The organism is Streptomyces colwelliae (assembly GCF_048158785.1).
Classification (GTDB): Bacteria; Actinomycetota; Actinomycetes; order Streptomycetales; family Streptomycetaceae; genus Streptomyces.
This window is the reverse complement of record NZ_JBLTJC010000037.1, coordinates 1-46,265: the sequence shown is the minus strand read 5'-3', so window position 1 is coordinate 46,265 and position 46,265 is coordinate 1. Positions and strand designations below refer to the sequence as shown.

At 71.0% G+C, this 46,265-nt stretch carries 47 protein-coding genes; 21 read left to right on the top strand and 26 right to left on the bottom strand.

Annotated features, from left to right (window positions below):
- The 4 genes from ACNFOC_RS11035 to ACNFOC_RS11020 form a co-directional block, all read left to right on the top strand.
- A partial coding sequence (locus tag ACNFOC_RS11035) for an LLM class flavin-dependent oxidoreductase (protein WP_416958910.1) occupies positions 1–561 on the top strand: 561 nt, incomplete at its 5' end.
- Positions 558–1,616, top strand: a complete 1,059-nt coding sequence (locus tag ACNFOC_RS11030) for a CaiB/BaiF CoA transferase family protein (protein WP_416958909.1) — start codon at positions 558–560, stop codon at positions 1,614–1,616. The genes ACNFOC_RS11035 and ACNFOC_RS11030, both read left to right, overlap by 4 nt.
- Positions 1,613–2,068: a VOC family protein gene (locus ACNFOC_RS11025; protein WP_416958908.1), complete on the top strand. Its 456-nt coding sequence runs from the start codon at positions 1,613–1,615 to the stop codon at positions 2,066–2,068. Before ACNFOC_RS11030 ends, ACNFOC_RS11025 begins: the two co-directional genes overlap by 4 nt.
- Entirely contained in the window at positions 2,065–2,898 is an 834-nt protein-coding gene (locus ACNFOC_RS11020; RefSeq protein WP_416958907.1) for an SDR family oxidoreductase, read from the top strand. Before ACNFOC_RS11025 ends, ACNFOC_RS11020 begins: the two co-directional genes overlap by 4 nt.
- Positions 2,899–2,949: 51 nt before the next feature.
- Here ACNFOC_RS11020 and ACNFOC_RS11015 read toward each other — a convergent pair whose 3' ends face one another.
- The 3 genes from ACNFOC_RS11015 to ACNFOC_RS11005 all read right to left on the bottom strand — a co-directional run bounded on the left by ACNFOC_RS11015 (position 2,950) and on the right by ACNFOC_RS11005 (position 4,791).
- Positions 2,950–3,135, bottom strand: a complete 186-nt coding sequence (locus tag ACNFOC_RS11015) for a hypothetical protein (RefSeq protein WP_416958906.1) — start codon at positions 3,133–3,135, stop codon at positions 2,950–2,952.
- A gap of 127 nt (positions 3,136–3,262) precedes the next feature.
- Complete coding sequence (locus tag ACNFOC_RS11010) at positions 3,263–4,024, bottom strand: SDR family NAD(P)-dependent oxidoreductase (RefSeq protein ID WP_416958905.1); 762 nt, start codon at positions 4,022–4,024, stop codon at positions 3,263–3,265.
- Positions 4,025–4,029: 5 nt separating this feature from the next.
- The gene (locus ACNFOC_RS11005) at positions 4,030–4,791 is read right to left on the bottom strand and encodes an SDR family NAD(P)-dependent oxidoreductase (protein WP_327406556.1); all 762 of its coding nucleotides are present in this window, start codon (positions 4,789–4,791) and stop codon (positions 4,030–4,032) included.
- A 66-nt stretch (positions 4,792–4,857) separates the two neighbouring features.
- On the opposite strand from ACNFOC_RS11005, the gene ACNFOC_RS11000 reads away from it, so the two are divergent.
- Genes ACNFOC_RS11000 through ACNFOC_RS10990 form a run of 3 tightly spaced genes read left to right on the top strand, consistent with a single transcriptional unit; the run spans position 4,858 to position 8,231 of the window.
- On the top strand, positions 4,858–6,273 hold the full coding sequence (locus ACNFOC_RS11000) for a class I adenylate-forming enzyme family protein (RefSeq protein ID WP_416958904.1): 1,416 nt from the start codon (positions 4,858–4,860) through the stop codon (positions 6,271–6,273).
- Positions 6,266–7,414 (top strand): thiolase family protein, encoded by a 1,149-nt coding sequence (locus ACNFOC_RS10995; protein WP_416958903.1) that lies wholly within the window; start codon positions 6,266–6,268, stop codon positions 7,412–7,414. Before ACNFOC_RS11000 ends, ACNFOC_RS10995 begins: the two co-directional genes overlap by 8 nt.
- Positions 7,415–7,469: 55 nt before the next feature.
- Complete coding sequence (locus ACNFOC_RS10990; RefSeq protein WP_416958902.1) at positions 7,470–8,231, top strand: SDR family NAD(P)-dependent oxidoreductase; 762 nt, start codon at positions 7,470–7,472, stop codon at positions 8,229–8,231.
- Positions 8,232–8,258: 27 nt separating this feature from the next.
- Here ACNFOC_RS10990 and ACNFOC_RS10985 read toward each other — a convergent pair whose 3' ends face one another.
- From ACNFOC_RS10985 to ACNFOC_RS10965, 5 genes are all read right to left on the bottom strand, one after another.
- Entirely contained in the window at positions 8,259–8,696 is a 438-nt protein-coding gene (locus tag ACNFOC_RS10985; RefSeq protein ID WP_416958901.1) for a hypothetical protein, read from the bottom strand.
- Between the two features lie 115 nt (positions 8,697–8,811).
- Positions 8,812–9,618 carry an acyl-CoA thioesterase gene (locus ACNFOC_RS10980; RefSeq protein WP_416958900.1) on the bottom strand — a complete coding sequence of 269 codons (807 nt, stop codon included), beginning with the start codon at positions 9,616–9,618 and terminating at the stop codon, positions 8,812–8,814.
- Between the two features lie 20 nt (positions 9,619–9,638).
- Positions 9,639–10,421 carry an acyl-CoA dehydrogenase family protein gene (locus tag ACNFOC_RS10975; RefSeq protein ID WP_416958899.1) on the bottom strand — a complete coding sequence of 261 codons (783 nt, stop codon included), beginning with the start codon at positions 10,419–10,421 and terminating at the stop codon, positions 9,639–9,641.
- A gap of 2 nt (positions 10,422–10,423) precedes the next feature.
- Entirely contained in the window at positions 10,424–11,539 is a 1,116-nt protein-coding gene (locus ACNFOC_RS10970) for an acyl-CoA dehydrogenase family protein (protein WP_416958898.1), read from the bottom strand.
- Complete coding sequence (locus tag ACNFOC_RS10965; protein ID WP_416958897.1) at positions 11,536–11,931, bottom strand: nuclear transport factor 2 family protein; 396 nt, start codon at positions 11,929–11,931, stop codon at positions 11,536–11,538. The genes ACNFOC_RS10970 and ACNFOC_RS10965 overlap by 4 nt, the downstream gene beginning before the upstream one ends.
- 210 nt (positions 11,932–12,141) lie before the next feature.
- Between ACNFOC_RS10965 and ACNFOC_RS10960 the strand changes: the two genes are divergently transcribed.
- Genes ACNFOC_RS10960 through ACNFOC_RS10930 form a run of 7 tightly spaced genes read left to right on the top strand, consistent with a single transcriptional unit; the run spans position 12,142 to position 18,360 of the window.
- Positions 12,142–14,256, top strand: a complete 2,115-nt coding sequence (locus tag ACNFOC_RS10960) for a branched-chain amino acid ABC transporter permease (protein WP_416958896.1) — start codon at positions 12,142–12,144, stop codon at positions 14,254–14,256.
- Positions 14,237–14,947, top strand: a complete 711-nt coding sequence (locus ACNFOC_RS10955) for an ABC transporter ATP-binding protein (protein WP_416958895.1) — start codon at positions 14,237–14,239, stop codon at positions 14,945–14,947. The genes ACNFOC_RS10960 and ACNFOC_RS10955 overlap by 20 nt, the downstream gene beginning before the upstream one ends.
- Positions 14,944–15,651 carry an ABC transporter ATP-binding protein gene (locus tag ACNFOC_RS10950; RefSeq protein ID WP_416958894.1) on the top strand — a complete coding sequence of 236 codons (708 nt, stop codon included), beginning with the start codon at positions 14,944–14,946 and terminating at the stop codon, positions 15,649–15,651. The genes ACNFOC_RS10955 and ACNFOC_RS10950 overlap by 4 nt, the downstream gene beginning before the upstream one ends.
- Complete coding sequence (locus ACNFOC_RS10945; protein WP_043664093.1) at positions 15,648–16,031, top strand: hypothetical protein; 384 nt, start codon at positions 15,648–15,650, stop codon at positions 16,029–16,031. The genes ACNFOC_RS10950 and ACNFOC_RS10945 overlap by 4 nt, the downstream gene beginning before the upstream one ends.
- On the top strand, positions 15,997–16,314 hold the full coding sequence (locus tag ACNFOC_RS10940; protein ID WP_416958893.1) for a hypothetical protein: 318 nt from the start codon (positions 15,997–15,999) through the stop codon (positions 16,312–16,314). The genes ACNFOC_RS10945 and ACNFOC_RS10940 overlap by 35 nt, the downstream gene beginning before the upstream one ends.
- 25 nt (positions 16,315–16,339) lie before the next feature.
- A complete protein-coding gene (locus tag ACNFOC_RS10935) occupies positions 16,340–17,635 on the top strand; it encodes an amidohydrolase family protein (RefSeq protein WP_043664098.1) in 1,296 nt (431 codons plus the stop codon).
- The gene (locus ACNFOC_RS10930; protein ID WP_416958892.1) at positions 17,632–18,360 is read left to right on the top strand and encodes an enoyl-CoA hydratase-related protein; all 729 of its coding nucleotides are present in this window, start codon (positions 17,632–17,634) and stop codon (positions 18,358–18,360) included. The genes ACNFOC_RS10935 and ACNFOC_RS10930 overlap by 4 nt, the downstream gene beginning before the upstream one ends.
- A 65-nt stretch (positions 18,361–18,425) precedes the next feature.
- On the opposite strand, the gene ACNFOC_RS10925 is transcribed toward ACNFOC_RS10930, so the two are convergent.
- Positions 18,426–19,415: an enoyl-CoA hydratase/isomerase family protein gene (locus ACNFOC_RS10925; RefSeq protein WP_416958891.1), complete on the bottom strand. Its 990-nt coding sequence runs from the start codon at positions 19,413–19,415 to the stop codon at positions 18,426–18,428.
- A 70-nt stretch (positions 19,416–19,485) separates the two neighbouring features.
- On the opposite strand from ACNFOC_RS10925, the gene ACNFOC_RS10920 reads away from it, so the two are divergent.
- Together ACNFOC_RS10920 and ACNFOC_RS10915 are read left to right on the top strand one after the other, a co-directional pair.
- Positions 19,486–20,517 (top strand): CoA transferase, encoded by a 1,032-nt coding sequence (locus ACNFOC_RS10920; RefSeq protein WP_416958890.1) that lies wholly within the window; start codon positions 19,486–19,488, stop codon positions 20,515–20,517.
- Positions 20,511–21,761, top strand: coding sequence for an amidohydrolase family protein (locus tag ACNFOC_RS10915; protein WP_416958889.1), 1,251 nt, complete (start codon positions 20,511–20,513; stop codon positions 21,759–21,761). The genes ACNFOC_RS10920 and ACNFOC_RS10915 overlap by 7 nt, the downstream gene beginning before the upstream one ends.
- 28 nt (positions 21,762–21,789) lie before the next feature.
- On the opposite strand, the gene ACNFOC_RS10910 is transcribed toward ACNFOC_RS10915, so the two are convergent.
- The 13 genes from ACNFOC_RS10910 to ACNFOC_RS10850 form a co-directional block, all read right to left on the bottom strand.
- On the bottom strand, positions 21,790–22,515 hold the full coding sequence (locus ACNFOC_RS10910) for an SDR family NAD(P)-dependent oxidoreductase (protein ID WP_416958911.1): 726 nt from the start codon (positions 22,513–22,515) through the stop codon (positions 21,790–21,792).
- A 46-nt stretch (positions 22,516–22,561) separates the two neighbouring features.
- A complete protein-coding gene (locus ACNFOC_RS10905) occupies positions 22,562–23,710 on the bottom strand; it encodes an acyl-CoA dehydrogenase family protein (protein ID WP_416958888.1) in 1,149 nt (382 codons plus the stop codon).
- Positions 23,711–23,721: 11 nt separating this feature from the next.
- Positions 23,722–24,867 (bottom strand): thiolase family protein, encoded by a 1,146-nt coding sequence (locus ACNFOC_RS10900; RefSeq protein ID WP_416958887.1) that lies wholly within the window; start codon positions 24,865–24,867, stop codon positions 23,722–23,724.
- Positions 24,867–25,682 carry an enoyl-CoA hydratase/isomerase family protein gene (locus tag ACNFOC_RS10895; protein ID WP_416958886.1) on the bottom strand — a complete coding sequence of 272 codons (816 nt, stop codon included), beginning with the start codon at positions 25,680–25,682 and terminating at the stop codon, positions 24,867–24,869. The genes ACNFOC_RS10900 and ACNFOC_RS10895 overlap by 1 nt, the downstream gene beginning before the upstream one ends.
- 53 nt (positions 25,683–25,735) lie before the next feature.
- A complete protein-coding gene (locus ACNFOC_RS10890) occupies positions 25,736–26,950 on the bottom strand; it encodes a CaiB/BaiF CoA transferase family protein (protein WP_416958885.1) in 1,215 nt (404 codons plus the stop codon).
- Positions 26,951–26,966: 16 nt separating this feature from the next.
- Positions 26,967–28,565 carry a FadD3 family acyl-CoA ligase gene (locus ACNFOC_RS10885; protein WP_416958884.1) on the bottom strand — a complete coding sequence of 533 codons (1,599 nt, stop codon included), beginning with the start codon at positions 28,563–28,565 and terminating at the stop codon, positions 26,967–26,969.
- Positions 28,566–28,580: 15 nt separating this feature from the next.
- On the bottom strand, positions 28,581–29,723 hold the full coding sequence (locus tag ACNFOC_RS10880; RefSeq protein WP_416958883.1) for an acyl-CoA dehydrogenase family protein: 1,143 nt from the start codon (positions 29,721–29,723) through the stop codon (positions 28,581–28,583).
- Positions 29,720–30,691: an acyl-CoA dehydrogenase family protein gene (locus ACNFOC_RS10875; protein WP_416958882.1), complete on the bottom strand. Its 972-nt coding sequence runs from the start codon at positions 30,689–30,691 to the stop codon at positions 29,720–29,722. Before ACNFOC_RS10875 ends, ACNFOC_RS10880 begins: the two co-directional genes overlap by 4 nt.
- 2 nt (positions 30,692–30,693) lie before the next feature.
- Entirely contained in the window at positions 30,694–31,494 is an 801-nt protein-coding gene (locus ACNFOC_RS10870) for an enoyl-CoA hydratase/isomerase family protein (protein ID WP_366095211.1), read from the bottom strand.
- Positions 31,495–31,576: 82 nt separating this feature from the next.
- Positions 31,577–32,377, bottom strand: coding sequence for a FadR/GntR family transcriptional regulator (locus ACNFOC_RS10865; RefSeq protein ID WP_416958881.1), 801 nt, complete (start codon positions 32,375–32,377; stop codon positions 31,577–31,579).
- Between the two features lie 114 nt (positions 32,378–32,491).
- The gene (locus ACNFOC_RS10860; RefSeq protein ID WP_416958880.1) at positions 32,492–33,259 is read right to left on the bottom strand and encodes an SDR family NAD(P)-dependent oxidoreductase; all 768 of its coding nucleotides are present in this window, start codon (positions 33,257–33,259) and stop codon (positions 32,492–32,494) included.
- A complete protein-coding gene (locus ACNFOC_RS10855) occupies positions 33,260–34,426 on the bottom strand; it encodes an acyl-CoA dehydrogenase family protein (RefSeq protein WP_416958879.1) in 1,167 nt (388 codons plus the stop codon). It lies immediately after the preceding gene.
- A gap of 46 nt (positions 34,427–34,472) precedes the next feature.
- Positions 34,473–35,090 (bottom strand): HAD family hydrolase, encoded by a 618-nt coding sequence (locus tag ACNFOC_RS10850; protein WP_416958878.1) that lies wholly within the window; start codon positions 35,088–35,090, stop codon positions 34,473–34,475.
- 141 nt (positions 35,091–35,231) lie between these two features.
- Between ACNFOC_RS10850 and ACNFOC_RS10845 the strand changes: the two genes are divergently transcribed.
- From ACNFOC_RS10845 to ACNFOC_RS10835, 3 genes are all read left to right on the top strand, one after another.
- Positions 35,232–35,612 (top strand): DoxX family protein, encoded by a 381-nt coding sequence (locus tag ACNFOC_RS10845; RefSeq protein WP_405969636.1) that lies wholly within the window; start codon positions 35,232–35,234, stop codon positions 35,610–35,612.
- Positions 35,609–36,076, top strand: a complete 468-nt coding sequence (locus ACNFOC_RS10840) for a peroxiredoxin (RefSeq protein ID WP_416958877.1) — start codon at positions 35,609–35,611, stop codon at positions 36,074–36,076. Before ACNFOC_RS10845 ends, ACNFOC_RS10840 begins: the two co-directional genes overlap by 4 nt.
- Before the next feature lie 64 nt (positions 36,077–36,140).
- Complete coding sequence (locus ACNFOC_RS10835) at positions 36,141–38,492, top strand: SpoIIE family protein phosphatase (RefSeq protein WP_416958876.1); 2,352 nt, start codon at positions 36,141–36,143, stop codon at positions 38,490–38,492.
- A 26-nt stretch (positions 38,493–38,518) separates the two neighbouring features.
- Here the strand turns inward: ACNFOC_RS10835 and ACNFOC_RS10830 are convergent, their stop codons facing one another.
- A complete protein-coding gene (locus ACNFOC_RS10830) occupies positions 38,519–38,953 on the bottom strand; it encodes a cupin domain-containing protein (protein ID WP_416958875.1) in 435 nt (144 codons plus the stop codon).
- 143 nt (positions 38,954–39,096) lie between these two features.
- The gene (locus tag ACNFOC_RS10825; protein ID WP_416958874.1) at positions 39,097–39,927 is read right to left on the bottom strand and encodes an aldo/keto reductase; all 831 of its coding nucleotides are present in this window, start codon (positions 39,925–39,927) and stop codon (positions 39,097–39,099) included.
- 158 nt (positions 39,928–40,085) lie between these two features.
- Here ACNFOC_RS10825 and ACNFOC_RS10820 point away from each other — a divergent pair, with 158 nt between their 5' ends.
- Positions 40,086–41,066, top strand: a complete 981-nt coding sequence (locus ACNFOC_RS10820; protein WP_416958873.1) for a TauD/TfdA dioxygenase family protein — start codon at positions 40,086–40,088, stop codon at positions 41,064–41,066.
- 8 nt (positions 41,067–41,074) lie between these two features.
- Here the strand turns inward: ACNFOC_RS10820 and ACNFOC_RS10815 are convergent, their stop codons facing one another.
- Both ACNFOC_RS10815 and ACNFOC_RS10810 read right to left on the bottom strand, forming a co-directional pair.
- Positions 41,075–42,103, bottom strand: a complete 1,029-nt coding sequence (locus tag ACNFOC_RS10815; protein ID WP_416958872.1) for an LLM class flavin-dependent oxidoreductase — start codon at positions 42,101–42,103, stop codon at positions 41,075–41,077.
- Between the two features lie 72 nt (positions 42,104–42,175).
- Positions 42,176–43,681, bottom strand: a complete 1,506-nt coding sequence (locus tag ACNFOC_RS10810; RefSeq protein WP_416958871.1) for a metallophosphoesterase family protein — start codon at positions 43,679–43,681, stop codon at positions 42,176–42,178.
- An 88-nt stretch (positions 43,682–43,769) separates the two neighbouring features.
- Between ACNFOC_RS10810 and ACNFOC_RS10805 the strand changes: the two genes are divergently transcribed.
- On the top strand, positions 43,770–46,058 hold the full coding sequence (locus tag ACNFOC_RS10805) for a zinc-dependent metalloprotease (protein ID WP_416958870.1): 2,289 nt from the start codon (positions 43,770–43,772) through the stop codon (positions 46,056–46,058).
- Positions 46,059–46,265 lie beyond the last annotated feature (207 nt).

The window sequence follows — 46,265 nt, the reverse complement described above, 5'->3', positions numbered from 1 at the left end:
GGAACGGACATGGTCGATGTCGAGAACGACACTTTCACCGTCCACAACCCGCTCACCCTCGCCCCCGTCTCCCCGCTGCCGGTCCTGATCGCGGCCCTCGGCCCGGTCATGCTGCGCCTCGCCGGGGAACGGGCCGACGGGACCGTGCTGTGGATGGCCGACGAACGCGCCGTCGCCGAACACGTCGTCCCCCGCATCACCAAGGCCGCCGAGAGCGCCGGACGCCCGGCACCACGGATCGTCGCGGGCATCCCGGTCTGCCTGTGCAGCCCCGACCGGGTCGACGAGGCCCGCGAGCGCGCCAACCGCATCCTCGGCGAGGCCGAGATCTCGCCCAACTACCAACGCGTTCTCGAATACGGCGACGCCCGCGACGTCGGCGATCTGTGCGCGGCGGGCGACGAGAACGCCATTGCCGCCCGCTTCAAGCGCTTCGCGGACGCAGGGGTCACCGATCTCTCCGTACGGCTGCTGCCCATCGGCGACAACCGCGACGAGCTGGTCGCCTCCAAGTACCGCACCCGCGACATGCTCGCCGCCCTCGCCGCGGACCTGCGATGACCGCCGGACCGCTCGACGGCATCCGCGTCCTGGAGGTCGGCCACATGCTGGCCGGCCCCTACGCCACGATGATGCTCGCCGACCTCGGAGCCCAGGTCACCAAGATCGAACCGCCGGGCGGGGACATATCCCGCCAGGTGAGCGACGCCTACTTCGCCAGCCTCAACCGCGGCAAACGCAGCATCCGCCTCGACCTCACGACCGACGAAGGACAGGCCCGACTCGGCGAACTCGTCGCCGACGCCCACGCGTTGCTCGTCAACCTCAAACCGTCGGCCATCCACCGGCTGGGCCTCACCTACGACGTGCTGCGCAAGTGGAACGAGCGGATCGTGTGCGTCGCGCTCACCGGATACGGACTGGAGGCGGGCGACGAGCCCGCCTTCGACTACGTCGTCCAGGCCGCCACGGGAGTCGCCGCCCTCACCGGCGCCCCGGACGACCCGCCGACCCTGCCCGGCTACTCCTCGGCCGACAACTCCTCAGGCCTGACAGCCGCGTTGGGGCTCCTCGCCCAGATCGTCTCCGGACGCGGCGGCCAAGTCGAGGTGTCCTTGCGGGATGTGATGCTGTCTCAGCTCAACTACCGTGCCTCCGCCTACCTGAACGAAGGCGTCGAACCACGCCGGCTGCCGCTCGGCGCGCACTCCTACTACGTACCGGCCCAGCTCTTTCCCACCGCCGAGGGCTACTTGGCGCTCTTCATCACCCACGACGGCTTCTGGAAGTCCTTCGCCTCCGAGGCCGGCGTCCAGGGATTCCCCACCATGTCCGAACGCGCGGAGCGCCGCGAGGAGGTGCTCGCCGCCGTGACGGACGCCCTGGCCGGCGACACCGCCGCCGCCTGGGAGGCGCGGCTGCGTCCGCTCGGGGTGCCGGCCGCAGCCGTACGCACGTTGCCGCAGGCGCTGGCGGCGACACCAGAGGCCGTGGTGACGGCGGGGGACTTCCGGCTGGTGCGGAGTCCCGTGCGGGTCGAGGGGTACGAGCCGGACTACGGGCCGCCGCCCCGCCTGGGTGAGCATGACGTTTCCGGGACGGTGCGGGAGTCGTGAGGGCGGAGGATCAGTTCCATCTCGGGCTTGTGGTCGAGGACTTCGAGGGGACGCTGGCCGAGTTCTCGGCCGCGTTCGGGTACGAGTGGTGCGCCGAGATCGGCGGGGCGGTTCCGCTGACGCTGCCGACCGGAAATGCCGTTCTCGACATCAGCTGCGCCTACTCCCGGACGCTGCCCCGACTGGAGATCGTCCGCCGTATCCCGGGAACGCTGTGGGAACCGGTGGCCGGCGGCGGCGTGCACCACGTCGGCTACTGGTCCGACGACGTCGCCGCGGACGCGGCCGAACTCACCCGGCAGGGCTTCGTGACCGAGGCCGCCCGGGCCGGTTCCGGCGGTGCGCCCTTCGCCTTCCTGCGCGGCCCGAGCGGTCTGCTCGTGGAACTCGTGGACAGGGTGGCGCGGCCGGGGCTGGAGAAGTTCTGGGGTCACGGAGGAGAGGACGCATGACGACCGTAGGCATCGCGACCGGAGCAGGGCGCGGGATGGGACTGGCCTGCGCGCGGCGGCTCACCGGACTGGTGGACACGCTGCTGCTGGTGGACCGGGACGAGTCGGCGGTGACCGCCGCGACGAAGGAACTGGCCGCCGCGGACGAGGAGATCGAGGTCGAACCCTTCGTCCTCGACATCACCGACCCGGCCGGACTGTCCCGACTCGCCGCCCGCGTCGCCGAGTCGGGCCCGCTGCGGGCCGTCTCCCACGCCGCCGGGATCTCGCCCACCATGGCCGACTGGCGGCGCATCTTCGAGGTCGACCTCGTCGGCACCGCACGCCTGGCCGAGGCACTCCGCCCGCTCGCCACCGAGGGGACAGCGATGGTGTGCTTCGCCTCGATGGCCCCGCTCCTCGGCAACCTGGAGGCCGATCCAGCCGTAGCGGCGATCCTCGACGATCCGCTCCGGGACGACTTTCTCGACCGGCTGCGCGAGGCTCTCGGGCCTGCCGTGGAGAACACCGGTCTCGCGTACGCGTGGGCCAAGCACGGGGTGCACCGGTTCGTACGGCGGGAGGCGGTGCGGCTCGGGCCGTACGGCGCCCGGGTGTGTTCCGTGTCGCCGGGTGTCATCGACACCCCTCAGGGGCGGCAGGAGGCCTCGGCCCAGCCCGCCATGGCCGCTCTGGTGGAGCAGACGCCGCTCGGGCGGACGGGCCGGGCCGATGACGTCGCGGCTGCGGTGGCGTTCCTGTTGTCGGACGAGGCCGCTTTCGTTTCCGGGATCGACGTTCTCGTTGACGGCGGGGTCTGTGCGGCGGTGCGAGAACGTGCCGGGCGGTGACCGGCCGGGGGCGTCGGAGGAGGCGCGCTGTGCGTGGAGCGCGCAGCTTCCTCAGCGGCGACGTCCGCTGCTGCGACGGGCGGACCAGCCGGACCCCACGCCGGCGGAGTGCGCGGCGAGGAAGGCGAGCCCGAGAAGCATGAGGCTCGTCGAGCTGAAGACGAGCTGGGTCGACGTCTCGGTGACACGGATGAGGAAGGCGATGAAGAAGAGTGCGGCCGCCACGAATGCAAGCATCTGTTAACCCCTACGGATAGACGGCGAGCCACCGGTGATCCCGGTGGCTGCGCCGTTGTCTCCCGAGTGCCCCGGCTGATGCCGAACAGTCATGCGCATCCCGCGTCGCCCGCAGGCCAACCGCCGTTCAGGCAAGGGATTCCGAGCGCTGGACGGTACCCGTGAGACCGGTCGCGTCCTGGCCCGCGAGGATGACGGCGGCCCTCGCCATCGCCTCCGGCGGCTCCACCATCTCCGGGGGGATCTCCCGGCCCCCGCCACCCGCCTGCCAGCCCTCCGTGAGCACCACCCGTGACGGAGCAAGGCAGTTGACCGCGATGTTGTCCTTCCTCAGGTCGGCGGCGAGGCCCAGGTAGAGACGCTCGACGGCCGCCTTGGACACCCAGTACGCGTTCGCGCCCCGGTCCGTCATGCCCACCCCGCCGGTCGTCACGGCCACCAACGAGCCACCGCCACGCGCGCGTACGTGCGGAATCACCGCGCGGGTCACCAGGAACACCCCGGTCAGATTGACGTCCAGGGACAGCTGCCAGCGCTTGAGCGGTGTCGACTCGACCGGGCCGAGCCACAGCACCCCGGCATTGGCGATGAGAATGTCGATCCCGCCGAACTCCGCGACGGCGGCGGCGACGGCCGCGTCGACCGACGCCTCGTCGCTGACGTCGCAGGGCACCGGCAGGGCGCGCCCGCCCGCCGCGGTGATCCGGTCCGCGACCGAGTGGATCGTCCCGGGCAGCCGCCCCTCCCGCTCGGAACGCGCGGCCACGGCGACCGAGGCGCCCGCCTCCGCGAGCGCCACCGCGACCGTACGGCCGATGCCACGGCTGGCGCCCGCGACGAACGCGACCTTGCCCTTCAACTGCCCGCTCACGCCCGGCACTTGACTCATGCCGGTTACTTCGGCGGGAAACGGAGGGCGCCGTCGAGACGGACGACCTCGCCGTTGAGATAGTCGTTCTCGACGATGTGCTGCACGAGACCCGCGTACTCGACCGGCAGGCCCATGCGCTTCGGGTACGGGATCTGCGGTCCCCAGTAGGCCTCCAACTGGTCGCCCGCCTTGCCGTAGGCCGGTGTGTTGAAGGTGCCCGGCGCGATCGTGACGACCCGGATGCCGAGCGGGGAGAGGTCGCGGGCGGCGACCAGGGTCATGCTGACGACCCCGCCCTTGGCCGCCGCGTAAGGGAGTTGGCCGATCTGGCCCTCGTACGCGGCGATCGAGGCCGTGCTGACGATGACGCCCCGGCCGCCCTCGGCGGGCTCCTGGCGGGCGATGGCGGCCGCGGCCAGCCGCATCACGTTGAACACGCCGGTGAGATACACGTCGATCGTCGTGCGGAAGCCCGCGAGGTCGAGGGGCGAGCCGTCCTTGCCGACGAGCCGGCCACCGCTCGCCGGGCCGCCGTGCGCGTCCACCGAGATGCGGAGCGGTCCCGCCGACTCCGCCTCGGCCAGGGCCGCTTGGACATCGTCCTCGGAGGTGGCGTCGGTGCGCACATAGCGGACCCCCAGCTCCTGCTCCAGGGCCTTGCCCTTCTCGTCGGCCAGATCGGCGACGACGACCTTCGCTCCCGCCGCGTGCAGCCGACGGACGGTGGCCTCGCCCAGGCCGCCCGCCCCGCCGACGACCACCGCGGAGCTCCCACTGATCTGCATCAAGGATTTCCTCTCTTGCGAACAGCGCTCTAGTGAGACGAGAATAGCATTCTCATGAATATAACCATGATTCTCGAGATGGTGGCCTCGGGCGGCGACCGACCGGTGGTCACGGCGAACGGCCGCTCCCTGACCGCCTCGGACCTGCTCGTCCGCGCCCGCGCCGCCGCGCACCGCTTCCGGGGCCACCCGGCCGTGCTCTATCTGAGCCCCAGTCACCTCGCCTACCCGGTGGCCCTGTTCGGCGCCGCCCTGGCGGGCATCCCGTTCATCCCCCTCAACTACCGCCTCGGCGAACACCAGTTGGCCCGCCTCCTCGCCCGCCACCCCGGCGCCCTCGTCCTGCGCCCCGCCGACCTCGACGCCCTGCTGAGCGCCGAAGAGGAAGCCGACGCACCGGAGTCGGCCCCGGACCAGGACTCCGTCGCCGTGGTCCTCTACACGAGCGGCACGACCGCAGAGCCCAAGGCAGCGCTGCTGCGCCACCGGCACCTGCTGGCCTACGTCCTGAACACCCAGGAGTTCGCCTCCGCCGAGGAGGGCGACGCGGCACTCGTGGCCGTCCCGCCGTACCACGTGGCCGGGTTGATGAACCTGCTCACGAACCTCTACTCGGGCCGCCGCCTGGTGTACCTGACCGCCTTCGACGCGGGGGAGTGGCTGGAGACCGTGCGCCGCGAGCGGGTCACCCACGCACTCGTCGTACCTACCATGCTGGCCCGCATCGTCGCGGAGGTCCCGTCCGGCGACGCTGGCACGCCCACGCTCCGGAGCCTCGCCTACGGCGGCGCCAGGACCCCGCGGCCCGTGGTGGAGCGGGCGTTGCGGATCTTTCCGGGGACAGGGTTCGTCAACGCGTACGGCCTGACGGAGACGGCCTCCTCGGTCGCGGTGCTCGGGCCCGACGACCACCGCGAGGCACTGGCGGCGTTCGACCCGGCCGTACGGGACCGACTCGGTTCCGTGGGGCGGCCGTTGCCCGGCGTCGAGATCGAGATTCGTGACGACGACGGAAAGCCGGCCAGTGCCGGGGAGACCGGGCTCGTGTTCGTGCGCGGGGAGCAGATCTCCGGCGAGTACGGCGAACGCAGCGCCCTCGACGCGGAGGGTTGGTTCCCCACCCGGGACCGGGGCCGACTGGACGCCGACGGCTATCTGTTCATCGAGGGACGCGCCGACGACACCATCATCCGCGGCGGCGAGAACATCGCTCCCGCCGAGATAGAGGACGTTCTCGTCGCCCACCCCGGCATCGTGGAGGCGGCGGTGATCGGCGTACCCGATCCCGAGTGGGGGCAGCGGATCGTGGCCGTCGTGGTCGGCGAGGGCGACCCGGCGGAGGTCCGCCAATGGGTCAAGGACCGGCTGCGCTCCTCCAAGACCCCCGACGCCATCGTGTTCCGCGCCGAACTCCCCAAGACCGAGACCGGAAAGCTGCTGCGCCGCACCCTGCTGGCCGAGTTGGAGACCACCCATGCCTGAAGCAGTCCTCGTGTCCGCCCTGCGCACCCCCGTCGGCACCGCCGTCAAGGGCACCCTGCGCGACACCACCGCGTTCGACCTGGCCCACCACATCGTCGCCGCCGCGGCCGCCACGGACGACCTCGACCCGGCCGCGATCGACGACGTGATCCTCGGCGAGGGCCTGTACGGCGGAGGCGTCGTGGCCCGGCACGCGGCACTGACCGTCGGCCTCACCTCCGTACCGGGCCTCGCCCACAACCGCCACTGCGCCGCCGGACTCGCGGCCGTGCAGAGCGCGGCGGGAAGCATCCGCGCGGGCATGGACGAACTCGTCATCGCCGGTGGCGTCAACTCGGCTTCCACCTCCCCGAAACAGCGTTTCCGCGTCGACGGGGAATGGGTCGAACCGTGGAGCCCGCCTACGCACCCCGACCGGCCCGACGCCCCCAACCTGGACATGTCGATCACGGTCGGCTGGAACACCGCCGTACGGGCCGGCCTCACCCGCGCCGACATGGACGCATGGGCACTGCGCTCCCACCAGAACGCCATTCGCGCCATCGACGAGGGCCGTTTCGACGCGGAGCTGGTGCCCATCGACACACCGCACGGCCTGTTCTCCGTCGACGAACACCCCCGCCGCACCACGAGCCTGGAGAAGCTCGCCTCACTCAAGCCGTTGCACCCGGAGATAGACGGCTTCTCCATCACGGCCGGCAACGCGGGCGGCGCCAACGACGGCGCAGCCGCCCTGGTGGTGGCCAGCGACCGGCTGGGCCTGCCCGCCCTCGCCGTCGTCCGCTCGTGGGCGTCGGTCGGCGCCGACCCCGCCGAGACGGGCCTCACCCCGGTGAAGGTGATCCCCAAAGCCCTTGCCCGCGCGGGACTTTCGACCGCCGACGTCGACCTCTTCGAGATCAACGAGGCCTTCGCCGCCGTGCCCGTCGCCGCGGTGAAACTGCTCGGCCTCGACCCCGATCGCGTCAACGTCAACGGCAGCGGCTGCTCCCTCGGCCACCCGGTGGCCGCGACCGGCGCCCGGATGCTCGTCACGCTCGTGCACGAACTTCGCCGCCGCGGCGGCGGCATCGGTGTCGCCGCGATGTGCGCGGGCGGCGGCATGGGCTCGGCCACGGTCATCGAGGTACCGGCGCCCTGACGGGCGGATTGCCGGACCCGGTGGTGGAGAGCGTCGACGACGTGAAGGGAACAGCGTGGAGGGCTTGAAGGAGAAGACCGTTCTCGTCGCCGGCGCGGCCACCGGGCTGGGGGCCGCCTCCGCCCGGCGGCTGGCGCACGCGGGCGCCAGGGTCGTCGTCGGCGACCTGGACCTCGACGGAGCCCGGCGGACCGCCGGGATCATCGGCGACGCCGGTGGCGAGGCAATGGCGGTGGAGTTCGACATCGCCGACGAGGCCTCGGTCGGCGAACTCGTGCGGACCACCGTGCGGACGTACGGCGGTCTTGACGCCGTGCACATCAACGCGGGCGACATGGGCGCCGTCTCCAAGGACACCGACGTCGTCGACATGGAACTCGCCGTGTGGGACCGGACGTTCGCGGTCAATCTGCGAGGGCACATGCTCGTCACCCGGTACGCCGTTCCCGAACTCCTGGCCCGGGGCGGCGGCGCGATCGTCTACACCTCGTCCATCGCGGCCTTCACCGGCGAGGCCGCACGCCCCGCCTACTCGGCGACCAAGGCGGGCATCAACGCCCTCGTCCGCCATGTCGCCTCCCGCTGGGGCCGGGAGGGCATCCGTGCCAACGCCGTCGCGCCGGGCCTGATCCTGACGCAGGCGATCCAACAGGACGCTGCGCCCGACCTGTTGGAGGCGCTGCTCGCCCGTACCCGGAGCACCCGCCACGGCCATGCCGACGACGTCGCCGGCATGGTGGCCCACCTCATGTCCGACGCGGGAGCCTGGATCAACGGCCAGGTCATCAACGTCGACGGCGGCACCGTCATGCGCTGAGCGCGCGCCAGCGGTCACCCGCCCTGGTCAACGCGTCAGGTACCACACCGTCAAGGGGAGGAGGGGCAGCACGAGACCGGCCACGATCCACCCCCGGCGGCTCTTGCTCGTCCGCTCGTCGTACGCGGCCAGGTCACCGACGAACAGCCATTCGGCGGGCGAGCGGTCGCTGCGGGAGAGCACCGGGACCTCCGCTCCGACCTCCGGCGGAAACGTCCACGGCCGCGCCTTCGACGTGACCTCCACAGGCTCACCGGTCTCGGGGACGAACCTGACTGTGGGCCGGTACACCTCGTAGGAGCCGCCCTCGTCGGAGTACGACTTGTCCTCGTACCCCGTCACCACACCGGACGTGCACGTCAGCCGCGCCCTGACGGCCTGGTGATACGAGCGCAGCAGCAGAGGAACGACTCCGGGTACGACCACCAGCCACAGGACGAGTGCCAGGACGCCGGTCGAGCTCAACTCGGGGCTCCCCTCCGACGATTCTCTTCGCGTAAAGACCATGGGAGTCTGCCAGTTGCCGGCCGAGGTGTCAGTAGTGGAACTGCGCGTTGATCGCTCCACACCTGAGCGGGGGCTACTCTTCGGGCGCCCGGAAACGCAGCAGCGCCTCCTGCGCGAACGACGCGACGAGCGACCCCCGCGAGGTCAGCACATCGCCCCGGCCGTAACAGCGGCCGTGCGCGAGCAGCGGGCTCTGCTGACGCAGGAGAAGCCAGTCGTCCGTGGTGAAAGGGCGGTGGAACCACACCGTGTGCGCGGTGACGGCGGAGGTGAACGCCGTTCCCGAATCGTGCTGGGTGACCCCCTCCAGCGGGCGCAGCGCCGTACCGATCAGACTCAGGTCGCTCGCGTACGCCGTCAACGCCGGGGCCAGCTCCGGGGCGACGGTCGGTGTGCGCATCCACAGGTCGTACTCGGGCGGTTCCGCCTTCGGCGAGTCCACGTCGATGACGGCCCGGGTGTCCCAGGGAAGCAGCGAGAGGCCGACATCGTGCTCCGCCCCCGGCACGGAGGGCATCGGGAAGGTGACCTGTCGGTCGGGACCGTCCTCGTGGGAGTGCAGGGACACGGCCGCTACGGCCGCGACCCCCTGCGTCTGCCGCGCCACGACCGTCAACGTGGCGAAGGAGCCGCCCTCATGATGGTGCGTCACCTCGTACCGCACCGGTTCCTGCGGCCGCCCCGCCCGCGCGAACTGCACATGGAGGCTCTTGACCGCCTTGCCGGGGCAGGCCAGTTGGGCGGCGCGGACGCTCTGGGCCAGCAGCTGCCCGCCGAAGATACGGTGGTAGCCGAGGTGTTGGTTGCGGCCCTCGAACACGGAGCCGGGCCGGGGATCGAGGTCCAGGCAGGAGAGCAGGTCGCTCCAGAGATCGGTCACTGATGTCACTCCTCGGTCGATCACAGGTGGACGAGCCGTGGCGCGGACCCGCCGGCCCGCAGGAGTGCCCCCGCCTCGCGCGTCAACTCCCGTGCGCTGCCCAGCAGTCCGTCCAGCACCATGGCCCGCCGCACGTGTCGGTGCAGATCGTGCTCGGCGGTGAAGCCGATCCCGCCGAGGACCTGCTGGCAGTGCCGGGCCGCCGTCAGGGCCGCCTTCCCGGCCGCCGCCTTGGCCAGCAGCGCGCCCAGCTCGTCCTCTGCGGCCACCAGCGTGGCCTCGGCGCCGTCCAATGCCACGAGGGTCTCGGCGAGCCGGTGCCGCACGGCCTGGAAGGAGGCGAGCGGGCGGCCGAACTGTACGCGGTCCACGGCGTGTTGGCGGGCCAGCGTGAGCATGGCGCGGCCGGTCCCGAGCAGCCACCAGCCGAGCGCGACACGACCGGCGGCGAGCGGTCCGGGAGTTCCGGCCGGCACGGTGTGCAGGGGGAGTTCGGCGTCCAGGGTCGTCCCGGCGGCGTCATCGCGCTCCCAGACGACCCACGAACCACCCGTGAACGGCAGCGGCGGCGTGCCGCCGGCCGGCCGGCCCGCCGCGCTCAGCAGGACGTCGTTCAGGAGCGGCGCGTGGGCACCCGTCTCGCCCAGCAGGCGGAAGGCGATCGGGACGGCGATGTCCGGTTGTTCCGCGAGGAGTTCGGCCCAGCCGAGGCCGGCCAGGGCGGCGTCCAGCGCCTGCCCCGACGCCGCCGTCATCGTCTTGCGGAGCGTCTCGGCGAGCAGATGCCGTTCGGCGGCGTCCACGGCTACTCCCTCCCCAGATCGAGCAGTCGGCGCGCGATGATGTTCCGCTGGATCTCGGCCGTACCGCCGTAGATCGTCGCCGCCTTCGCGTACAGGTACTCCGAGCGCCACGGCGTGTCCGCCAACTCCAGTACGCCGGGCAGCAGATCGCGCACGGTCTCGAAGAGCTGTTGCTCGGCGGTGGCCAGCAGCACCTTGTCGACCGATGTCTCCGGGCCCAGCCGCTCACCTGCGGCCAGGCGTCGCTGTGTGCCGTGGGAGCGGCAGCGGACGGTGTGCAACGCCAGGTAGGCGGCGCCGAGTTCGGCGTCGTCCGGGACGCTCGTCTCGGCCAGCAGGCGGTCAAGTCGCGTGTAGAGATGGGCGATCCGGTGCCAGAAGCAGGTGGAGCGCTCGTGCGGGAGCAGGTCCATCGCCAGGCGCCAGCCGTCGCCGGGGCGGCCGAGCATCCGGTCGGCGGGCACGATCACGTCGTCGAAGAACACCTCGGCGAACTCGTCCACGCCGTGCATCGTGCGCAGCGGCCGGACGGTGATGCCGGGGGTGTCCATGTCGACGAAGAACGCCGTGATCCCGTCGTGGCCCGGCGCGGTGCGGGTCAACAGGACGCAGCGGGCGGCGAATTGGGCGAGGCTCGTCCACACCTTCTGCCCGCTGATCTCCCAGTGGTCGCCGCGCGGAACGGCGCGCGTGGTGAGGGAGGCGAGGTCGCTGCCGGAGCCGGGTTCGGAGAAGCCCTGACACCATTGCTCACGCCCGCTGAGCAGCCGCGGGACCATCTCGGCGGCCAGTGCGGGAGGAGCGTACGAGATCATCGTCGGGGCGAGGACCTCTATCATCGAGTAGATCCCCGGCTCGGCCAACTCCCTTGTGGCGACCTCCTCGCCGAGCACCGCCCTCAGCACCGCCGGCCCGCCGAGCCCCCTCACCTCGGCGGGCCAGCCGTACCGCATCCAGTCCGCGTCGAACAACGCCCGGCGGACCCGGGCCAGTTGAGCGACCTGGGCGTCCAGGGAGTGGTCGGGGCCGGGCGAGAGGTCGTGCTCGTCCAGCCAGGCGCGCAGGTCCGAGCGGAAGTCGGCGACGTTCATGTTCCCGGGCGCCGAGGCGACGCTCATGTACCCGGGCGCTGATAGGCGTGCGGGCGGCCCGAGTCGTGGGCTCCGCTGCGGCGGATGAACGTCATCGCGCGCGTGCGCAGGCGCCACCCCTCGTCCGTGCGGACGTAGGTGTCGTTGTAGTAGCCGATCCGCAGGTCGTGCGTGGAGTGGTCGACGAAGCAGAGCGGCTGGGTGCCGGTCGCCGTGTCGCCGGACAGGTCGACGGCCGGCGTCCCCGTGAGGAACAGCCCCTTGGGCGCGGCGGCCACGAGCGCCGGGAACTCGTCGAGGCCGTAGGAGTCCCCGAAGGCGCTGTACGTGCCGTCGGGTGTGAAGACCCTCAGTACCCCGTCCAGGTCACCGCGGGTGATGCACACCGCGTAGCGGGCGAGGAGCTGCTGGATCTCCATCAGGTCGTCGGTCGGACCAGGAGGAGGAGCCGGAACGGGCAAGGAGGACAAGGACTTTCCACCCTTCACCATGAGTGAGAATGGCATTCTCTCAGATGAGTGGCAGATTTCCACGGTGGGTGAGGCGACGTCAACAGTCTCTGTCTGAATGGTTGATTCTCCGTAGATGAGAAGCTAGTTTCCAGCGATGGAGAGGGGAGATCCGACGCGATGGACCAGTTCCTCACCTTCGGGATCGTCGGCCTGAGCACGGCCGCGATCTATGCCGTCATCGGCAGTGGGCTCGTGCTCACCTACACCACCACCGGCGTGTTCAACTTCGCGCACGGCGCGGCCGGCATGCTGTCCGCGTTCATGTACTGGCAGCTGACCGTCGGCTGGGGCTGGCCCGTGCCGGTCGCCCTGGTCGTGGTGCTGCTCGTGCTCGCCCCTGGCTTCGGGCTGCTCGTGGAGCGGTTCATCCTGCGACCCGTCCAGGCCCTCGGCGAAGCCGAACGGCTGGTGATGACGGTCGCGTTGCTCAGCGGACTCATCGCGGCCGCGCGCTGGATCTGGGACCCGAACGTGGCGCGGCCCCTGCCGATGTTCTTCGCCGCCCGCAAGCCCATCCACCTCGGCCCGGCCGTCATCACCTGGCACCAGGCCATCACCATGGCGGTGGCCGTCGCCGTCGCCGTCGGCCTGCGCGTCCTGCTCTACCGCACCCGCGCCGGAGCCGAGATGCGCGCTGCCGTCGACGACCGGGCACTCGTCGGACTCACCGGCGCCGACCCGGTCCGGGCGGGCCGGGTCTCCTGGATCCTGGGCACCCAACTGGCCGCGATCGGCGGCATCCTGATCGCCCCGACCATCAACCTCGACGCCGCCCAGCTCTCCCTGCTGATCGTCAGCGCCTACACCGCGGCCGTCTTCGGCAGGCTCCGCAGCCTGCCGCTCACCTTCCTCGGCGCCGTCGTCGTCGGCTGCATGGAGAGCTACCTGACCGGCTACCTGCCGCAGAACGAATACCTGCCCGGACTACGGCTCGCCGCCCCCGCCCTGCTGCTCCTCCTCGCCCTGCTGGTCTTCCCGCACCGACGCCTGCGCGGCCGCGAACGACGGCTGGCCCGGGTGCCGCTGCCGAGCGCGCGCGGCACCCTCGTGTTCGCCGCGGTCGTCGTCGCCTTCGGCGCGGTACTGGCCTCTCTGCTCGGAGAAGCCGACCTGATCACCTACGGAGCGATCTTCTCGCTGGGCGTGGTGGCACTCTCGTACGTCCCGCTCGCCGGATACGCCGGACAGGTCTCCCTGTGCCAGCTGAGCATGGCCGGTATCGGGGCGGTCGTCTGGGCACACCTCGGCGCGCACGGCGAACTGTGGGCGCTCGGCGCCACGATCCTCGTCTCGGCGGTGGCCGGAGCCCTGGTCGCACTGCCCGCGCTGCGGCTCTCGGGCGTGTATCTCGCCCTGGGCACGGCCGCGTTCGCCGTGATCCTCGACCGGTGGATCTTCACCCTGCCGGCCTTCCATGTCCTCGGCCTGCGGATCGCCCTGTTCGACCAGGGCTCTGTGGACGCCACCGGACCCGACCTGTTCGGCCTACGGCTCGACAGCGGGCGGGAGTTGATGGTGTTCGCCGCCGTCTGTCTCGCGCTCGCCTCGATCGGCGTGGCGGCCCTGCGCCGCAGCCGTTTCGGCCGGCGGCTGATCGCCCTGCGCGACAGCGAGGCCGCCTACGCCACCCTCGGCGGCAACCTGCTGGTCGCCAAGGTCGCCGTGTTCGCCCTCGCGTCCGGTATCGCGGGACTCGGCGGAGCACTGTACGGAATGCAGCAACGCACCGTCACCGCCGACCAGTTCAGCCTCATCGCCGGCCTGCCCATCTTCCTCGTCGCCGTGGTCGGCGGACTCGGCGCGGTCGGCAACGGGCTCTTCGCCGGAACCGCCTTCGCCGGCCCGACAAACGCCCTGATCGCCATCGCCCCCGGCACCGCGAACCTCGTCGCCCTGCTCCCCGGCCTGGCCGGCGTCGGACTCGGCCACAACCCGGACGGCATCGTCCCCCGCTTCCGCCGCCAGTGGGAGCCCCTCGCCCGCGACCGCATCGCCCTCTCCACCCTGCTCTGCGCCCTCGCCGTGGCCTGGGCCCTGCGGTTCACCGACGTGATCAACGACTGGACGTACTACGGCGGTTCACTCGCTCTCGCCTTCGCGCTCCGCGCCTGGGCGACCGCCCGGCAGACCGCTCCGGCCGAACCGGAGATCCCCGTCGAGTGGTGGGGCCTACGGCGTGACTGGCGCCCCGAGGACGAGGAGGTGCTGGCCCGTGGCGTCGCTGCAGGTTAGTGGAGTGACCGTCTCCTTCGGCGTCAACCGCGCTCTCGACGGGGTCGCCCTGACCGCCGAGGCGGGCCGGGTCACCGGACTCATCGGTCCCAACGGGGCAGGAAAGAGCACCCTGTTCGACGTCGCTTCCGGACTGCGCAGGCCCTCCTCCGGACAGGTCCGGCTCGACGGCCGGGACGTCACCCGGGCCCGGCCCTCCGCCCGTGCCCGGCACGGACTCGCCCGCACCTTCCAACGCCTGGAACTGTTCGGCCGGCTCAGCGTGCGCGACAACCTCCTCGTCGCCGCCGAACTCGGCCCCGAACGCCGCCGCGCCGACCAGGTCGTCACCGAGCTCCTGCACCGGCTCGGTCTCACCGACCTCGCGGACATCTCACCCGACGCCCTCCCCACCGGAGTCGGCCGTCTCGTCGAGGTGGGAAGGGCACTCGCGATCCGCCCGAAGGTGCTTCTCCTCGACGAACCCGCCGCCGGACAGGACGCGGAGGAGACCGAACGCTTCGCGGAACTCCTGCGCGCCCTCACCGACGACGGCACCGCAGTCGTCCTCGTCGAACACGACATGAGCCTCGTGATGGCCGTCTGCGACGAGGTGTACGTCCTCGACCTCGGCAAGATCATCGCCGTCGGCCCGCCCGAGGTGATCCGCAGCGACGAAACGGTTCTCGCCGCCTACCTGGGGGACGCGTGAGCGCACTTCTCGAACTGCGCGGCATCCGCGCCGCCCACGAACGCATCACCGTCCTGCACGGCGTCGACCTCGACGTCGCCGCCGGACAGGTGGTGGCACTGCTCGGCCCGAACGGCGCCGGAAAGACCACCACCCTGCGCGTCGCCGCCGGAGTCCACCCCGCCGAGTCCGGCCAACTCGTCCTCGGCGGACGGGACATGACCGGCGCCGACCCCCGCGACCTGGCCCGCGCCGGAGTCTGCCTCATCCCCGAAGGACGAGGCGTCTTCCCGAACCTGTCCGTCCGCGACAACCTCCTCATGATGACCTTCACCGGCCGCGGCCGAGAGGAGATCGAGGAGATCGCGTTCGCCCGCTTCCCCGTCCTCGCCCGGCGCGCCGGACAGGCCGCGGGCACCCTCTCCGGCGGCGAACAGCAGATGCTCGCCCTCGCCCGCGGCCTCGCCACCGACCCCGCCGTACTGCTGCTCGACGAACTCTCCATGGGGCTCGCCCCGTTGGTCGTCGGCCGGCTCTACGAACAGGTCGGCGAGATCGCCCGCCAGGGCGTGGCAGTCCTGGTGGTTGAACAGTTCGCCGCCGCAGTCCTCGACATCTGCGACCATGCCGCCGTCCTCGTACGCGGCCGGGTCGAACGGCAGGGCCACCCCGACGGCGGCCTGCGCGCCGAACTGTCCGCTCTCTACCTGGGGAGTTCCACATGACGTCCACCGAGACGCGAGCGGACCGCTTCGTCCGCGAACTCACCGTCCTGAAAATCCCCGACCCGGCCGCCGGAAGGGCCGCTCTCTGGCTGCGCGCCGGCGCCGCACTGATGACGATCGGCGTCGTCCTCGGCGTGTGCGCCTACTTCATCTCGCACAACACCAGCGATCCGCTGGTGCAGAACGACGCTCTCACCCTCGGCCTGGCCGCGGTCGCCGGGAGCGTCGTCGGCTCCGCGCTCTTCCTGCGGTACTCGCTCACCGGCTTCCTGCGGTACTGGATGGCCCGTCAGTCCTACGACGTGGAACTCCTCGCCGACCGCCTGCTCGAAAGGGAACTCCGCCATGACCCCACCGGCACCGACGCTGCGCCCCGGTGACCAACTCGCCAGCACCGTCTGCGGCACCCGCGTGGTCGTCATCCGCGCACCCGCCGCCGCACAGCCCCAACTGGCGTGTGGCGGCAGCCCGTTGGTCCCCGCGGCCGGGGCGCCCCCGGCGAAACCCGGACCGGCCGGCACCACCACCCTCATCGGCAAGCGGTACGTCGACGCCACCGGGACGCTCGAACTCCTCTGCACCGCCTCCGGCTCCGGCGAACTCACCTGCGACGGCGCCCCCATGGCCCTGAAGGCGGCCAAGCCGCTGCCCGCCTCCGACTGACCGACCGCCCCCGTAAGGAGCCGTCATGGACCGCGACGACCTCATCCTCATCAGCGTCGACGACCACATCATCGAACCCCCCGACATGTTCGTGAACCACCTCCCCGAGCGCTACAAGAAAGACGCGCCCCAACTGGTGCACCGGGACGACGGAACCGACGTGTGGCAGTTCGGCGGCGCGACCATCACCAACTCGGCGCTCAACGCCGTGGCCGGCCGGCCCAAGGAGGAGTACGGCGTCGAACCGCAGGGCCTCGACGAGATCCGCCCCGGCTGTTACGACGTGCACGAGCGGATCAAGGACATGAACGCGGGCGGCATCCTCGCCCAGATGAACTTCCCGTCCTTCCCCGGCTTCTCGGCCCGCCTGTTCGCCACCAAGGACGTGGACTTCTCCCTCGCGCTCGTCCGGGCCTACAACGACTGGCACATCGACGAGTGGTGCGCCGCCTACCCGGGACGCTTCATCCCGATGGCCCTGCCCGCCATCTGGGACGCGGAGCTGTGCGCGGCGGAGGTCCGCCGGGTCGCCGAGAAGGGCGTTCACTCGCTCACCTTCACCGAGAACCCCGCCGTCCTCGGCTACCCGAGCTTCCACGACCCGTACTGGAACCCGCTGTGGCGCGCGCTGTCCGACACGGACACCGTCATGTCGGTGCACATCGGCTCCTCCGGCAGGCTCGCCGTCCCGGCCGCCGACTCGCCGCCCGACGTGATGATCACGCTCCAGCCGATGAACATCGTCTCCGCCGCCGCCGACCTGCTCTGGTCGCCCCCGATCAAGCAGTTCCCGAATCTGAAAATCGCCCTCTCGGAAGGCGGCACGGGCTGGATCCCGTACTTCCTGGAGCGTCTCGACCGCACCTTCGAGATGCACTCGACCTGGACCCTCCAGGACTTCGGCGGCAAGCTGCCCTCCGAGGTCTTCCGCGAGCACTTCCTGACCTGCTTCATCACCGACAAGCTGGGCGTACGGCTGCGCCACGACATCGGCATCGACAACATCTGCTGGGAGGGCGACTACCCGCACAGCGACTCCCTGTGGCCGGACGCCCCCGAGCAGCTACACGACGTGCTGTCGAGTTGCGACGTCCCCGACGACGAGGCCAGGAAGATCACCTACGAGAACGCGATGCGCTGGTACTCCTTCGACCCCTTCGCGCACATCCCGCGCGAACAGGCCACCGTGGGCGCACTGCGCAAGGCGGCCGAGGGCCACGACGTCAGCACCCGCTCCCGCAGCCACCAACTCATCGAGCCCGCCGAGAAGTTGGAGGCGTTCCGTTCCAAGGCCCGGGCGGCCGTGGCGGCCGCCCGATGAGCGACCTGGTCCTGACGGAACGGATCGGCGCCGTCCTCGTGGCGACCCTGAACCGTCCGGAGGTCCGAAACGCCATGAGCCCGGAGCTGATCGACGAACTGTCAGCCGTGCTCCGGGAGGCGGACACCGACCCGGCGGTCCGGGTGGTCGTCCTCACGGGCGCCGGAACGGTCTTCTGCTCCGGCATGGACCTCAAGGCGTTCGCGAAGGGCGGCGGCAAGTTCGACGGCCTGGTGTGGTTCTTCCGCGAGGGCATCACCACACCGGTCATCGCCGCCCTCAACGGCTCGGCACTCGCCGGCGGCTTCGAACTCGCCCTGGCCTGCGACCTGGTGGTCGCCGCGGATGACGCCAAGCTCGGGATCGCGGAGGTGAAGCGGGGGTTGTTCGCGGCCGGTGGCGGTACGACCCTCGCCGACCGGGTGCCGTTGGCGGTCGCCCTGGAGATGGGCCTGACCGGCGATCTGGTCACGGCGGCGGACGCCAAACAGTTCGGTCTGGTCAACCGCGCTGTCCCGGCCGGGGAAGTGCGGGAGACGGCACTGGCCCTCGCCGGACGCATCGCCGAGAACGGTCCTCTCGGTGTCGCGATGACCAAGAAGCTGATGCGGGAACGCCGTTGGGCCGAACCGGCAGAGGTCGAGTCGGTGTTCAGGAGCGCCGACGCGGTGGAGGGAGCACGCGCCTTCACCGAACGCCGTAGCCCGGTGTGGACGGGGAAGTGACGGAACTCCGGTGTCCCCGACGCCGCGGGATGGCCTCGGGGACACCGGAGTGAAGCTTGCAGTGCTTAGTGCCGGACGGCTCGGTGAGGGTCCGCAGTCGCGCAGTCCACGTCACTGATCTCGTCGACGAGCCCCCAACGCAGCGCCTCCTCGACACCCAACTCGGCTCCGGACAGGGCGAGATACGCCGTGCGCTCCCGACCGACCCGAACGGGAATGCTCGCCGTACCGCCCGCACCCGGAATCAGTCCCATCCCGATCTCCGGCAACCGGATCACCGTGTCCGGCGCGGCGACGACACGCCCCGCGAAGGCCGCGAGCTCGATCCCCGCGCCGACACACGCACCGTGCAGATGCGCGGTCACCCGGGGAGCGCAACGGTGCAGCAGCGCACCCGGACTGCGATGGACCCGCACCAGATGGGCCTGCGCCGCATCACGGGACGTACCGAACTCGGCGAGGTCGCCGCCGCTACAGAAGGCCGGACCGTCGCCGTACAGATCGACTCGGCTGATCGACGGGTCGGCCACGGCGACCTGGAGCGCCTCGCACAGCGCGTCCCGCGTCGCCGCGTCGAACGCGTTGCGCACCCAGGGCCGGTCCAGAGTGATGGCCAGCCTCGGACCGTCACGGTCGAGCCGTACGGGAGTCTCGGCGGGGCGGGGTGTACGCCGGGGCGCAGCGGCCAGCCAGGACCGGAAGGCCGCTCCGCCCTGAAGCGTCGAGTACGCGAGGGATTCGAGAATCAGCCTGTCGGGGATCGAGAGCCCGCCGCCCATCCGCAGCACCTGCACCAGTGCGACGGACGCTGCGGGCAGACTCTCGACGATGTGCCCCAGCTTCCGGGCCGTGGCATGTGGATCCGGGCACCCCACCCATGGCCTGGGCGGATCGGCGACACCGGTGAGCAGGATGTCGAAGCCCCCGACCGCATCCGTGGGTTCCGCTGCGACGCCCAGCACGACGCGGTCCCGGTCACGCGCTGCCATTTCATGCTGGGGGGTGTGGCAATCGAGGGCGTGGTCGAGGTCGACGATCACGAAGGGCGACTCCACAGTGATCTCCCTCCAGGTGTGGACCGGAGTGTAATTTGAGATCACCTTGGGAGAGAAGGGGGTTCGACTCATGGAGAATCATGTTCTCCGTTCCTGGATGGACCCCATCGAGCCGTTCCTGGCCCCTCTCACCGACGTCGCCCGCTCCTTCACGGACCTGACGGGTGTGCCGGTCGACCTGCCGACCGCTCTCTTCCTGCGGGCCCAGCTGGCCGGCTTGGAACGCCCGGGCAGGACATCCGCCAACGGCTCCTGCCACCTCCTCGGAGCCGCCGACGGCTGGGCCGCCGTGAACCTGGCCCGCCCCGACGACCTGGCCGCCGTACCCGCACTGCTCGGCCTTCTTGGCTCACGGGATGAGCCCGGGGGTCTACAGGCGGCGGTACGACGGGTCACGGCGACCGAGGTGGTCCAGGGTGCGGAGCTGCTCGGCATCGCCGCCGCAGTACCGGGATCGGCTCAGGGCACACGGCCCGCGGTGCGCGCCGAGCGGTGGGGTGAACGCCGTACCCGCGCGATGGCGGAGGTGCGGATCGTCGACTTCTCCGCGCTCTGGGCGGGTCCGCTGTGCGCTCGGCTGCTGGGGCTGGCGGGCGCGCGGGTGCTCAAGGTGGAGAGCGCGACGCGACCGGACGGCGCGCGCTTCGGAACGCCCGCCTTCTACCGCTGGCTGCACGACGGGCACGACAACGTGGTCGTCGATTTCGCCCCCGGCGCACTGGACGAGATCGTCGCCGAGGCCGACGTCGTCATCGAGGCGTCACGGCCACGCGCGCTGCGCCGACTCGGCCTCCGCGCCGAGGAGTTCCTCGCCGCCAGGCCCGGACGGGTGTGGGTCGGCATCACCGGCTACGGACGAGAGAACGACCGTATCGCCTTCGGAGACGACGCTTCCGTGGCCGGCAGTCTGACCGGCGTCGACGCGAACGGCGACCCCGTCTTCCTGGGAGACGCGCTCGCCGATCCCGTCACCGGCGTCTTCGCCGCCCACGCCGTGGCCCGTTCCCTCGCCGCGGGAGGCGGAGAACTGCTCTGCGTCTCCATGGCGGCCTGCGCCGCGACACTCGCGGACGCACGAACCAGGGTCCACCCGCCGTGCTGATCAGGAACGTGGAGGTCGGGGGCCACGAGACGGTGGTGGACGTACGGATCGACGGCGGACGGATTGCCGAGATCGGGCCCGGGCTGACGGGGGCGGCCGACGTGGACGGCGGGGGCGGCGCCTTGCTGCCGGGCCTGCACGACCACCACGTACACCTCGCGGCGCTGGCCGCCGACGCCGCCTCCGTGCGCGTCGGGCCGACGGACGTGCGAGACCGAACGGCGTTTGCGGCGGCCTTGGTCGGCGGGCCGCCGGGGGAGTGGGTGCGGGCGGTCGGCTATCACGAGAGCGTCGCGGGGGAGTTGGACCGGTGGGTGCTGGACGCGCTCGCGCGGGATCGCCCGGTGCGGGTGCAGCATCGCACCGGTGCGCTGTGGGTGTGGAACAGTGCCGCGCTCCGGGCGGTCGGGCTGGACGGCGACGGGCGGTTCTGGCGCGAGGACGAGCGGCTGCGCGGGTTCGTGCCGCCCGTGCGGCTGGATCTGGAGGGGGTCGGGCGGCGGGCTGCGGCGCTCGGCGTCACGGGGTTCACCAACGCCGACCCGCACCCCGCGAGCGGGCTCACCCAGATGCTGTCCGTCCTTCCGCAACGGCTCCTGGTGATGGGAGTCGACGAGCCCGTGAAGCTGATGCTCGACGATCCGACGCTCCCCACTCCCGCCCAACTCGCCCGCACCATAGGGGAGATCAGACCCCGTCCGGTCGCCGTGCACTGTGTGACCCGGGTGCAGTTGCTGGTGACGCTGCTCGCCCTGGACGAGGTGGGACCGGCCGACGGCGACCGGATCGAGCACGGGTCGGTCATTCCGGCCGAGACGATCCCGTGGCTACGACGGCTCGGCGTGACCGTCGTGACCCAGCCCCACTTCCCGGTCGAGCGGGGCGACGCGTACGCCACCGACGTGGACGCCGACGACCGCCCGCACCTCTACCGCTGCCGGACCCTGATCGAGGCGGGCGTGCCGCTCGCCGCCGGCACCGACGCACCGTACGGCACCTCGGATCCCTGGGCGGTCATGCGGGCCGCGACCGAACGGGACGACGGGGAGCGGCTCCAACCCGGGGCGGTCCTGCGGCTGTTCACGGGGGAGCCCCAACACCCGGCGCGGACACGCCTGTTGACGGTCGGCGCGGATGCAGACCTGTGTCTGCTCCACGTGCCGATGCGCGAGGCCCTGCGCACACTGTCCGGGGAACTGGTTCGCGCCGCATACGTGTCAGGTCGGCGCATCACGACCCTGTGATCTGGTCGGGGCACTACGCCTTCGTGACCTACACGCTGTACCCGCCGTCGACTCCCAGCGCCTGCCCGGTGATGAACCCGGCCCGGTCCGAGGCGAGGAACGCGACCGCCTCCGCGATGTCGGGCGCATCGCCGAAGCGGCGCAGCGGGATGTTGCGCCGGGTGACGGCGAGTGCGGCCTCGTCCAGTTCGCCGGAGCTGATCAGACGGCCGGCGATACCGTCGTTGAGCATGCCGGGTGCCACGCAGTTCACCCGGACGCCGTAGCGGCCCTCCTCGGCGGCGAGTGCCCGGGCCACCGCCTCGACCGCGCCCTTCGCGCCCGACGACAGTCCGTCCCGTACCGGGAAGCGGCGGGTGGCGACGGTCGTCACGGCGACGATGTTGCCCCGGCTCTCGCGCAGCAACGGCAGTGCGGGATGTACCAGGTTGAAGAACGCCACGGCGTCGCCCTCGAGTTGGGCGCGGTACTCGCCCGGCGTCACCTTGCTCAGGTGCCGCATCGGTACGTGCGGGCCCGCCGCGTACACGAGGGTGTGGATGCCCCCCGCTGTCTCCGACACGGCCCGCGCCGTGGCGGACTCGTCGGTCAAGTCCACTCGTGCCGACCGGACTTGACGGCCCAGCTTCGTCACCTCGGCGGCCACCGCGTCCGCCGCCTCCTGGTTGGCGCGGTAGGTGAACACGATGTCGCTGCCGCGCTCGGCGAGGAGCCGGACGATCGCCGCCCCGATCCCGCCCGAGCCGCCCGCCACGAACGCGACACCTGGTCTGCTGGAGAAGTCCGGCACCGTGACCGCCTCACAATCCGAGGGACTTGGCGATGATGACCTTCATGACCTCGCTGGTACCGGCGTAGATGCGGGTGATGCGTGCGTCCGCGTAGAGCCGGGCGATGGGGTATTCCAGCATGTAGCCGTAGCCGCCGAACAGTTGCAGGCAGCGGTCGACCGCGCGGGCCTGCATCTCGGTGCAGAAGAGCTTGACCTTGGCGGCGTCGGGTCCGCTCAGCTCGCCCGCGACGAGTTCGAGTACCGCACGGTCCAGCATCGCCTGCGCGGCCTCGATCTCGGCTGCCACGGCGGCGAGTTCGAACTTGGTGTTCTGGAAGGAGGCGACCGTCTTTCCGAACGCCTTGCGCTCCTTGACGTACGCGATCGTCGTGTCCAGCGCCGCTCGTGCCTGCGCGACCGAGCCGACCGCCACGGTCATCCGCTCCTGCGGCAGGTTGTTGCCGAGGTAGCTGAACGCGGCGCCCTCCTCACCGAGCCGGTTGGCGACCGGGACCCGTACGTCGTCGAACGCCAACTCCACGGTGTCCTGCACCTTGATGCCCAGCTTGTGCAGCACCCGGCCGCGCGTGAAGCCGGGCATGCCGTCCTCGATGACCAGCAGGGTGAGCCCTGCGCGGCGGTTGTCCGGGTCCGTCGAGGTACGGGCCACGACGATCACCAGGTCGGCGAGGAGCCCGCCCGTGATGAACGTCTTCGCGCCGTTCAGAACGTACGAATCCCCCTCGCGTACAGCGGTCGTACGGATCCCGGCGAGATCGGAGCCCGTGCCGGGTTCAGTCATCGCGATGGCCGTCAGCAGCTTCCCGGACGCCAGGCCGGGGAACCAGCGCTCGCGCTGATCCCGGTCGGCGTAGGTGAGGAAGTACGGGAGGACGACGTCGAGTTGGGTGCGTACGGTGCCCAACGTCACCAGGGCGCGGGCGGATTCCTCCTGGAGGACGACGTTGTAGCGGTAGTCGGCGAGGCCCGCACCGCCGTACTCCTCGGGGACGGCCGTGCCCAACAAGCCCAGCGAGCCCAGCTGTTCGAAGAGCGCGCGGGGGAGCCGGCCGGCCTCCTCCCACTCGGCGTAGCGGGGGACCACCTCCTTGGCGATGAAGTCCCGCGCGAGGCGGCGGAACGCCTCGTGGTCGTCGGTGAAGACGTCTCGGCGCACAACATCCCCTGTCAGGAAGCGAGTTCGACGACGGTGGCGTTGGCGGTGCCGCCGCCCTCGCACATGGTCTGGAGGCCGTAACGGATGCCGTGGTCCCGCATGTGGTGGATCATGCGGGTCATCAGGACCGCGCCCGACGCGCCGAGCGGATGCCCGAGCGCGATGGCGCCGCCGAGCGGGTTGAGCAGGGCCGGGTCCCCGCCGGTCTCGGCCAGCCAGGCGAGCGGGATCGGCGCGAAGGCCTCGTTGACCTCGAAGACGCCCACCTCGGAGAGTCCCACTCCCGCCTTGCGGAGCACCTTCTCGGTCGCCGGGATCGGTCCGGTCAGCATGAGGACCGGGTCGGAGCCGGTGACCACGCCCGCCCGGTAGCGGACGATCGGCGACAGCCCCAACTCGCGTGCCTTCTCCGGGGTTGTGACCAGCAGGGCTGCCGCGCCGTCGGAGATCTGCGAGGAGTTGCCCGCGTGGATCACCCCGTCCTCCTGGAAGGACGGTTTCAGCCTCGCGAGAGTGTCGACGCCGGTACCGCGCCGTATGCCCTCGTCCGCGCTCACCGTGTTCGTGCCGTCGGTCACCGGCACGATCTGCGCGTCGAACGCCCCGCCGTCCTGCGCGGCCGCCGCCCGCTCGTGCGAGAGAGCGGAGAACTCGTCGAGCGCGCCCCGACCCAAGCCCCACTTCTGCGCGATCTTCTCGGCGGAGATGCCCTGGTTGAAGGAGAACCCCTCGTAACGGGCGAGGACTTGGGGGCCGTACGGCATCCCGCCGGCGCGCGACGCCCCGAGCGGTATCCGGCTCATCACCTCGACGCCGCCCGCCACCACGACGTCCTGCTGGCCGGACATGACAGCCTGGGCGGCGAAGTCCAGCGCCTGCTGGCTCGATCCGCAGGCCCGGTTGACCGTGGTCCCCGGGATGGTCTCGGGCCAGCCCGCGGCCAGCACCGCGTAGCGGCCGATGTTGCTCGACTGGTCGCCCAACTGGCCGACGCACCCCCACACCACGTCGTCGATGACCTCGGGGTCAAGACCCGTGCGGTCGACGAGCGCGTTGAGGACGACGGCGGAGAGGTCGGCCGCGTGCACACCGGCCAGCCCGCCGTTCCGTCTGCCGACGGCGGTGCGGACCGCCGCCACCACCACTGCCTCACGCATCACATGTCCTCCGTAGCTGTCGGCACGGCTGCTCCTGGCGCCGCTGTACCCGGCACCGCCCAGCGACCCGTGTAGCGAGGCGGGCGCTTCTCCACGAAGGCGGCATACGCCTCCGGGACGTCTGCCGTGGCGAAGTTCATGGCTTGCGACCGTGCCTCCCCGGCAAGGGCCTCGCGCAGGGTGCGATCGGCGTTCTCGTTGAGGAGCGCCTTGTTCTGAGCTAGGGCGACCGGCGCTCCGGCCACCAGCCGGGCGGCGAGGTCGTCCACGAAAGTGTCGATCTTGTCGGCGTCCACGACCCACGTCACCAGGTTCAGTGCGTGGGCCTCCTCGGCGCCGATCGTCTCGGCCAGCAGCACCAGCCGCTTCGCCTGCTGCAACCCCACCAGCTTCGGCAACAGCCACGAGCCACCGCAGTCCAGGGACAGGGCGCGGCGGGCGAAGATCTGCGAGAACGTGCTGTGCGGAGTCGCCACGACGAAGTCGCAGCCCAGGGCGAGATTCCAACCCGCCCCCACCGCAACGCCGTTCACCTTGGCGATGGTCGGGATCGGCAACTCGTGCAGCAGCAGCGTGACCTCGCTCAAGGTCCGCATCCGGTACAGAGGATGCTCGGTGCTCACGCCGTTGCGGATGTCGGCCCCGGAGCAGAACGCGCCGTCGGCACCGGTCAGGACCAGCGCCCGCACCGTACGGTCGCTCGCCGCTGCCGAGAGCGCCGTTCTCAGGGCGTCCCACAGTTCGGCGTCGATCGCGTTCTTACGGTGGGGCCGGTTCAGGGTGAGTGTCCGAACACCCTCGGCGTCGCTCGTCACGAGAACCGGCTGAACCGAATCAGCTGGCTGAACCGAATGAACCGGCTGTTCACTCATCGCACCGCCCCCTGCGCCCGGAGAACGGCGATCTCCTCGTCCGCCAGCCCGAGTTCGGCGAGCACGGCGTCCGTGTGCTGGCCGAGAGCGGGAATCGCACCCATCGGCGGGTCGTACCCGGCGATGACCGGGGGCGGCAGCAGCGCCGGTACGGGACCCGACGGCGTGTCGATCTCGCGCCAGCGGTCGCGGGCCTGGAGATGAGGGTGGGCGATGACGTCGTTGGGCGTGTTGTAGCGGGAGTTGCCGATCCCGGCCGCGTCCGCGCGGTCCTGCACCTCGGCGAGGTCGTGCCACGCGCACCAGGCGGAGATCTCCGGCTCCAGCACGGCACGGTGTTCCACCCGCCCGGCGTTGCTCCGGAAGCGCGGGTCGTCCGCCAGATCCGGCCGGTCGATCAACTCCCGTGCCAGGCGCTGCCATTCACGGTCGTTCGTCGTGCCGAGGACCACGGTGTGGCCGTCGGCGGTGCGGTGGGCGCCGTACGGTGCGACGGCGGGGGAGCTCATGCCGAGCGGCTGTTGCTCGATTCCGGAGTGGCGGGTGTAGGTGAGGGGATACCCCATCAGCTCCGTCATCGTGTCGAACAGACTCACCGCGACGGACGAGGCCGCGGGCCCCACCCCGCGTTCCCTGCCGCACAGCAGCGCGACGATCGACAGGGCCGCGTACAGGCCGCTGCTCACGTCGGCCATCGGCGGTCCCGGCTTTGCGGGTGCTCCGGGGTGGCCGGTCACCGCGCAGGCGCCCGACTCGGCTTGTACGAGGAGGTCGTAGGCGCGCTTGTGGGAGAGGGGGCCGCCGGGGCCGTATCCGTCGATCTCGACGGCGATGATTCCGGGGTGACGTGTCTTCAAGTCGCCCGGGGAGATGCCGAGTTTGGCCGTGGTCCCGGGTGTGAGGTTGGAGACGAGGACGTCGGAGCGTTCCAGCAGCCGGTGCAGGACGCCCATGCCGCCGGGCGTCTTCAGGTCCAGGGCCACCGACTCCTTGCCCCGGTTGACCCACACGAAGTGCGCGCCCAGGCCCTTGACCACGTCGTCGTAGTGGCGGGCGAAGTCGCCGCCCCTGGGGTTCTCCACCTTGATCACGCGGGCGCCGAAGTCGCCGAGCGTGCGGGTGCACATGGGAGCCGAGATCGCCTGCTCCAGGGCCACCACGGTGATTCCGGCCAGCGGCCCGGTCGTTGTCGTCGTCTCAGAACGCGGCATGTCGGAACTCGTCATCTCAGATCGTCGCGTCTCGGCTCGCGGCCGTGAACTGTGCCCGGAGTTCGTCCTTCAGGACCTTCTGGCTCGCGTTGCGCGGGAGTTGGTCGACGAAGCGGACATGCCGGGGGACCTTGAAGTTGGCCATGTGCTCGCGGGCCCAGGCGATGACCTCGGGTTCGGTCGGCGTCCGTGCCGGGGGCGCGACCACGAAGGCGCAGCCGACCTCGCCGAGCCGTTCGTCGGGAACCCCGATCACGGCGACCTGCTGGACGCTCTCGCAGCCGAGAAGCAGCTTCTCTATCTCCGCCGGGTAGGCGTTGAAGCCGCCGACGATGTACATCTCCTTCTTGCGGTCGACGATGGCCAGATTGCCGTCGTCGTCGAGCCTGCCGACGTCCCCGGTGTGCAGCCAGCCCTCGGCGTCGATCGTCGCGGCGGTGGCGTCGGGGTCGTCCCAGTAGCCGCGGGTGACGTTGTAGCCCCGGACGAGGATCTCGCCGTCGAGGCCGATCGGGACGTCGAGACCGTCGGCGGCGACGATCCGCACCTGGACACCGGGAATGGCGCTTCCGGTGGTGTGAGCGACCGTCTCCTCGGAGTCCCCGACGCGGGTCGTGGTCACCAGCGCCGTCGACTCGGTCAGGCCGTAGGCGCTCATCACGATGTCGAACGACAACTCCGTTTTCATGGCGCGGATCAGCGATTCCGGAATCGTCGTACCGCCCGTCATGGAGACCCGCAGCGACGACAGGTCGTGCGCGGCCCGGGCCGGGTGGTTGACCAGGTCGTGGAAGATGGTCGGCGGCCCCAGGAGAATGCTCACCCCCTCCCTCGCGATGAGATCCAGCGCGCGCCCGGCGTCGAACACGGGCATGGGAATCACGGTCACGCCGTGCATGAGGGAGGCCAGCCAGCCCGCCTTGTAGCCGAAGCAGTGGAAGAACGGCGGGATCACCAGGAAGGTGTCGGAGGCCTCGAAGGTGTACTCCTTCGCCATCCACCCATAGGCACGCAGGGACTGGCCGTGGGTGAGCATCACGCCCTTCGGATGGCCGGTCGTGCCGGACGTGAACATCACGTCGGACACGTCGTCCGGCGTCAACCGGTCGATCGACTCATGGGCCGCAGCCGCGGAAACGCCTTCTCCCGCGCCGAGAAAGTCCTTCCAGGTGAGTTCGGCCGCGCCCTGCGGGCCGAGAACGGACACCGTCTTCCGCAGGGCCGGCAGTTCCGGATCGGCCTTCCGCAGTTCGCCGATGTAGTCGTTGCCCAGGAAGGGCGAGGCGAACACGGCCGCCGCCTCCGACTTCCGCAGGATGTAGGCGATCTCCTGCGCCTTGAACCGCGTGTTGAGCGGAACCAGGATGGCTCCGGCGCCGTGGATGCCCAGCGCGGTGAAGATCCACTCCGCCGAGTTGGGGGCGCACAGCCCGACCCGGTCCCCCGGCTTGATGCCGAGCCCCATGACGGCGCGGACCGAGTCGACCATCTGCTCCTCCAGCTCCCGGAACGTCCACCGCCGGTCACCGTCGATGAGCGCCGTGGCGTCCCCGAAACGCCTGGCCGCCAGCCTGATGACGTTGGGGATGCTCAGGAATTCGTCGTCGTAGCGCATCAGTTGGCTCCAGGGCTAGCCGTTCGAGGGCAGATGCAGGATCCGCTTGGCGATGATGTTCCGCTGGATCTGGGAGGTGCCGCCGTAGACGGAGGCCGCACGGGAGTAGAGGTAGTCGCCGAACAACTCGCCGCCCTCCCCGGAGAGTTCGTCGGGGAAGACCTCAAGTGCCGTGTCGTACAGCTGCTGTTCGGTCCTCGTCATCAGCAGTTTGTCCACGGACGACTCCGGGCCGGCGACCTGCCCGGCGAGACGTTCGGCGGTACGGCGGCGGGCGTGCGCGACCAGGACCTCGTAGTCCACGACACACCGGCCGATCCGGGACAACAGGCCATCGGGGAGGCTGCCTTGGTGCTCGACGGCATGCCGCCGCAGCCGTTCGACGAGGAGGCCGTACTTCGAGATGTGCCCGGTGTCGAGGGCGTTGCGCTCGTACGACACCGTCGTCATCGCCAGCGCCCAGCCGACGCCCTCGGCGCCGACGCGTTCGGACTCCTCGATGCGGACGTCGTCCAGGAACAGCTCGCAGAACTCGTCGTCGCCGTTGGCCGCGCGCAGCGGTCGCACCGTCACTCCGGGCCGGTCCAGGGGCAGGACGAACGCCGAGATGGACTTGTGGGCCGGTGCCGAGCGGTCGGTGCGGGCCAGCAGCAGGCACAGGCCGGAGTACTGGGCGTAGCTCGTCCAGAGCTTCTGCCCGCGCGCCGTGTAGTGGCCGTCGACGTGCCGCTCGGCGAAGGTGCTCATGCCCGCCAGGTCCGAACCGGCACCCGGCTCGCTGAAGCCCTGGCACCACACCTCGTCACCGGCCAACATCCGTGGCAGGAAGGCCAGTCGCTGCTCCTCCGAGCCGAACTCCAGCAGCGCGTGGGCGAGATAGCCGATCCGGGGAACGCCCGGGGCCCGGCAGGCGCCCAGTTCGTCACTGATCGCCACCTGGTGCAGCGCGGTCAGGCCCCGGCCGCCGTAGCGCTCCGGGACGTCGAGGCCGACCCAGCCGCCCGAGTGCAGCAACCGGTGCCAGCGGCGCAGGAAGACCGGTACGGGCTCGCCCGACTCCCGCTCGGGGAGCGGGTGTTCGGCCAGCCAGGCACGGAACTCCCGCCGCAGCCGGTCCAGATCGGCCGGGTCACCGAAGTCCAGCGGGGTGTCGGTCATCGCGTCACCTCCGGTACGGCCAGCGCGGGGAGCAGATCGGCCGTCGTGGCGAGCAGCGTCGAGCCCAGCCGCACCTTGCGCAGATACAGGTGGGCGACGTGCTCCCACGTCTGGGCGATACCGCCGAAGACCTGCATCCCGGAGTAAACCGCCTCCAGCGCCGAGGAGTTGGCCTCCGCCTTGGCGACACGCGCCGCCGCCAGGGCCCGCTCCGGTGGTTCGTTGTCGAGACACCAGGCCGCGTAGCGCGTGACGCTGGTGCACGCCTCCACCAGGACTGTCGCGTCCGCGAGGAGATGCTGTACGGCCTGGAAGGAGCCGATCGGCTGTCCGTACTGGCGGCGGACGCGGGCGTACTCGACCGCCTGTTCCACGAACGAGCCTGCCGCGCCGACGAGTTCGGCGGTCACGACGACAAGTGCGTAGGCCTGCCACCGGAGTCGGTCGGGTGGGGTGAGACGGCCGACGGCCTCCACGGGGGCATCCGATGGCACCGCGCGCACCGAGCGCAGGAGGTCGGTGCTCGGCGCCGCCGGTCCCAACCCGACCCTGCTCACCACTCCGTCGGCGGTGACGCAGAGCGCGCTGTCGGCTCCCTCGCAGTCCCAGGCGACGAGATCCGTCGGCGTCCGTCCGGGGAAGCGGAGTTCGCGGGTGAGCGCGATGGCGGGGGTCGACCGTGGGGTGTCGTCGCCGAGCAGGCGGAGCAACTCGGGTGCCAGGAGGACCGTGCCGAGCAGGGACGTCGTGAGCGGGTGGCGGCCGTGTTCCTCCGCGAGCAGCGCGCACTCCTGTGCCGTCGCCGCCGGGGGAGAGGTGCGCCGTAGATCTGCCAGACCCAGTTCGGCCAGGGCCTGTTGGGCGGCCGTACGGGTGGACGGCTTCACCTCGTCCGCCGATGTCACGCCGAACCGGGTCGCGAGTGAGCGCACCATGTCGCGGACCAGGACGAACTCCTCGCGGTCCACGCTCAGTTCTCCTCGGGGGGGTTGGCGCGCCGTTCGGCGCGGGCCGCGAGTTCGGTGATGATGCGGATGTGGTCCGGGCTGGTCATCGTGGCCCGCTCGGCCATCAGCGCCGCTTCCATCCCGCCGCGCGACACCTGCTCGACGACCGCCGCGAGGGCCAACTTGGTGGCGCGGAGGGCCTCGGCGGGCTGCGCCGCGAGCCGGTGGGCCAGGGCGAGTGCCTCGCGCATCAGGTCGTCGGGCGGGACCGTGCGGTTGGCGAGGCCGAGTTCGACCGCCTTGGGGGCGGGGATACGGTCCCCGGTGAAGAGGTACTCCTTCACGCGCAGCAGGCTGGTGAGCATCGGCCACAGGGTGACTCCGCCGTCGCCGGCCACCAGGCCCACCGAGATGTGCGGGTCCGCGAAGTAGGCGTCCTCGGAGATCAGCACCAGGTCGCAGGCGAGGGCGAGGCTGCAACCCAGGCCCACCGCCGGGCCGTTGACGGCGGCGATCACCGGCAGCGGGAAGCGGATCATCTCCGTCTGGATGGTGCGGTCGAGACGGATCGACCGCTCCCGCAGCTCCGGATCGGTGTGGTGCCGTAGGAGATGGTCGAAGTCGCCGCCCGCGCTGAACGCGCGCCCCGCGCCCGTGAGGACGACGGCTCGGGCCTTGGTGTCGTCCGCCAGCTCGCGCCACACCTCCGACAGGCGGCGGTGCAGTTCCTCGGACACGCCGTTCAGCCGGTCGGGGCGGTTCAGGGTGACGATGCGGACGTCTCCGTCGGCGGCCACGGTCAGCACGGGAGTCACCTTGCTCATACCGGGATGGTATTAAAGGTCAGACCGATACTGTCAATGGTGTTGCACGAAGAGGAGAATCACATTCTCGCGCTCGGACGGGTCAGTTCTCGGGATCCGTGAGCTCCACGCCGTCCCGGCGGTCCACCTCGGCGGCGGCCCGGGCGAAGCCGCACACATGGCGCGTCATCCGGCGCATCGCCGCCTCGCTGTCGCGGTCCCGGATCGCCTCGGTGATCCGGGCGTGCGCGCGGGCCGTGAGCTTGCGGATGTCCGCGTCCATGAACTGCTCGATGTTGGTGGCCGCGTGGATCGACTGCGAGAGAGCGCTCATGAACCCGATGAGAAGCTCGTTCTCGCCGGCCCTCGCCACGGCGTTGTGCCAGCGGATGTTGGCGCGCAGGAAGCGCTGGATGTCCTCGCCCGCCGAGACCAGGTCCGTGTGGGCGTCGTCCAGCTCCGCGAGGTCGGCGTCGGTGCGCCGCCTGGCCGCCAGTGCCGCGCACGCGGGCTCGATCGCCTCCCGCGTCTCGTGCAGGTCCTCAAGGCGGATGCGCTGTCCCCGGATCACCAACCGCACGGTGTTGGCGAGCGATTCACGGCCCGGCCGGTGCACGAAGGCGCCGCCCCCGCGCCCCGGCCTGATCTCCAGGAGCCGTTCGACCTCCAGGATGCGCAGCGCCTCGCGCACCGTCGCCCGGCTCAGCCCGGTCTGCTCGACCAGCTGCCGTTCCGGCGGCAGCGCCGTACCCTCGGTGAACTCCCCGGAGAGGATCCGCTCGCGCACCTCCGCCGCCAAGACGTCCGAGGCCTTGGGGACGGTGAGCGTGTCGAAGCGCGGCCGGGGTTCACCGGTGGCGGCGCGCCCCCGGACGGTGCGGGAAGGGTGCTCGGCGCTCTGCACAGGTTCAGGCCTCTCGTCGGAAGCCGCGCTCTTCGGCCTCTTTGGCTGAACCATTCAACACAGCACGCGCGCCGCCTGTCACATCACCGTGCCGCGCGGCACGCACGTCGCCCGTCACATGACCATGCCGCCGTCCACCGGCAGGACCTGCCCGGTGATGAAGGACGCGGCGTCCGAGGCGAGGAACACGAAACTGCCCGCGATCTCCGCCGGCTCGGCCCACCGGCCCAGCGGAATGCGGGCGAGCATCTGGGCCGAGAACTTCTCGTCGGTGCGGATGGTCTCCGTCATGGGTGTGGCCGCCAGCGGTGCCAGGGCGTTGACCAGCACGCGTCGACGCGCCAGTTCGCGGGCCAGGGACTTCGTCAGGCCGATGATCCCCGCCTTGGCGGCCGAGTAGTTGACCTGCCCGAGCGTGCCGACCAGGCCCGCCGACGAGGTGACGTTGATGATCCGCCCCCTGCCGTCGTCCGGCAGGAACGGCAGCGCGGCCTGCGCGCAGTGGAAGGTGCCCATCACATGGATGTCGAGGACCCGCCGGAACGCCTCTTCCTCCAGCTTGTCGAACATGGCCGGCGCGATGACCCCGGCGTTGTTCACGAGGATGTGCAGCGTCCCGTCGGCGAGCGCCGCCGCGCGTGCCACCGCCGCGTCGGCGGCGGGCCGGTCCCGTACGTCGAGTGCGGCGCTGTCCGCCGTCAGGCCCGCGGCGCTGATCTTCCCCGCGACGGCCGCGGCGGCCGACTCGTCGACGTCGGTCACCAGCACCGCGGCACCCGCGCGCGCCAGGGCCTCGGCGACCGCGGAACCGATGCCGCCCCCGGCGCCGGTGACCAGCGCCGACCGGCCCGTGAGGTCGAACAGCCCTGTGCTGTCGGTCATTCAGTAGCTCCTCGGGAGTCCCAGCGTGTGTGATCCCAGGTAGTTCAGGATCATTTCCTGACTGATCGGTGCGATGCGCATGAGGCGGGCCTCGCGGAAGTAGCGGGCCACGGCGTACTCCTCGGAGTAGCCCATGCCGCCGTGCGTCTGCACGGCCCGGTCGGCGGCCGTGAACCCGGCGTCGGCGCACAGGTACTTGGCGGTGTTCGCCTCCCGCCCGCAGGGCCTCCCGTTGTCGTACAGCCACGTCGCCTTGCGCAGCACGAGCTCGGCCGCGTCGAGGCGGGTGAGGGAGTCCGCGAGGGGGAACTGGATGGCCTGGTTCATGCCGATGGGCCGGCCGAAGACGATGCGCTCCTTGCCGTACTGCACGGCCTTGTCGAGCGAGGCCCGGCCGATGCCGAGGGCCTCCGCGGCGATCAGCATGCGCTCCGGGTTGAGGCCGTCGAGGAGGTAGCGGAAGCCCTGGCCCTCCTCGCCGACGCGGTCCTCGACCGGGATGCGCAGGTCGTCGATGAAGAGTTCGTTCGAGGTGACGGCGTTGCGGCCCATCTTCGGGATCGGGCGGATGTCGATCCGGTCGCGGTCGATGTCCGTCAGGAACAGGGTCATCCCGTCGGTCTTCTTGGCGACCTCGTCCGCCTTGCTGGTGCGGGTCAGCAGCAGGATCTTCTCCGACTCCACGGCCTTGGAGATCCACACCTTGCGGCCGTTGACGACGTAGTGGCCGCCGTCCCGTCGCGCGTACGTCGTGATGCTCGCGGTGTCGAGTCCCGCGCCCGGTTCGGTGACGCCGAAGCAGACGTGCAGGTCGCCGGAGGCGATGCGCGGGAGCGTCCGCCGTTTCAGCTCCTCGGAGCCGTGCACCACCACCGGATGCATGCCGAAGATGGACAGATGGATCGCGCTGGCCGCGTTCATCCCGCCGCCCGAGCGTGCCACCTCTTCCAGCAGCAGGCTGGCCTCGGTGATGCCGAGGCCGTGGCCGCCGTACTCCTCCGGGATCGTGATCCCGAGCCAGCCGCCGCCCGCGACGGTGTCGTAGAACTCCGTCGGGAACTCGTGCGCCTGGTCCTTCTCCATCCAGTACTGGTCGTCGAAGTCGCGCAGCAGTCCGGCGACGGACTTGCGGATCGTCTCCTGGTCCTCGGTCAGCTCAAAGTCCATGGAATGTGGACCCTTCTCCGGTTCCGGTTGCGAAACATATCAAAGGTCAGACCGAAACTGTAGGGTCCAGATGTGCGGTGATCCGCGCGACCGTGCCGGCGTTGCCCTCGAACAGGTGCGCCTGCATCCCGGCGGCACGGGCGGCCTCGATGTTGGGAGTGAAGTCGTCGACGAACAGGCAGTCGCCGGGCCGCACTTGGAGTCGGGCGCAGGTGATGGCGAAGGCCCGGGGGTCGGGCTTGCGGACGCCGGTCTCGTGCGAGTAGACGATCTCGTCGACCAGCCGGTCGAAGCCGTACGCCGTCGACTCCAGCTCACGGGCGCCCACGAAACTGTTGCTGAGGATGCCCAGCCGGCAGTGCGGACGCAGTCCCGCCACGTAGTCGATGAGTCCGGTGTTCGGGGTGCCCAGGTACTCGTCCCACAGGTCGGCCATGAAGGACTCGGTGTCCACCGGGCCGAGTCCCAGCCGGGCGGCCACCTGGTCGCGCACCTCGTTCTCGGTGATGGTCCCGATCTCTCCGGCCTCCCACACGTCGGTCAGTCGTCGGTCCGCCGTGCCCGGGGAGAGGCCGAGGCGCTCGTCCCAGCGGGGGAGCCAGCCCGTGCGGGGAGTGAGTTCCAGGACACCGCCGATGTCGAGGATCAGGCAGCGCACGTTCATGCGGGTTCCTCTCGTTCGTCTCCGCACGACCGTCGGGCCTCACCTATGGACAAGGTCAACCGTCACCGCTGGACAAGGCCGACCGTCGCCGCCCTTCTACCGTGGAGTAACATCGCGCGGCAGGCCATCAGAGGAGGAACCGTGCCACGGTCCGAACGCTCGTCGCTGCTGCTCGCCGGTCTGCTGGCGACCGCGGGGGTCGCCCACTTCGCCTCGCCGCGACAGTTCGACGCGACGATCCCGCGCTCCCTGCCCGGGTCGCCCCGCGCCTGGACGTACGCGAGCGGTGTCGTCGAACTGGCGCTGGCCGCGGGGATCGCGGTGCCGCGTACCCGGCGTACGGCCGCGCTGGCCGCGGCGGGATTCTTCGTGGGCGTGTTCCCCGCCAACGTGAAGATGGCGCTGGACTGGCGGGACCGCCCGACCCCGCAGAAAGCGGCGGCCATCGGGCGTCTGCCGTTGCAGGTACCCCTCGTACTGTGGGCCCGTAGTGTCGCGAAGAATGGGGAGGGACGGTCATGACGGGACGCCTGAACGTCGGTGACAAGGTCGAGGACTTCACGCTGCCGGACGAGACCGGTGCCGAGCGCAGCCTCACGGAACTGCTCGCCGAGGGGCCGGTGGTGCTCTTCTTCTATCCGGCCGCCCTGTCTCCCGGCTGCACCACCGAGGCCTGCCACTTCCGTGATCTGGCCGCCGAGTTCGCGGCCGTCGGCGCGCGGCCCGTGGGCATCAGCGGCGACTCCGTCGACAAGCAGCAGGAGTTCGCCGGGAAGCACACCCTCGGCATGCCGCTGCTCTCGGACGCCGACGGCACGATCCGGGAGCGGTTCGGGGTGAAGCGCGGGTTCTCGCTGGCGCCCACCAAGCGGGCCACCTTCGTCATCGGCGAGGACCGCACGATCCTGGAGGTCGTCTCCAGCGAACTGCGGATGAACACCCACGCCGACCGGGCCCTCGCCGCACTCCGCGCCCACCGGAAGTGACACAGGGGCCACAAATGCCGTAGCGCGGTTGTTGCGGCGCGGTAATAGGACCATCCTGGACGATATGGAGCAGGCCTCCGCCGCAGCGGTCATCAATGCCCGAGGCATCGTGACGGGGTGGAGCGACGGTGCCCGGACACTGACGGGATACCCGGCCGAGGAGGCCGTGGGCCGGTCGGTGGGGGCACTCCTCGCCGAACCTCCCTCCACCACGGCCGTGGCCGCGCTGGAGGGACCCCTGGTCCTACGGCACCGGGACGGATCCCCGCTCCCGCTCACCGTGCGGGCCTGCCCGGTGCTCGGCGCGGACGGCGCACCGCACGGATACGTCCTCACCGCCGAACCCCGACCCGCACTCGAACCCACACCCGCGCCCACCTTGGCCGAGCAGGCCTTCCAGCAGGCGTCGATGTCGCTGTCCGTCTTCGACACCGAGCAGCGCTACCTCCGCCTCAACGACGTCGCCTGCCGCGTGATGGGAGTGCCCGAGGACGTCCTGATCGGCCGGTTCTTCCCGGAGAGCGTCGAGGACGCCGATCACAGCCGGAGCTTCCTGGCCAACCTGCGCCTGGCCGCCGAGACGGGCAGACCGGTCCGCTACAACAGCTGGGCGGGCGCTCCCGCCCTGAACCGGGAGCACGCCTGGAGCATCGAGATGTGGCCCCTCAAGGACGACTCCGGCTGCGTGACCGCGGTCGCCCTCGCGGCGTTCGACAGCACCGAGCAGTACCTCGCCCAACAGCGGCTGGCCCTGCTGAACGCGGCGGCGGTCGGCATCGGCACCACCCTCGACGTGGTCCGCACCGCCGAGGAACTGGTGGAGATCCTCGTGCCGCGCTACGCCGACTTCGCCAGCGTGGACCTGCTCCCGTGGGTGCTCGGCGCGGACGAACCACCGCCGGCCCCGGACGGCGAGATCGTGCTGCGGCGCGTCGCCCACGGCTCCGTCACCGAGGGCGCGCCGGACGCCGCCGTACCCCTGGGGCAGACGGACGTCTACCCGCCGTTCTCGCCGCCCGTGCGAGCCCTGCGCGAGGGACGGGCGGTGCGCAGTCAGGCCGGTGAACCGGACTTCGTCCGCTGGGTCGAGGACCGCAACGCCCGCTCGCCCGAGGGGATTTCGCACCGCAAGGGGGTCCACTCGATGATCGCGGTGCCGTTGCGGGCGCGGGGCACCACGCTCGGTGTCGCGGTGGGGGTCCGCATGGCCCACCCGGACGACTACGTCGCCGACGACGCCGTACTCGCCGAGGAGTTGGCCAGCCGCGCCGCCGTCTGCATCGACAACGCGCGCCGTTTCGCCCGGGAGCGCTCCACCGCGCTCGCCCTCCAGAGCAGCCTGCTGCCCAGGGACTTGCCCGGGCAGGCGGCCGTCGAGGTGGCCCACCGCTACCTGCCCTCCGGATCGCTCGCGGGCATCGGCGGCGACTGGTTCGACGTCATCCCGCTGTCCGGCAGCCGGGTCGCCCTGGTCGTCGGCGACGTCGTCGGACACGGCATCCCGTCCTCGGCGACCATGGGCCGGCTCTGCACGGCCGTCCGCACCCTCGCCGACGTGGACCTGCCGCCCGACGAACTCCTCACCCACCTCGACGACCTGGTCACCCACCTCGCGACGGACGACACCGGCGACGAGGTCGCGGAACTCGGCGCCACCTGCCTCTACGCCGTCTACGACCCGGTCTCGCGCCGCCTCACCATGGCCGCCGCCGGGCATCCACCGCCGGCCGTCGTCCTGCCCGACGGGACCGCGAGCCTCGTCCCCATGACCGCCGGACCACCGCTCGGTGTCGGCGGACTCCCTTTCGAGGCAGTGGAGTTGGAGCTGCCCGAGGGCGCCGTCGTCGCCCTGTACACGGACGGCCTGATCGAGGACCGCGACCGCGACGTCGACCACGCCACCGCCGAACTGTGCCGCGCGCTCACCGCGTCCGCCGAGTCGCTGGACGAACTGTGCGACTCGGTGCTGAAGGCCGTGATGCCGGAGGAGCCCAGCGACGACGTGGCTCTGCTGCTGGTGCGCACCCGCGCACTGGGCGCCGACCGGGTCGCCACCTGGGACATCGACCCCGACCCCGCGCACGTGGCCGGGGCCCGGCAGTCCGCCACCGAGCAACTCACCGCGTGGGGACTGGACGAGGAGTCCTTCGTCACCGAACTCGTCGTCAGCGAACTCGTCACCAACGCCATCCGGTACGGCGAACCGCCCATCCAGCTCCGCCTGATCCGCGACCGCGCCCTCATCTGCGAGGTCTCCGACGGCAGTTCGACCTCACCGCATCTGCGCCGCGCCCACGCCTACGACGAGGGTGGACGCGGACTCCTCCTCGTCGCCCAGCTCACCCAGCGGTGGGGCAGCCGGCAGACCGACGGCGGCAAGACCATCTGGGCCGAACAGCCGCTGCCTCCGGACTGACCGGACCGTTCGCCGACCGGGCGGGCCTACTCGAAGGGGCACCCGGGGTTCGGCGCGTCCTCCGAGAACGGCGATCCGTGCGGCAGGACGTACAACACGTCGAGGACGAGAGGGACGTTCCCCAGATTGCGTCCGATGTGCACATTGCCCGAACCGGCCGGCTCCTGGATGGGGCTGCCCGCCCGGTACACGCCGTCGGAGGCGCAGCTGGAGTCGAAGTGGCTGAGCGTGCCCTGCTTGACGATGCCGTAGAGGGGACCGTCGTGGTAGTGCCAGCCGGTTGCCTGGCCGGGCGGAATGGTGATCTCGCGCAGGGTGTAGTCGGTGTCGCCGATCGTCGTCTGGCTGATCAGCCGGGCGGTGACTCCGGGCCCCGCCGGGGTCGCCTGGGCGGCGGTGCCGACCAGCAGAGCGGCGGCGGCCACCGACCCGGTCACGGCGGTACGGAACGCGGTGCGCATACGGGAACCTTCCGATGAGATCGTGAGCATCCGCCGTGAACATAGAGGCAGGGAAGGCGAGTTGGGGGCAGAAACGCCAACATCCGCACCCTGAACCCTCAGACTCCCGAAGCTCCCGGCCACCTCCGCGATTCCTCGGGCGCTCAGAACTCCTCGTGCGTCTCCGGGTCCCCGCCCAGCCGCTGCGGCAAGTGGTCGGCGATGGCGGACAGTTGGGCCGGGCCGAGCTCGAAGCCGAAGATGTCGAGGTTCGCGCGCTGCCGGTCGGGGTCCGCCGACTTGGGGATCGGAAGGGCCCCGAGCTGCGTGTGCCAGCGCAGCACCACCTGGCCGGGTGTCACGCCGAAGGCCTCGGCGACGGTCACGACAGTGGGGTCGTTCAAGAGCTCGGAACCGCGTCCGAGAGGGCTCCAACTCTCCGTGAGAACACCCTTCTCGGCATCGAAGGCACGCAGTTCGTCCTGCGGGAACAGAGGGTGCAGCTCGATCTGGTTGACGGAGGGCAGGACGCCGGTCTCCTTCTCCAACTGCTCGATGTGCCCGGGGGTGAAGTTCGAGACGCCGATCGACCGGACGAGACCCTCCTCACGGAGCTTGATCATCGCCTTCCAGGAATCGACGAACTTGCCGACGCGGGGCAGCGGCCAGTGGATCAGATACAGGTCCACGTACTCCACGCCGAGCCGCGCCCGGGACTCCTCGAAGGAGGCGAGGGTCTCGTCGTAGCCGTGGTGGCGGCCCGGCAGCTTCGTCGTCACGACGATCTCCTCGCGCGGCACCCCGCTGCGGGCGATGCCACGGCCGACGCCGGTCTCGTTGCGGTAGTTCGTCGCCGTGTCCACCAGGCGATAGCCCATGCGCAACGCGCCGTCGACGGCCTCCTCGGCCGTCGCGTCGTCCATCGGCCAGGTACCCAGGCCGATGGCGGGGATCTTCGTGCCGTCGTTGAGCGTGTGCGTCGGGATGCTGATCACGGTCGGGCCTTCCCTTGACTGTGCGGTACACCCAGTATGGGCGACCGGAACCTCTGTCGCCCTGTGCGGGGATCGCTGACACGATCTTCCTTGGAATCGGTACGACCTGGGTACGACCAGGTACGGACGACCCATCGAGCACGGACGACGGAGCACGTATGACCACGGACAGCAGCGGTACGACGACGGACGGGACGGTGCGGGTGGACGGCATGGAGGTGCGGCCGGCCTCCGGGCACATCGGGGCCGAGATCACCGGTGTCGACCTGGCCGGTGAACTCGACGACGCCGTGGTCGCCGCGATCCGGGCGGCGGTGCTGCGCTGGAAGGTCGTGTTCTTCCGGGACCAACGGCTCGATCACGCCGGGCATGTGGCGTTCGCGCGCAGGTTCGGGGAACCGGTCGTGCTCGGGCGGCGCGGCGGCGCGTCACCGGCCGGCTTCCCCGAGGTCGAGACGACCGCCGACCGGCTGGAGCTGGGCGGCCGGTTCGGCATGGAGCACGAGGAGTGGCTGGAGCGGCGCAGGCACACACTCCTGCGCGGCTGGCACTGCGACCACGGCGCCCGCGTCGACCCGCCCGCCGCGACGATCCTGCGCGCGGAGACCGTCCCGCCGTACGGCGGCGACACCACCTGGGCGAATCTGGCGGCCGCGTACGCCGGACTGTCGCAGCCGGTACGGGAGTTCGTGGACGGGCTGCGGGCCGAGCACCGGCTCGGCGTCGGCTATCAGCCGCGGCCCGGCGACGACGCGTACGTCCGCCACCTCCTGGACCACCAGGTCGCCTCGGTGCACCCGCTGGTACGGGTGCACCCCGAGACGGGGGAGCGGGTGCTGTTCGTCAACGGCTACTACCTGGAGCAGATCACCGACGTCTCCCGCGCGGAGAGCGCCGCGATCCTGGAGATGCTGCTCGCGCAGGCGACCCGGCCCGAGTACACGGTCCGGTTCCGCTGGGAGCCGGGCAGCGTGGCCTTCTGGGACAACCGGGCCACCATCCACCTCGCCCCCAGCGACAACGCCCACCTCGGCTTCCCGCGGACCATGCACCGCGTGATGCTCACCGGCGACATACCGGTCGGCGTCGACGGCAAGCTCTCGGACCCGATCGTCGGTACCGAGCCCGGCCGCTGGTGACACCGAGGTCAGACGGTGGGCTTCCACCCGAGCGCCGGCCCCAGCTTCGTCGCCATGTCCGTGAGGATCTGCACGTAGTCCTCGTGCTCGAAGGTGAACGGCAGCGCGAACGCCACCTCGTCGATCTCCCTGAACGCGGCGTGCGCGTGCAGGAGTTCGGCGATCTCCTCCGAGGTGCCGACGATGTCCGGCGCGAACATCAGCCGGGCCGGTCCCTGCGGTGACGTCGTACGGGGAGTGCGCTTGCGGGCGAACTCCTCGTACCTCGCGCGCTGTTCGGGCGACGCGGAGTCGGTCGGGATGACCACCAGGCCCTGGGAGACGCGGGCGGCGTCGCCGTCGGGGTGGTGGGCGCGGAACGTACGGATGTGGGAGAGCTGGATCTCGGCGAAGTCCCTTGACTCGTCCGGCCCTTCGGCCTTGACGACACTGCTCGTCAGGAAGTTCATCCCGTGCTCGCCGGCCCACCTCGCCGAGCCCGCGCTGCCACCGCCGTACCAGAGGCGACGGCCCAGACCGGGCGAGTGCGGCTGCACCCGGTCCGAGAACACTTCGAAACCCACGACCCCGCTGAAGTCGGTGGCCGGCTCGCCCCGCACGAAGTCCAGGAGGCGGCGCACCCGTTCGTAGCTGAAGTCCTCGACGTCGGCGGTGTCGGGGTACAACGCCTCCTTGAGCTGGTCGAAGTGCATCGGCGGGCCGACGCTCACACCCGGGTTGATGCGGCCCCCGGACAGGATGTCGACGGTCGCCAGATCCTCCGCCAGCCGCAGCGGGTTCTCCCAGCCGAGCGGGATCACCGCCGTGCCGAGTTCGATACGGCTGGTGCGCTGCGAGGCCGCCGCCATGACCGCGACGGGGGAGGAGATGCCGTACTGGAGATGGCGGTGGCGCAGCCACGCGCTGTCGAAGCCCAGGCGCTCGCCCAGTTCGATGATCTCCAGCGTCGACTCGTGGCCCCGGCGCGGATCGGCCTCGTCGAAGAGGCCGATCGTGAGGAAGCCCAGCTTCCGCAGCGGGCGTGAGGTGGGCGGCACGGGCTCCTCCGGCGGTCGTACGTCGGTTCTGTTCTGTCCTGATGGTGACAGGAGAACATTGCGGGCGGGTGATCAGCGCAGCGGGATGGTGATCTCGTCCTCGACCGGCGGGTCGATCTCCTGGGCGTGGTTGCCGGTGGCCGCGAAACAGCGCAGGCGGATCGCGTCCGGGGTGACGTCCAGCCGCAGGAAGCACTTGAAGAACGGCGGGCTGTACGTCACCGAGCCGGGCGAGAAGAGCTGGGTGTAGATCTTGCGCACCGGGAGGCGGAAGCGCGAGCGGCGGTCGGGACGGCCCCCGGCGCCCAGCAGGCTCGCGACCAGGCGGATGCGACGGGTGATCCGGACGGGCGGGCCCGGGGTGCGGGTCGGCGGGATGCCGAGGCGCTCGCAGATCACGGCCGACGCCTCGGCCTCGGTGAGGGTGAAGAAGCGGCGCAGGTGCAGTCGGCGGCCGTACAGCCGGCTGTAGAAGGCGAGGGAGTCGCCGCGCAGCGGATAGCAGCGGAAGTCCTGCTCGGTGACGTGTCCGATGTCGACGCGCGGCACGGTGTGGGTCGCGTGCATGAACGCGCCGCCGCCGCCCGAGACCACGTACTGGAGGGTGCGGCCGTCCGCCAACTGGACCGGATAGCGCTGGTAGTTGTGGATGTCGCCGCCTATCGCGGCGACGAAGTGGTGGGCCGGATCGCTGACGATGCCGTCGACCGTACCGCCGCCCTCGATGGCGCAGGGATGGTGCTCGCCGTCCACGTACAGGGGTGAACCGGTGATGAGGATCTTCGGCGTGGGCCCCTTCGCCACCTCGCGCAGCCAGGCGCCCTGTTCGGCGTCGATCGTGCCCAAGAGGCCCGTGTCGATACCGATGATGCGGACCGGTCCCGCGTCGATCGCCCAGTACGGGCCCGGCTGCACGGCCTGCTGGACCGGCGAGGAACGCAACTCCCGGGCCTTGTCCAGGCGTTCACCGTCGGACGGGCGCGGGTGGTGCCACAGCAGCGACCGCCACCAGGCGCGCGTCAGAGGGCGCGGCGCCTTCGGCGCGGGCAGCGCGGGCGCGTCGTCGCAGAAGACGCGCATGAAACCGCCGAGATCCTCGTACCAGTCGTGGTTGCCGGGTATCGCGTAGATGGGCGCCGGATAGGCCTGGTACGGGCGGAAGAACTTCGTCTCGTAGTCGTCCGCGGTGCCGACGGGATAGATGACGTCACTGGCGACGACCGCGAAGGCCGTTTCCTGACTGGCCTTCAGAAAGCCCGGTACGACGGCGTATTGAGGATCGTCGCCCTCGCCGGTGTCACCGATGACCATGAAGGAGAAGGTGTCGGGATCGTCGCGCCGGATCACCTTGTCGGCGGCTGCTCCGGCGGCCGCGCGCTGCGCCACCCAACGGCTGCGGGTGTCGCCGGTCGGGTCCCCGAACCAGGACGCCAGCACACCGTTGCGTGCGGCCCACAGGGTCCTCGGGTCGAGCCACGAGACCTTCTTGACGTGGGACGGCATGAGCTGCTGATACGCGCCGCGCTCCCCGGCGCCCCAACCGGCGCCTGCGGGAGTATCGCGTGAAGATTCAGACACCGGTGCACCGTAACAACGAGCCAACGCGGTGCTGGAGGCAGGGGCCTGACAACATCAACTCGACGTTGCTCAACCGAAAGGCCCCCGCATGCCCGGCGAAGCCGACTTCATCGATCTGATCCCCGACCCCGAACTCCGTTCGGACCGGCTGCTGTTGGGCATCCGCCACTTCGACGAACCCTTCCTCCTCTCCGTCTCCCTCTCCCAGGGCCTGGGCTCCAGCGACCTCTGGCTGGACCGGGGGAAGGCGGGCAGGACATGGCTCGCCGAGTTCCGCCGGGTCGGCGACCGGGTCCTGTTCGCCGTCCGCAACAAGCACTTCCTGACCTCCGGCGACGCGGCCGCCGTACGGGCCGGGGACGAGTCGTTCGCGCTGTCCGTGCTGTGGAGCGGGCCCGTGCTGCGCGAGGAGAACGGCGCGGCGGTCGTGGACGCGACCGGGCTCGTCGTCGCCGACCACGACGCGATCGCCGAGCATCTGCACGCCCGCGAGCAGGGCGACTACACGGTCGACGCGTCCACGAGCCTCCCGCTCGTCGCCGACAGCCGCACCGGCCCCACCGCCGTCCGGCTGCCCGCGCTGCTCACCTTCCGAGGTCCCGGCCGGGGACCGGCGGTCCGGGCGGTCGCCGCCGACCCGCGCGCCCTCACCGTCGTCCAGCAGCTGAACCTGCTGCGGCTGCCCGCGTCCCCGCTGCCCGTCCGGCGTTACCACCCCGCCTCGGGAGGCTACGGCATGGGCTACGCCGACCACGGCCTCGTCGGTCGGGCGAGCACCCAGGTCAAGCTCCAGCCCCGCTTCCGCGCGGAACCCGGCGGCGCCCCGATCGTCTTCCGGATCGACCCGGCCGTCCCGGAGCCGTTCCGCTCGGCGGTCGTCGAGGGCGGCAACTGGTGGCAGCAGGCCTTCGCCCGGATCGGACTCCCCGACGCCTACCGGGTCGAACCCGGCGACGACGGCTTCGACCCCTACGACTCCGACGTCAACGGGGTGGTCTGGGTGCACCGGGCGGGCCGCGGCTGGTCCCTCGGCCAGGGCCTGACCGACCCGCGCACCGGCGAGATCCTGCACGCCCGGGTACGACTCGGCTCCCAGCGCGTCGAACAGGTCCGCGCGCTCGGCGAGTCCCTCCTCGCACCGTACGGCCGCCCGGACGAGGCCGAACGGCTCGCCGCCGTCGAGGAGTTGGTGCTCGCCCGGCTGCGTCAGCTCGCCGCGCACGAGATCGGCCACGCCCTCGGCTTCATGCACAATTTCGCCAGTACGCAGCACCCCGAGCCGTCCGTCATGGACTACCCGCACGCGCGCGTCCAGGTCACGGAGGAGGGCGACCTCGATCTGTCCGCCGCGTACGGCACGGGACTCGGGCCGTGGGACCACTTCCTGGTCGCGCATGGCTACGGCCGGTTCGGTGAAGGCGCGGAGGAGACCGCGCTCGTCCAACTGCGCGCCGACGCGGCCGAGTCGGGCCTGATCTACCTCTCCGACGAGGACGCCCAGGGCCCGAGCGCCGCGCACGCCGACGCCGTGACCTGGGTCAGCGGGCCGGACGCCCTCCAGGCGCTGGAGACGATGCTGCGGGTCCGCCGTATCGCACTGGACGGCTTCTGCCGCGGGGTGCTGCCGCCCGACCGGCAGACCGGTGAACTGGAGGAACGGGCCGTCCTGTTGCACCTTCTGCACCGGCACGAGGTGACGGCCGTGGCCCGGCTGGTGGGTGGGGTGCGCTACGCGTACGGCCTCGCGGGCGAGGACGGCCGGGGTGCACAAGGGGTCGACGCGGCCACTCAGCACACGGCGCTGACCCGCCTCGCCGAACTGCTGCGGGCCGAGCAACTCGCCCTGCCCGGCTCGGTGTTGGACACCCTCACCCCGCCCGCGATCCGCTACGACCGGACGGATCAGTACCTCGACACCGGTGCCGGGCGGATCTTCGACCCCTTGGAGGCCGTACGGGTCGCGACCGCGCTGGTCACGGAGGACCTGCTGGACCCGGCCCGGCTCAACCGCGTGGCCTGGCAGCATGCGGCCGACCCCGCGGCGCCCGGTGTCACCGACATCGTCGACGCACTCCTCGCCGCCACCTGGCGCCGTACCGACCCGGTACCCGTCGAGCTGCCCGGCGGGGCCGCCGTGCAACACGCGGCCGACTGGACCCTCCTGAACCACCTGCTGACCCTGCTCGACGACACGGCTCTCCACGCGCCGGTCCGCATGTCGCTGCGGGGTGCCGTGCGGCGCCTCGGGACGGAGCTGCGGTGCCAGGGCGAGGAACAGGCGCGTGAGGCGGGCGAGTTGATCCGGGCCTTCCTGGCCGATGCCGGGTCGGTGCGGGTCGATCCGCTGCCCAGGGTGCCGCCGGGCGCACCCAACTGAGCCTGCCGTAGGGCCACTTGACGGCTACGGCAGTGGCTGGCTCAAGTCGGGCCGTGGTGTGCGGTGTTGGTCACCATTCACCGGGGTGGCGCGGGGTGCCGTACGGATCGGGGCGGCCGCGTGCGGGAGCGGGAGCGGCCGGGGTGGTGTGGGCGCCGCGGGGATTCGGCGGCGACGGGATGACGGGGCCGCCGTACGGGGCCGGTC

Coding starts and splice junctions, on each gene's coding strand:
- ACNFOC_RS10840 (WP_416958877.1), top strand. CDS start 35,609: ATGACGGGACGCCTGAACGTCGGTGACAAGGTCGAGGACTTCACGCTG.
- ACNFOC_RS10835 (WP_416958876.1), top strand. CDS start 36,141: ATGGAGCAGGCCTCCGCCGCAGCGGTCATCAATGCCCGAGGCATCGTG.
- ACNFOC_RS11000 (WP_416958904.1), top strand. CDS start 4,858: ATGATTCTCGAGATGGTGGCCTCGGGCGGCGACCGACCGGTGGTCACG.
- ACNFOC_RS11030 (WP_416958909.1), top strand. CDS start 558: ATGACCGCCGGACCGCTCGACGGCATCCGCGTCCTGGAGGTCGGCCAC.
- ACNFOC_RS10970 (WP_416958898.1), bottom strand. CDS start 11,539: ATGAGCGTCGCCTCGGCGCCCGGGAACATGAACGTCGCCGACTTCCGC.
- ACNFOC_RS10965 (WP_416958897.1), bottom strand. CDS start 11,931: ATGGAGATCCAGCAGCTCCTCGCCCGCTACGCGGTGTGCATCACCCGC.
- ACNFOC_RS10870 (WP_366095211.1), bottom strand. CDS start 31,494: ATGAGCAAGGTGACTCCCGTGCTGACCGTGGCCGCCGACGGAGACGTC.
- ACNFOC_RS10930 (WP_416958892.1), top strand. CDS start 17,632: ATGAGCGACCTGGTCCTGACGGAACGGATCGGCGCCGTCCTCGTGGCG.
- ACNFOC_RS10920 (WP_416958890.1), top strand. CDS start 19,486: ATGGAGAATCATGTTCTCCGTTCCTGGATGGACCCCATCGAGCCGTTC.
- ACNFOC_RS10945 (WP_043664093.1), top strand. CDS start 15,648: ATGACGTCCACCGAGACGCGAGCGGACCGCTTCGTCCGCGAACTCACC.
- ACNFOC_RS10855 (WP_416958879.1), bottom strand. CDS start 34,426: ATGGACTTTGAGCTGACCGAGGACCAGGAGACGATCCGCAAGTCCGTC.
- ACNFOC_RS10890 (WP_416958885.1), bottom strand. CDS start 26,950: ATGCCGCGTTCTGAGACGACGACAACGACCGGGCCGCTGGCCGGAATC.
- ACNFOC_RS11020 (WP_416958907.1), top strand. CDS start 2,065: ATGACGACCGTAGGCATCGCGACCGGAGCAGGGCGCGGGATGGGACTG.
- ACNFOC_RS10900 (WP_416958887.1), bottom strand. CDS start 24,867: ATGCGTGAGGCAGTGGTGGTGGCGGCGGTCCGCACCGCCGTCGGCAGA.
- ACNFOC_RS10885 (WP_416958884.1), bottom strand. CDS start 28,565: ATGCGCTACGACGACGAATTCCTGAGCATCCCCAACGTCATCAGGCTG.
- ACNFOC_RS10830 (WP_416958875.1), bottom strand. CDS start 38,953: ATGCGCACCGCGTTCCGTACCGCCGTGACCGGGTCGGTGGCCGCCGCC.
- ACNFOC_RS11005 (WP_327406556.1), bottom strand. CDS start 4,791: ATGCAGATCAGTGGGAGCTCCGCGGTGGTCGTCGGCGGGGCGGGCGGC.
- ACNFOC_RS10995 (WP_416958903.1), top strand. CDS start 6,266: ATGCCTGAAGCAGTCCTCGTGTCCGCCCTGCGCACCCCCGTCGGCACC.
- ACNFOC_RS10860 (WP_416958880.1), bottom strand. CDS start 33,259: ATGACCGACAGCACAGGGCTGTTCGACCTCACGGGCCGGTCGGCGCTG.
- ACNFOC_RS10935 (WP_043664098.1), top strand. CDS start 16,340: ATGGACCGCGACGACCTCATCCTCATCAGCGTCGACGACCACATCATC.
- ACNFOC_RS10805 (WP_416958870.1), top strand. CDS start 43,770: ATGCCCGGCGAAGCCGACTTCATCGATCTGATCCCCGACCCCGAACTC.
- ACNFOC_RS10940 (WP_416958893.1), top strand. CDS start 15,997: ATGACCCCACCGGCACCGACGCTGCGCCCCGGTGACCAACTCGCCAGC.
- ACNFOC_RS11015 (WP_416958906.1), bottom strand. CDS start 3,135: ATGCTTGCATTCGTGGCGGCCGCACTCTTCTTCATCGCCTTCCTCATC.
- ACNFOC_RS10880 (WP_416958883.1), bottom strand. CDS start 29,723: ATGACCGACACCCCGCTGGACTTCGGTGACCCGGCCGATCTGGACCGG.
- ACNFOC_RS10960 (WP_416958896.1), top strand. CDS start 12,142: ATGGACCAGTTCCTCACCTTCGGGATCGTCGGCCTGAGCACGGCCGCG.
- ACNFOC_RS10820 (WP_416958873.1), top strand. CDS start 40,086: ATGACCACGGACAGCAGCGGTACGACGACGGACGGGACGGTGCGGGTG.
- ACNFOC_RS10850 (WP_416958878.1), bottom strand. CDS start 35,090: ATGAACGTGCGCTGCCTGATCCTCGACATCGGCGGTGTCCTGGAACTC.
- ACNFOC_RS11010 (WP_416958905.1), bottom strand. CDS start 4,024: ATGAGTCAAGTGCCGGGCGTGAGCGGGCAGTTGAAGGGCAAGGTCGCG.